Below are 55,697 nucleotides of genomic sequence, written 5' to 3'. Positions count from 1 at the left end.
GTGAGCCCGTCGAGGAAGGGCTGGGCATGCTCCGGGCTGATCTCGCGCACCTGCAGGTTCGCCCGCGTGGTCACATGGACGTAGCCGCCGCCATGCTGGTCGGCGAGGTCGGCGACACCCGCGAACTGCCAATGGTGCAGGATCCCGTTCGGGATGCGCAGCCGGCACATGTACGAGACCTGGTTGGGCGCGACCCAGAACAGGCCGTGGTAGCGCCAGCGGAAATTGTCCTCGGGCTTCGGCTGCTTGCCGGCGGCGGCCTCCTGGATCAGACGGTTGTGGCCGTCGAACGGGTTCTCGGCGCGCTTCCACTTCTCCTGCTCGCAGAGCTTGCCGCCCTCTTTGACGGTCCGGTCCTGCGCCTTGATGTGGATCGCGTCCGGGCCGGTGGGCTCGGCGGGCGGCGCGGCCGCGCCCGCCCCGCCGGCGAGGCCGCCGGTCATCCGCACGGCGGCGATCCCGGAGGCGAACCCTTCGAGGTAGCGCTTCTGCTCGGCGTCGAATGCGCCCGCGGCTTTCTGGGTGTTGGTCTCGGCCATCGCGTGCCTCCCTAAGCGGCCAGCGGCTCGGGCGCGGGGCACCCGAACATCAGGTCGTCCACGTTCTCGATCGGATCGCCCGTGCGGATCAGGCGCTTGCAGGCCGCCTGCTCGGCGATGTCGCCCACGAACACCGCGCCGATCAGCTTGCCCTCGCGCACCAGCAGCTTGCGGTAGAGGCCGGCGCCGGGATCGGAGAGCACGATCGCCTCGGCGTCCTCCGGCGTGTCCACGATGCCGGCCGAGAAGACCGGCAGGCCCGAGACCTTGAGGCTCGTCGCCAGGGACGTGCCCCGATACTCGGCCGGCTGGCCGGCGAGGTGGCGGGCCAGCGTGTCGGCATGCTCGTAGGCGGGCTCGACGAGGCCGTAGACCATCCCGCGGTGCTCGGCGCATTCGCCCAGGGCGAAAATGCGCGGATCGGAGGTCGTCATCCGGTCGTCGACCGTGATGCCGCGGCCGGTCGCGAGCCCGGCGGCCTGCGCCAGCGCCACCGAGGGGCGCACGCCCACGGACATCACCACGAGGTCGACCGGTATGACGGTCCCGTCCGCCAGGACGAGGCGCTCGACGCGGCCGTCGCCCTCGACCCGGGCGGTATCGGCGTTCAGGAGAACCTTCACGCCGCGGGCCTCCATGGCGCGCTTCACCAGCCCGGCGGCGTGGGGGTCGAGCTGGCGCTCCATCAGGCGGTCCATGACGTGGAGCAGCGTCGTGTCGACCCCGAGCCGGGCGAGGCCGACCGCGGCTTCGAGGCCCAGCAGGCCGCCGCCGATCACGATCGCCCTGGCGTGCTGCACGGCGGCCCGGCGGATCGCCGCCACGTCGGCGAGATCGCGAAACGTGATGATGCCGGGCAGATCCATGCCGGGCTTGGGCAGGCGGATCGGCAGCGATCCGACCGCAAGGACCAGCTTGTCGAAGGGCAGGACATGCGTCTCGCCCACGATGACCAGCCCGTTCTCCCGGTCGATCTGGGTGACCGGCGCGCCGGTGATCAGGCGGATGCCGTGGGCCGCGTACCAGTCGAGGCCCCGGAACGCGCAGGCCGCCTCATCGACCTCGCCGCCGAGCAGCGAGGAGAGCAGCACCCGGTTGTAGGCGGCCTGGGGCTCGGCGCCGACGCAGGTCACGTCGAAGCGGCCGGGGGCCCCCTCGGTCAGGCGCTCAAGGAAGCGCAGCGAGGCCATGCCGTTGCCGACGACGACGAGCCTCTCGCGCGGCAGGCCGGTCTGGCTACGCGCGTCGTGTATGCGTGTGTCGATAGGGGATGTCGCCATCGCTCGGTCGCGTCTGGAACCTCGATTGCAGGATCGTTGGCGGACCGCCCACGAAAAAGCCGCTGCCGGTGCCTCCCCGGGCAGGCTTCAAGCCCCAGGAGAACCGGATCAGCGGCCTCGCTGACGGCGCTGTCCGTCGCCGTTGACGGACGGATGGGATGAAGCAGCTTCCGTGCCAGTTCGGCGGCTCGACGCTAGGTCACGGAGCCGCTGACGAAAATGCAATCCGGTCGCAGGGGGACGGCGGAGCGGGTGCGCAAAGTGCGCTGCACAAAAAGCGGGCTCTGACGGTTAAATCATCAGGCGCGCGGATACCGGCGCGGGGCCGCCCGGCCGCGGCTATGCCTGCGGTCGACGGCGATGCCATCAAGGCATGTCTGTAGGCTGGCCTGCGCAGATTATGCCTGCCTGAACGATCGGTCCGCTGGTCGCGGAGATAGCGTCGGGCGCATGCGCGGCTCGGCCAACCGCGCCTCTCACGGAGTCGCCTATCAGATGAGCACCGAAAGGACGGCCAGAAGGCCGATCGTCGGCATCGCGCCGACCATCAGCGCCCAATACCACCCGCGGCTGCCACCGGCGCGACGGTTGTCGTTGCTTGCCCGAGGGGGCCTGCCGCCGCGGTAGATGTGACGACGAAGCTCATCGCGCATCGGAGGATGCGACGAATACGAGCCAGTATCGAGTTTGCGGCATCCGGGCATGGCGCAAACACAACGGGCCAGCCCGCCTGACGTTCCGGACCCGCGCGGGCCTGCGACGTTGCTTCGTGACGAAAGAGCTTCGCCGTCGCCTGGCTCAGAGGTCAGCGACCGCCGCGCGATAGAGATCGGGCCTGTAAACGGTCGGGATCGCGGCTTCGAGCGAGATCCGATCCGCGATCTGATGCGCGGCCTGCATCTGCGCGAGGAGCCACCGCGCATGTGCCGGCTGCGGCTCCTGAATCGCCGCGCCGAATGTCGGCCCTGCTCCGGCGCCCGGCTGCCCGGTCGAAGCGTCCGCGAAGGTGCGGGCGATGATCGCCGCATCGAGAGCGAGGTAGGTCCGGTAGGCGAGGCGATGGATCAGTTCCGCGCGGTTCTCGGGATCGGCGCACCAGCGCCCGGCCCGCGCCACCGCGCGGACCAACGGCAGGATCGAACCGTCGAGCCGCTCGGACATGGCCAGCACCTTCTCGGGGGCATCCGGCGCCAGGGCACTGCCGAGCACCGCGATGCGCCCGTGGCCGGCCGCCACCGCCACGTCGTTCCAGGGGGCGCCCGCGCAGAAGCCGTCCACGAGGCCCCGCGCCAGGGTCTCGACGCTGTATTGGGGCGGCACCACGACGGTGCGGAACGCCGCCGGATCGAGCCCGCCGGCCTCGGCGAACAGCCGCAATTGGTAGCTGTGGCACGAGAACGGGTGAACGGTGCCCAACGTCAGGGGCTGCCCGGAGGCGCGCCGCTCCTCCGCCACGCGGGCGAAGGCGCGGGCGACCGCGACGGCCTCCTCGCTCTCAGGGGCCATGGCGTCCCAGAGGCTGCGCGACAGCGTGATGGCGTTGCCGTTGAGGCTGAGCTGCATCGGCACGATCAGGTCCGAGGGCGGTCCCGACAGGCCGAGCCGGCTCGCCAGCGCCAGCGGCGCCAGCATGTGGGCGCCGTCGAGATGGCCCAGCGCCAGCCGGTCGCGCAACGTCGCCCAGGAGGGTTCGGCGGTGAGATCGAGTTCGAGGCCCTCGGCCCGGGCGAAGCCGAGTTCGTGCGCCACGATCAGGGGCGCGGCGTCGCAGAGCGGGACGTAGCCGAGCTGGAGCCTCATCCGAGCAGATCCGCGGTTGTGACGATCGCCCGGGCGATGTCGGCGATCTTGCGCTTCTCGTTCATGGCCTTGCGGCGCAGCTGCTTGTACGCCTCGTCCTCCGTGAGGCCCTTCATGCTCATCAGGATGCCCTTGGCGCGCTCGATCAGCTTGCGGTCGGCGAGTTCGCCCCGCGCCTCGGAGAGTTCGCGCTGCAGCCGCGCGAAGGCGTTGAAGCGCAGGATCGCGATGTCGAGGATCGACTTGATCCGCTCGGCCCGCAGCCCGTCGACCACGTAGGCCGAGATCCCGGCATCGACGGCGGCCTGCATCATGGTGGTGTCCGAGCGGTCGACGAACATCGCCACCGGCCGCTCGACCTGTCGCGAGACCCCCGACATCTGCTCCAGGATGTCCCGGCTCGGGCTCTCCAGATGAATGACCACGACGTCGGGCTTGAGGGCGGTGACGCGCTCCATCAGGTCGACGGTATCGGGGATGACCACGACGCGGCCGACGCCTGCCGCGCGCAAACCCTCCTCGAGAATCGCCGCACGGGCGCGGCTCGGATCGATCACGGCGACGGTGAGGCTTGTTTCAGTCATCGGAGCCCGGTTCGGGGCGGGTCGGTACGGCGGGATCGGCCCGAACCGGGCCCGCGAGGCGAAGCAAGGTATATGCCCTCCGCCGGCCGCGCCGGAAAAGCGGGGCCGGCGTCGTCGTCCCCCGTCGTTTGCGCTGGCCTGCAACGGCGGCGAAAAGAAAGCGTCCCGTTTCTGCCGCATTGCGGGCTCCATCCTGCGGGCCTCGGAACGGCCAGGGGATCGGTGATTCGGATGCGCAGGCCAGACAAGCCCGCTCTTACGGACGCCGGCACCGCCCGCGTCACGATGCCGTTCCTGCCGACCCTGGCGGTCATCGCCGTCCTGGGGGTGGCCTCGTTCTACTGCCCGTCATCGACGAACCCCCAGGCGCCGCGGGCGGAGCGCGCGCAGGCGGATCCGCTCACGACGCAATCCCTCGCGGAGATCCCGGCGGCGGCGACCACGACTGCGTTCGCGCAGCCGCCCGCCAGTGCCGCTTCACCGGGTCGTCTTCCGGCCGCCCTGGTTTTCGCTGAAGCCTTCCCGCTCGGTGATTCGGCCCCGAAGGCCGCCGGTTCCGCGCCTCGCATCGGTTCGGTTCGGCCGGCACCGCGGCTCGCCGCCGCGAACCGGCGCGCCTGCCCGGGGCGGCGATGCCCGGAGGCCCCGCAACGCGGCACCGACCCGTTCGCCGCCGCCCACGCGGAGGCCGCGGAGCCGGCCGGCGACGTGTCGATCCCGCTGCCGGCCCTGCCGTTCGCCGATACCGTGGCCGAGACCCTTGCCCCTGCCGCACGGGTCGTCGGCGATGCGGCCGACCTCATGCGGGACGGTGCTGCGGCGGTCCGGAGCAGCGTGTCCCTGACGGTGGCCGAGTGCCTGCGGTGACGGGCCGGCGCTGATGGGCCAGCGCTGACCCGCGCACGACCGCGCTGGGCCCCGGTCAGGGCCGCACGGCGGTGACCTCGATCTCCACCAGCCAGCCCGGATTGGCGAGCGCCGCGACCTGGACGGCCGAGCGGGTCGGCAGGTTCGGCTGGGCCGCCGTCCCGAACTTCTCGCGGTAGGCCTCCATCAGGCCGGCGAAGTCCATGCGGCCGCCCTTGGCCGGATCGCCGACCAGATACACCGTCATCTTCACCACGTCGCGCAGCGACAGGTTCACGCGCTTGAGGGCCGCCTCGATCGACGCCAGGGTCGAGGCGGTCTGGGCGCGGGTATCCCCGAAGGCGGCGATCGAGTTCTTCTCGGCGCCGGGATTCGCCACCGCCGGCCCGAAGCCGCTGAGATAGACCGTGGCGCGCCCCGCCGGCACCTCGATCGATTCCGAGATCGGGAAGTCCGAGCCCGGGATCGGGTGCCGGACGATGTCCTCGGCCAGCGCCGGCCCGGCCCCGAGGGCGAGCGCCAGGGCTGCAGCAATCAGGGTGCGTCCGATCATGGCCGTGCCGCCTTCACATCCTCGGGGGCGACCGCGTCGCCGTAGTGATTGTCGAAATGGGTGCGGACGTAGTTCACCACCTCCGCCACCTGTGCGTCGCTCATCATGCGCCCCAGCGCGGGCATCCCGCGCAGGCCGTAGAGCATCACCGTGACGGGATAGCTGGCGCTCGCGAGGCGTGCGTCGCCGGCGAGCGCGGGATAGGCGGCCGCGCCGACCGCGCCCTTGCCGCCCGCCTGATGGCAGGCGGCGCAGATCTGGACGTAGAGCGCCTCGCCCCCGGCCTCGGTGAAGCGGTTTCCCGTGCTCATCGCGGGTTCGGCCGATGCGACGGCCTTCGTGGGCGGCGGTTCCTGTGCGGCCGCTCCGGTGGCGAGAAGCAGCGCGATGGTTCGGGTGATCGAAGACCGGATCATGCCGCCAGAACCCTCTTGTGAAGCCGCGTGACCGCGTCGAGCGCCGAGAGGATCGCCCCCTCCTGCCAGGCGGGGATGTACGAGGCGTGCTCGCCGGCGAGCATGATCCGCCCGTCGATCGCGCAGAGATTGTCGTAGTGCTCGGCCCGGGCCTCGTCGGTCCAGTCGCCGGCGCAGCCGAGGGTGAAGGGCACCCGGTGCCAGGCCACCGCGATGCCGGTCTCGAACTCGGTGCGGTATTGCGGGTGGATCTGGCTGCCGTAGGCAACAGCCCGGCGCACGCGCTCATCCGGGCTCAGCGCCGTGAATTCGTAGGAGACCGGCCCGTTCCAGGTATAGGCGCCGAGCAGCACGCCCTTGCCGCCGGCGTTGTAGCCGGACGAGGGATAGGAGATCTGGCGGATCGGCAGGTCGGTGTAGGAAATGCCGCCGAAGATGTGCTCGTCCTCTTCCCAGAAGCGCCGCTTGAACTGCAGGCCGATCTTGACCGAAGAGGCATAGGGCACCGCGTCGATCGCGGCCTTCATCTTCGGGCCGACCTGGGTCGGGATCTGGCTCAGCACCGTCAGCGGCAGGGCGCAGACGCACCAATCGGCATGGACCTGCCGCACCGCGCCGCCCGGCCCCTGCTCCCGGTAGGTGGCGGTGACGCCGTGGGCATCCTGGGCGATCTCCGTGACCTTGGCGCCGTACCGGATCGTGTTCGGCGGCAGGGCGCGGGCGAAGGCCTCGCCGATCCGGCCCATGCCGCCGACCGGTTGGAACATCGTGGTCTGGAACTCGTACAGCAGGAAATTCTGCAGCCCGCGCCAGAGCCGCGAGGTCAGGATGTCGTGCAGCGCCATCGGCTCGCCGTCCGCCGGACGCGCCGAGAGCCCGCCGCCGGGGTCGCGGGCGTAGCCCCGGAATTCCGAGGATACGGGTCCGGCCCGGTAGGCAAGGTCCTTGTCGAGGCCGCCGAGCGACCGCAGCGCCTCGATCAGGATCTCCTGATCTTCCCGGGAGACCTGCGCGTCCAGCGCGCCTTTGCGGGTGGCCTTGGCCAGCAGCTCGGCGGTGGCGCCATCGAAATCGGTCTTGACCGTGCGGATCCGCTGCGGCGCTCCCCCGAAGGCCGTCGCGCTGTGCACGAACGCGTTGTGATTGAGCTGGATGAACGGCTCCAGCTGCACCCCGAGCCGCCGACAGTAATCGAGCACGCCGTGGTGGTGGTAGGGGATCCGCCAGGGGCCGGGATTGAGGTAGAGGCCCTCGTCGAAGGCGCAGCGCTGCGTGGCGCCCCCCAGTTCCGTGTAGGTGTCGCCGCCGCGCAGCGACCAGTTCCGGCCGCCGGCACGGGTGTTGTATTCGAGGATCTCGACCCGGTAGCCGGCCCGGTGCAACTCCAGCGCCGCGGTCATGCCGGCGAGCCCCGCCCCGAGGACCAGCACCGAGGCGCCCTTGGGATCGCCCTCGAGCTTGATCGGCCCGCGATAGGGCGATTCGGCGGCGAAGCCGAGGTTGGTCATGACCTGATAGGCGACCGCACTCCCGGCCGCAGCGCCGACCATGGCGATGAGCTTGCGACGGCTGAATCCTGTTGCCTCTGCCACCCTGTTCACTTCCCGAACCCGATGTGAAGGATGTCGTCGGCAAAGCAAATCGGGGGCCAGATCAGGATCGTGATGGAGAAAATGGCGTTGTCCTGCAGGAAGCAGAAGATAAATCCGCGTTTCAATTTCGGGTTGTGGCCGGGGCTTATTGTGAGTGCCGAAATCCTTGATCTATGAATGCTTCAAACGCGCTGGATCGAGCGCGAAGGATGCTGGTCGTGTTCGGCATGCCGTCGCGGCTGGCCCGGCAAATCGAATGGGACGACCGGATCGCGACATCCGCTCGATCTGCGGCGGCAACCGCGCAGCTCCGGCGGTGGCGCTGTCTCGATCGGGCTGCGGCCTGAGCGGGTTGGCCGGAAGAAAACCGCGTCGTCCCCTCCTCCCGCTCCTCCCCGGGGACAGGCGACCGGGGCGGCGCTCCTCTGGACCTTCCGCGGGCTTGTCCTAGGTGCGTCGCAGCGGACGGCTTGGGCTTCCGGCCGCTGACCGGAGCCGGGGCCGGATGGCTGCACGCATTGAGGATTACGCGCTTGTCGGGGATTGCCGCAGCGCAGCGCTGATCAGTCGGCAAGGCAGCGTCGATTGGCTGTGCTGGCCGCGCTTCGACGCGGCCGCCCTGTTCACCAGTCTGCTGGGGACGGAGGCGCACGGGTTCTGGAAGATCTGTCCAGTGGCCGAGCACGTCGAGACGCGCTGGTCCTACCGGCCGGGCAGCCTCGTGCTCGAAACGCGGCACATCACCCGACAGGGCGAGGTTCTGGTCACCGATTTCATGCCGGTCGGCGACGGATCGCACCTCGTGCGGCTGATCGATGGGATTCACGGCCGCGTCGCCATGCGGATGGAGATGGCGGTCCGGTTCGATTACGGCTCGGCGGTGCCCTGGGTGTCGCGCTCGGAACTCGGCGACCTGCGCGCCGTCTCGGGTCCGCACAAGGTCGTGCTGCGCACGGATGTTCACCTCAAGGGCTCGGACGCGCAGACCACGGTCGCCGAATTCACTGTCCAGGCCGGGGACAAGCACCGGTTCGTGCTGAGCTACGGCCCCTCCCACGAGGACGATCCGCCCCCGATCGAGCCACGCAAGGCCCTCGAGATCGCCGATCAGGGCTGGCGCGACTGGTCGAGTCGCTGCGCCGGCGGCACGGCCTGGGACCGGATGCTCCAGCGCTCCCTGCTGACCCTCAAGGCGCTGATCTACGAGCCCACGGGCGGCATCGTGGCGGCGCCGACCGCCTCCCTGCCGGAGGGGCTCGGCGGCGAGCGCAACTGGGATTACCGGTTCTGCTGGCTGCGCGATTCGACGCTGACGCTCATCGCCCTGATGGATGCGGGCTATATCGACGAGGCGCGCAACTGGCTCGGCTGGCTGCTGCGGGCCGTGGCCGGCAACCCCGAGCAGGCGCATATCCTTTACGGGATCGGCGGCGAACGGCTGCTGCCCGAGATCGAGCTCGACTGGCTGCCCGGCTACGAGAACTCCAAGCCCGTGCGGATCGGCAACGCGGCGGCGAACCAGTTCCAGCTCGACGTCTACGGCGAATTGTTCGACGCGCTCTATCAGGCCCATGCCCGCGGCCTGCCGGTGAGCGAGGACGGGCGTCGGGTCGGATTCGCCATCCTGTCCCATCTGGAAACGGCGTGGCATCGGCCCGACGAGGGGATCTGGGAGGTGCGCGGCGGACCGCGCCACTTCACCCACTCGAAGGTGATGGCCTGGGTGGCGTTCGACCGGGCCCTGCGCATGCACGAGATGCACCAATCCAGCGCGACGGAGGAGCACGCCAAGCGCTGGCGGGCGGTGCGCGATCAGATCCACGCCGAGGTCTGCGAGAAGGGGTTCGATCCCGGGCTCAACAGCTTCGTCCAGTCCTACGGCTCGAAGGCGCTCGACGCGAGCCTGCTGCTGATGGCCCATACCGGCTTCCTGCCGCAGGACGATCCGCGCGTCGTCGGCACCGTCGAGGCGATCGGCAAGGGCCTGATGCGGGACGGCTTCATCCTCCGCTACGAGACCGAGGGGCAGAGCACCGACGGCCTCAAGGGCAACGAGGGGGCGTTCCTGCCCTGCACGTTCTGGTACGCCGACAACCTGATCGGCCTCGGCCGGCGGGACGAGGCGCGGACGATCATCGAGCGCCTGATCGGCATCTGCACCGATCTCGGCCTCGTCAGCGAGGAATACGACGTGCAAGCCAAGCGCCTTGTGGGTAACTTCCCGCAGGCCTTCACCCACGTGGCGCTCGTCAACACGCTCCTCAGCTATACGCGCGGCGAGGGGCCGGCGGATCGGCAGGGTGGTAAGGGCAACGGAGCTCCCCCCGCCGTCCTGCGGCAGCGCGAGGCCGACAAACGGCACGCGCAAGGCGAACTGGAAGACGTAAAACCATGAGCGGTGCTGACACTCCCGCCAAGGCGGCCCTCGCTGAGATCGACTCGCTCAGCATCAACACGATCCGCACGCTCGCGATCGACGCGGTGCAGAAGGCCAATTCCGGCCATGCCGGGGCGCCGATGGGCCTCGCGCCCGTGGCCTACACCCTGTGGAACCGCTACCTGCGCTACGACCCGGCGCATCCGCACTGGCCGAATCGCGATCGGTTCGTGCTGTCCTGCGGCCACGCCTCGATGCTGCTCTACGCGCTGCTGCACCTCGCCAATGTGGCCGAGAGCGACGGCGGCAACGCACCAGCCGTGACGCTGGACGATATCAAGAAATTCCGCCAGCTCGACAGCCGCACCCCGGGCCATCCGGAATACCACTTCACCACCGGCGTCGAGACCACCACCGGCCCGCTCGGCCAGGGTGTCGCCAACTCGGTCGGCATGGCGATGGGCAGCCGCTACCTCGGCCGGCACCTGAACCGGCCGGACCTGCCGCTGTTCGACTACAACGTCTACGCGGTCTGCTCGGACGGCGACCTGATGGAGGGCGTGGCCTCGGAGGCGGCCTCGCTCGCCGGCCACCTGCGGCTCGGCAACCTCTGCTGGATCTACGACGACAACACCATCACCATCGAGGGCCACACGGAACTGGCCTTCGGCGAGGAAGTGGCGACCCGGTTCCTGGCCTATGGCTGGCAGGTTCTGCGCGTCGCCGACGCCAACGACGTCCACGCGCTCGCGGGCTCGATCGAGACCTTCCTGGCGACGAACGACCGGCCGACCCTGATCATCGTCAAGTCGGTGATCGGCTACGGCGCGCCGAACAAGCAGGGCACGCCGAAGGCCCATTCGGACGCCCTCGGGCCGGACGAGGTGAAGGGCGCCAAGCGCGCCTATGGCTGGCCGGAGGACGCGCAGTTCCTCGTGCCCGACGGCGTGCAGGAGAACTTTCGCGACGGCATCGGCAAGCGCGGTGCCGCCCTCTACGATGCGTGGCAGGGCCTGCTCGGCAAGGCGAAGGCGGCCGATCCCGCGCATGCCGAGGACCTGAACGCCTTCCTGGAGGGCCGCCTGCCGGAGGGCTGGGACAAGGACATCCCGGTCTTCGAGCCCGACGCCAAGGGCCTCGCCACCCGCGAATCCTCCGGCAAGGTGCTGAACGCCATTGCCCAGCACGTGCCGTTCCTGCTCGGCGGCTCGGCGGATCTCGCGCCGTCCAACAAGTCGAACCTCACCTTCGAGGGCGCAGGCTCCTTCGGCCCGTTCTCGCCGGGCGGGCGCAACCTGCATTTCGGCGTCCGCGAGCACGCCATGGGTTCGATCGTGAATGGCTTGGGCCTCTCGGGGCTGCGGGCCTACGGCGCGACCTTCCTGGTCTTCGCCGACTACATGCGCCCGCCGATCCGGCTCGCCGCCTTAATGGAACTGCCGATCTTCCACATCTTCACGCACGATTCGATCGGCGTGGGCGAGGACGGGCCGACCCACCAGCCGGTGGAGCAGCTCCTGTCGCTGCGCTGCATCCCGGGCCTCATCACCCTGCGCCCGGCCGACGCCAACGAGGTCGCCGAGGCCTACCGGGTGATCTTTTCGTTGAAGAACCAGCCGGCGGTGCTGGCGCTCTCGCGTCAGCCCCTGCCGACCCTCGACCGCGCGAAATACGGTGCGGCCGCGGGAACCGCCAAGGGCGGCTACGTGCTGGCCGATTGCGAGGGTACGCCCGACGTGATCCTGCTGGGCGCCGGATCCGAGGTCCAGCTCTGCGTCGGCGCCTACGAGGCGCTGACGGCGGACGGCGTGAAGGCCCGCGTGGTCTCGATGCCGTCCTGGGAGTTGTTCGAGCGTCAGGATCAGGCCTACCGCGACTCGGTGCTGCCGCCCTCCGTCAAGGCGCGGGTGGCGGTCGAGCAGGGCAGCGTGATCGGCTGGGACCGCTACGCAGGCTCCGAGGGCACGATCATCGGCATGCACACGTTCGGTGCCTCGGCGCCGATCAAGGATCTCCAGACCAAGTTCGGCTTTACCCCGGAGAAGGTACTGGAGGCCGCGAAGGCTCAGGTGGCCAAGCATAAGCGGTGATGACCGCTGCGCGACGGTTTCCCTCCTCCCTTTGCGGGGGAGGGTGGCCCCCGAAGGGGGTCGGGAGAGGGGAGCGACGGTACAGGATATCGCTCTGTGCTGCGTGAAAGCCGCGACCTTTCCTGAAGCCGGGTTCCCCTCTCCCGACCCCTGCTGACGCAGGGGCCACCCTCCCCCGCAGAGGGGGAGGGAGAGGGTCCGGTCAGTGCGGCACGCGAGACGAGGAAACGACATGAACGCGCTCAAGGCCCTGCACGACGAACAGGATCAAGCGGTCTGGCTCGATTTCGTGGCCCGCGGCTTCATCCAGAAGGGTGAGCTGAAGCAGCTCGTGGAGCGGGACGGCCTTCGGGGCGTGACCTCCAACCCGTCGATCTTCGAGAAGGCGATCGGCCACTCGGACGAGTACGATGCGAGCCTCAAGGCGGTGCAGGAGACCGGCGACAGCCGGGTCATCGACCTCTACGAGGGGCTGGCCATCGCCGACATCCAGGCGGCCGCCGACGTGCTGCGCCCGGTCTACGAGGCGAGCGACGGGGCCGACGGCTATGTCAGCCTTGAGGTCTCGCCCTACCTCGCCCTCGACACCGAGGAGACGTTGGCCGAGGCGCGGCGCCTGCACAAGGCGGTCTCGCGCGACAACCTGATGGTGAAGGTGCCGGCGACGCCCGAGGGCATCCCGGCGATCCGCCAGCTCACCAGCGAGGGCATCTCGATCAACGTCACCCTGCTGTTCTCGCAGGAGGCCTACGAGGCGGTGGCCCGCGCCTTCATCGACGGTCTCGATGCGCGTGCGAAGGCCGGCCACGACGTGTCGCGGATCGCGAGCGTGGCGAGCTTCTTCATCAGCCGCATCGACGTGCTGGTCGACAAGCTTCTGGACGAGAAGATCGCTGAGGCCAACGACCCTGACGAGAAGATCGCCCTGGAGCAGCTCAAGGGCAAGGTGGCGATCGCCAACGCCAAGCTCGCCTACCAGCGCTACAAGCGCATCTTCGCCGAGTCCAAGTGGACGGCGCTCGCCGAGAAGGGCGCCAAGGCGCAGCGGCTGCTCTGGGCCTCCACGGGCGTGAAGAACAAGGCCTATTCCGACGTGCTCTATGTCGAGGAGCTGATCGGCCCGAACACCGTCAACACCATGCCGCCGGCCACCATGGACGCGTTCCGCGACCACGGCGTGGTCCGGGCGACGATCGAGGAGGATGTGCCGGGCGCCGAGGCCGTAATGGCCAAGCTCGCCCGGACCGGCATCGATATCGAGAAGATCGCCGAGCAATTGGTGCGCGAGGGCGTCCAGCTGTTCATCGACGCGGCCGACAACCTCCTCGGCGCCGTCGCGGGCAAGCGCGCGGCTCTGCTGGGGCACCGGCTGGACGGCCAGAGCCTCGCCATGGACGAGACGCTGGCGAACGAGGCCAAGAAGACCGTCGAGTCCTGGCGGGCGAGCGGCGCGATCCGCCGCCTCTGGGCGGGCGATGCATCGGTCTGGTCCGGCCGCGACGAGGCGAACTGGCTCGGCTGGCTGCACATCGTCGAAGAGGAGCTTGAGAAGGCCGCCGACTATGCCGCCTTCTCCGACTGGGTGAAGAGCCAGGGCTTCACCGACGCGGTGGTGCTCGGCATGGGCGGGTCGAGCCTCGGCCCGGAGGTGCTGAGCCTGACCTACGGCCCGCGCGAGGGTTTTCCGAAGCTGCAGATCCTCGACTCGACCCATCCCGATCAGGTCCGTGCGCTGGAGCAGAGCATCGATCTGGCCAGGACGCTGTTCATCGTGGCGTCGAAGTCCGGCTCGACGCTGGAGCCGAACGTCTTCCGCGATTACTTCCTGGCCCGCGCGAAGGACGTGCTCGGCGAGAAGGCCGGCGAGCACTTCGTGGCGGTGACCGACCCGGGCTCCGACATGGAGCGCGCCGCCAAGGCGGATTATTTCAAAAAGATCTTCTACGGGGTGAAGCAGATTGGCGGCCGCTACTCGGTGCTCTCCGCCTTCGGTCTGGTGCCGGCGGCCGCCATGGGCCTCGACGTGAAGGATCTGTTGGAGCGGGCGCGCATCATGGTCCGCTCCTGCGGCCCGGTCGTGCCGCCCGCGGTGAACCCCGGCGTTCTGCTCGGCACCGCCATCGGCGCCGCGGCGCTCGCCGGCCGCGACAAGGTGACGGTCATCGCCTCGCCGGCGATCGAGAGCTTCGGCGCCTGGGCCGAGCAATTGATCGCGGAATCGACCGGCAAGCAGGGCAAGGGCCTCGTGCCGGTGGACGGGGAGCCCGTCGGCGTCCCGGCGGTCTACGGGCACGACCGGTTCTTCCTCTACCTGCGCCTCGACGGGCATGCCGAGGTGGCGCAGGACGAGGCCCTGCGTGCCCTGGAGCGCGACGGTCACCCGATCGCCCGCATCACCCTCGATTCCGTCGAGCAGCTGCCGCAGGAATTCTACCGCCTGGAGATGGCGACCGCGGTCGCCGGCGCGGTGATCGGCATCAACCCGTTCGACCAGCCCGATGTCGAGGCCAGCAAGGTCGAGACCAAGAAGCTGTTCGCGGAGGCCGAGGCCAGCGGGTCCCTACCCTCGGAGACGCCGCTCTTCTCGGATGACACCATCGCCCTCTACGCCGACCCGAAGAACGCCGAGGGGCTGAAGCAGGCCTCGGAGGGGCTGGACGCGGCGCTGAAGGCGCAGGTCGCCCGCCTGAAGGACGGCGATTACCTCGCCCTCCTCGCCTACGTGCCGCGCGACGCGCGGACGGCGGATATCCTGCAGGAGGCCCGGATCGCGGTGCGTGACGCCCGGAAGGTGGCGACCTGCCTGGAATTCGGGCCGCGCTTCCTGCACTCCACGGGCCAGGCCTACAAGGGCGGGCCGGATACCGGCGTGTTCCTGCAGATCACCGCGGATCCGTCGGAGGACCTGCCGATCCCCGGCCGGAAGCTCGGTTTCAGTACCGTGGTGGCCGCGCAGGCGCGGGGCGACTTCGCCGTGCTGGCCGAGCGTGGCCGGCGGGCGCTGCGGGTCCACATCAAGGGCGATCTCGAAGCCGGGCTGAAGCGCGTGGCGGCGGCGCTCAAGGCCGCGGTGGCGTAGGGACACGGATAGGCCGGCGCCCTTTCCCAGGCGCATGCAGCGTCAGCGGAATGCGACCCGGGATCCAGCATAAGGCGACGCGTAGCGTCCGTATCGGAACACGCCTCCGCTATTGAGCCGCTTCGCGGCGCGCCTTCTCCTGGGTCCCGGATCACCCTCCACTGTCGTTCCAGGTGTCCGGGACAAGGCCGCGATGAACTTTGAACATCGGTGACGCCACAGAAACCTGAACCGCGCTCCGCGGGGTCGATCGAAGGAAGAGCAGCGATGCAACTCGGCATGATCGGCCTCGGCCGGATGGGCGGCAACATCGTCCGGCGTCTCCTGCGGGACGGGCATAAGGCCGTGGTGTTCGACCAGAACCCCGACGCCGTCGCGGCTCTGGTCGAGGCCGGCGCGGTCGGCGCGTCGAGTCCGGAGGATCTGGTCGCCAAGCTCGAACAACCGCGCACGGCCTGGGTGATGCTGCCGGCTGGCGCCATCACCGAGCAGACGGTCCAGACCCTTGGAAACCTGATGCAATCCGGCGACTGCATCATCGATGGCGGCAATTCTTTCTACGGCGACGATGTCCGCCGCGGCCTCGCGCTGAAGGAAAAGGGCCTGCACTACGTCGATGTCGGCACCTCGGGCGGCGTCTGGGGCCTGGAGCGCGGCTACTGCATGATGATCGGCGGCGATAAGGAAACCGTCGACCGGCTCGATCCGATCTTCAAGACGCTCGCCCCCGGCATCGGCGATATCCCGAAGACCCCGAACCGCGAGGGCCGCGATCCCCGCGCCGAGCAGGGCTACATCCATGCCGGGCCGACCGGCGCGGGCCATTTCGTGAAGATGGTCCATAACGGCATCGAGTACGGGCTGATGCAGGCCTACGCGGAGGGGTTCGACATCCTCCGCCACGCCAATTCCGAGGGCCTGCCGGAGGAGCGCCGCTTCGACCTCGACCTCGGCGACATCGCCGAGGTCTGGCGGCGCGGCAGCGTCGTCTCCTCCTGGCTCCTCGACCTGACCGCCCAGGCGCTCGCCGGCGACGAACAGCTCTCCGACTTCTCCGGCCACGTCGATGATTCCGGCGAGGGCCGCTGGACCATAAACGCTGCCATCGAGGAGGGCGTGCCGGCGACCGTGCTCTCCGCCGCCCTCTACCGCCGCTTCCGCTCCCGCGAGCACGAGAGCTACGCCGACAAGCTGCTCTCGGCGATGCGCAAGGGGTTCGGTGGCCACCAGGAGCCCAAGAAGTAGAGGCGCGCCATGAGCCTTCCTGCCGGAACCCATGTCCTGACGGATCCGCAGGCCGTCGCCCGCGAGGCGGCCGAACGGCTGATCGTGGCCTGTGGCGAGAACCAGTCCGAACGGATCGCGGTCTGCCTGTCCGGCGGCTCGACCCCGAAGGTGCTGTACGGGCTCCTCGCTGGCCCGGATTACGCGACCCGGGTGCCGTGGGAGCGGGTTCATTGGTTCTTCGGCGACGACCGGGTGGTGCCCTGGGACGACGAACGCAGCAACGTCCGCATGGTCCGGGAGGCCTTCGGCCACGGCGCGCCGATCCCGCCGACGCACTTGCATTTCATCCCTTCGGACGAAGGCGCGGAGGCGGGCGCCCGCGCCTACGAGCGCACGCTGCTCGACTTCTACGGGGCCGACAGGCTCGATGCCGCCCGGCCGCTGTTCGACCTCGTGCTGCTCGGACTCGGCGAGGACGGGCACACCGCCTCGCTCTTCCCCGGCAAGCCGGCGGTGGAGGAGACGGAGCGGCTGGTCGCGCCGGTGCCCGAGGCGGGGCTCGCGCCCTTCGTGCCGCGCATCACGCTGACGTTTCCGGCGCTCGCCTCCTCCCGGCACGTGCTGTTCCTCGTGACCGGTGCGGGCAAGCGCGCGCCGCTCGCCCGCCTCGCCGCCGGTGAGGACCTGCCGGCGGGCCGCGTCACCAGCGTGGGTGACATCGCGTGGCTGCTCGACGCGGCGGCGGCGGGCTGACGCCGCGCGGATGGGTCGGGGTTTCGAAAGGGCGAGCCCTTTCGCGGGTCCAGGGCAGAGCCCTGGAATCCGTCAGGGCCTTGCCCTGACAACCCACCAAAGGGCTCGCCCTTTGGAAACCCGGATCGACGATCCGAACACGATCCCTGCTTCGGGAGGAGCGCAATCACGTTTCGTGTGACGGCTGCGCAGCGCAATGCAATTGCGCGTGACCGCATGAGAGACAAGAACAACGCAACCGCACGGCGGCCGGAGCGCGATACGATACCGGGGTGCTCGGACATCGTGGCGCAGGAGATCCGTGATGGTGCATGCGATTCCATCCGCCGACATCGAGGCGATGCTGTCGGATCTCGCCGTCTCGGCCCGCCGCACGCCGGAGGCCTATCTCGCCGCCGCCCGTGCGACGCTCGTGCGCATCCTGTCCCGGCCGGAATTGCTCGACCCGTCACGCCTCGTCGGGCGCGGCGAAGGTCTCAGCCGGAACCTGCTGTTCGGCACGGAAGCGATCAGCGTCTGGGCCATGGTCTGGGCGCCCGGCGCCATGACGCCGGTGCACGATCACCATTGCTCGTGCTGCTTCGGGCTGCTGCGCGGCTCCTTACGCGAGACATGGTATCGCCCGATCAGCGACACGCACGCGATGGCGACCCAGGATGCCGTCCGCGAGCCGGGTTTCGTCGCCTGCATGCTGCCCACGGGGCCGAAGCTGCACCGGATCGCCAATGACGGGCCGGAGGCGGCGGTCTCGATCCACGTCTACGGCTACGACCACCGGGCGCAGGAGACCTCGATCCACCGGACCTACGCGGTCGCGGCGGGCTGAGCCGCCGCGGCGCTCTCACGCCACGTAGAGCGTCGGGACGGCGGTCGTGTACTTCATCTCCTCCATGGCGATGGAGGAGGACAGGTTCGAGAAATCGAGCTTGGCGATGAGCCGCTGATACACGGCATCGTAGGCCTCGATGTCGGGCACGACGATGCGCAGCAGGTAATCGATCTCGCCGGTGAGGCGCCACGCCTCGACGATCTCGGGGAAGTCGGCGACGACCCGCCGGAACGCCTCGGACCAGTCGGCGGCGTGGCGCGGGGCCTTCACGGCCACGAACACCGTCGTCGGCACGTTGACCTTGCGGCGGTCGACCAGCGCGACCCGGCCGCGGATCACCCCGGAGGCTTCGAGCTTCTTCACCCGGCGCCAGCACGGGGCCGCGCTGACGCCGACCCGCTCGGCGAGCTCGGCCACGGGCAGCGTCGCGTCCTGCTGGAGGATGTCCAGGATCTTCCGGTCCACCGCGTCCATGCGATCGAGACCCCCGCGTTACAGGACGAAGTGCTTCGAGAGCTTGAGCCCCTGCGCCTGATAGTTCGAGCCGGCGCCGGTCCCGTAGAGCGTCTCCGGCACGTCGAGCATGCGTTCGTAGACGAGTCGGCCGACGATCTGGCCATCCTCCAGCAGGAACGGCACGTCGCGCGAGCGGACCTCCAGCACGGCCCGGGCGCCCGCGCCCCCCGCCCCGGCATAGCCGAAGCCCGGATCGAAGAAGCCCGCATAATGGACCCGGAATTCGCCGACCAGCGGATCGAACGGCACCATCTCGGCGGCGTGGTCCGGCGGGACCTGCACCGCCTCCTTCGAGGCCAGGATGTAGAACTGGCCGGGATCGAGGATCAGGCTGCCCGATCCGTCGGCCGCCAGCGGCTCCCAGAACTCGGCGGCCCGGTGGCGCCCGGGGGCGTCCACGTCCACGAGGCCGGTATGGCGCTTCGCCCGGTAGCCGATCAGCCCGTCGAAGCCGGACAGATCCACCGAGACCGCCACGCCCCCCTGCAAGGACGGATTGGCCACATCGACCAGGGCCGACCGGGCGTGGAGCAGGCCGAGTTCGGCCTCGCCGAGCCGCGGTGCCCCGCGGCGGAAGCGGATCTGCGACAGGCGCGAGCCGGTGCGGACCAGGACCGGGAAGGTGCGCGGCGAGATTTCGGCGTAGAGCGGGCCGTCATAGCCGGGCTCGACCTGATCGAACGCCTCGCCCCGGTCGGTGATCACCCGGGTGAACACGTCGATGCGTCCGGTAGAGCTTTTCGGATTGGCCGCCGCCGCGAGGTCGGTTGGCAGCGCCAGACCCTCCTGCAATTCGGCGATGTAGACGCAGCCGGTCTCCAGCACGGCTCCGGGGCGTAGGTCGATCCGGTGCAGGGCCAGGCGATCGACGCAGGCCTGGACCGTGCGTCCGGCCCCGGGCAGGAAGCTCGTGCGCACCCGGTAGGCGGTGCCGCCGAGGCGCAGGTCGATGCTCGCCGGCTGGATCTGGTCGGCCGCGAACGGGCTCTCGGTGCGGATCCCGCCCGTTCGTGCCAGCGCCGCGATGGCCTGGGCCGGCAGGATGCCGCTGCGGCTCCCGGCGCCCGAATCGGCGCTCCCCGTGGCTGCGCCCGCTGTCATCGTGCCCGTACCTCTCTCGCGCGCCGCCGGTCCGGTCCGCGTCCGGCTCCGTTTTCCTCCGCGACTGGCTAACGCAGCCTTAAGCCGGAGCGCCAGCTGCCACGAGGCGCCCCGCCTCTCCGACCGGTGCCCGAATCAGCCTGATGCAGGGCCTGAGCGCGCGCGAGGTAGTCCGCCGCAATTGACGGGGATTCTATAGGCAACTACCACCGCGCAGGAAGCGCGTTTCGTTCTGCTTCAGCGAATCGTATCGTCCGAAAGAAGGGCCAAATAGGGCGATGTACAAGGCTGAGACGCGGGGAATAAGTGTGACCGTCCAGTCTCGCTTCGTCGAGGAGGAATCTTCGCCGAACGAGAGCCGCTATTTCTTCGCTTATACGGTCGAGATCGTGAACAACGGCAGCGAGCAGGTGCAGCTCCGCTCGCGCCACTGGCGGATCATCGACGGGCACGGGGCCTGCCAGGAGGTGCGCGGCACCGGCGTGGTCGGCAAGCAGCCGGTGCTGGAGCCCGGCGAGTCCTTCTGCTACACCAGCGGCTGCCCGCTCAACACGCCCGACGGGCTGATGGCCGGCAGCTACACCATGGCGACGGTGGCCGGTGAGAGCTTCGAGGCCGAGATCCCCGCCTTCTCCCTCGATAGCCCGCACGTCCGCCGCAGCCTGCACTGAGGCCCTATAGACCTGGGGCCTCGCCCCGGAGGAATCCATGCCCGCGACCGGCGAGCGGCTGAGCCCGCTCGACATGCTGGCCCGCCTCGTGTCGTTCGACACGGAGAGCGACAAGTCCAACCTCGCCCTGATCGAGTCGGTCTGCGCCTATCTCGACGGCTGGGGCGTCCCGTACCTGCGGCTGCCGAACGCGGCCGGCGACAAGGCCGCCGTGCTCGCCACGATCGGCCCGATGGTCGAGGGCGGCGTGGTGCTGTCCGGCCATACCGACGTGGTGCCGGTGGCGGGCCAGGCCTGGAGCGCCGACCCGTTCACCCTGCGCGTCGCCGACGGCCGGGCCTACGGGCGCGGCGCGGTCGACATGAAGGGGTTCGACGCCCTCGCGCTCGCCCTGGTGCCCGACATGCTGGCGGCCGAGCTGAAGCGGCCGATCCACATCCTGCTCTCCTACGACGAGGAGACGACCTGCCTCGGCTCGATGGACGGAATTGCCCGCTTCGGCGCCGACCTGCCGCGGCCCGGAGCCGTGATCGTGGGCGAACCGACCGGCCTGGAGGTTGCGGACGCGCATAAGAGCATCGTGACCTGCCTGACCACCGTGCATGGCCGCGAGGCCCATTCGGCCCGGCCGGCCCTCGGGGCCAACGCGGTGGCGGCCGCCTGCGAGCTGGTGGCCGGCCTCAACCGGATCGCCGACCTGATGATCGAGCGCGGCGACGCGACCGGCCGGTTCGATCCGGCCGCCACCACGGTCCATGTCGGGACGATCCAGGGCGGCACCGCCCGGAACATCATCGCCAAGGAATGCCGCTTCCATTGGGAGTATCGCGGCCTGCCCGACCTCGATCCGGCCGAGATCCCGCGGCTGTTCGCCGAGGTGGTGGAGCGGGTCACCCGGGAGCGGCTCAACCGCTACGGCGATTTCGGGCGGATCGAGACCCTGGAGGAGGTCGACATCCCGGGCCTCGCCCCCGATCCGGGTTCGGCGGCGGAGCGGCTGTGCCTGCGGCTCGCGGGGCGCAATCGCACCGTAGCGGTGCCCTACGCCACCGAGGCCGGGCGATTCCAGGCTGCGGGCCTGCCCACCGTGGTCTGCGGGCCGGGCGACATCGCGCAAGCCCACCAGCCCGACGAGTTCATCACCCTGGACGCGCTGGGCCAGGGCGAACGGTTCCTGCGTGACCTGATCGAGGCCTGTGCGTCATGAGGGCGCTCACCGATATCACCATCAAGCTGCGGCCGCTGGAGCGGGAGGACCTGCGCTTCGTCCACCAGCTCAACAACAACGACAGCATCATGCGCTACTGGTTCGAGGAGGCCTACGAGTCCTTCGCCGAACTGCAGCAGCTCTACGAGCGCAACATCCACAACCAGAGCGAACGCCGCTTCATCGTGGCCGATCCGAGCGGCGAGCCGGCCGGGCTGATCGAGCTGGTCGAGATCAACCACCTGCACCGGCGCTGCGAATTCCAGATCGCGATCCACCCAGCCTTCCAGGGCCGGGGCTACGCGTGGCAGGCGACCCGGATCGCCATGGATTACGCGTTCAGCGTGCTCAACATCCACAAGCTCTACCTGCACGTCGACCGGGACAATGCCCGGGCGGTGCGCATCTACGAGCGCTGCGGCTTCCGTCCGGAGGGCGTGCTCAAGGACGAGTTTTTCGTGAACGGGCGCTACCGCGATGCGGTCCGGATGTGCCTGTTCCAGCCGGATTACCTCAAGGCCCGCGGCGGCGGTGACATCGCCGAGCCCGTGCTCAAGGTGTGAGGGGGCGGCGCGTCCGAACTGCCAGGTTCCCGGCCGCTCAGTGCAACCCCGTCCGCCATGCGCCCCTGGCTTCCAGCGGAGGCGAATCCGCACTCTCCCTCCCCCTCTGCGGGGACGGGTGGCCCCCGAAGGGGGTCGGGAGAGGGGAGCGACGGCGCAGAATGGTCACTGCCCGCCCGGCTAATCGCGCCCACTCCTGAACCCGGTTTCCCCGCGCCCGACCCCTGCTGACGCAGAGGGGGAGGGAGTGAAGCGGAGCCGTCCGCGCATGGCCTGCAACAGGGGAAAAGAGATCCCCGGTTTCAGCGTCCACCGTCTTCGTAGACCGATGCGACCGAGGAGAAGGGGCCGGATGGCCCCTCCCCCGAATCACATCGCTTAGTTGCGTCCGGCGCCCGGCTGACCACCGCCGGTCCGGCTTCCGCCCTGAGCCCCGCCCGTGCCGCCGCCAGCGGCGTTGCCCTGCATACCGCCGCGCTCGCCACCACCCATCCGGCCGCCCTCGGTGCCGGACTTCATGCCGCCCTGCGCGTTGCCGCGGTCGGAGGCGTTGCGGATGCCGTCCTGCTGGTTGCCGCGCATGTCGCTGTTGCGCATGCCGTCGTTCCGGCCGTTGCGCTCGGCGTTGCGCTCCATCCCGCGGTCGTTGCCACGGTCCGTCCTGCCGGCATTGCGGCCGTTATCGCGGCCCTCGGTGCGCGAGGCGTTGTGGATCCCGTCCCGGTCGCCGTGCCTGTCGAACCGGGCGCCGGCGCGCTGCTCCGAGCGGAAGCTCGCGTTGACCGTGCCACCGCCACTGAGGCGACGGTATTCCGCGGAGCCGTAACGCACGCGCTGGCCGTGGATCGTCACGAAGCGATCCTCCTGCACCGACACGAGGCGACGGTACTCGGGCGAGCCGTACAGGACGCGATGGCCACGGATGACGACATAGCGCTCGCGCGGGCCGTTCTCGCGGACGCTGACGAGCCGGCGATATTCCGGCGAGCCGTAGAGAACGCGCTGGCCGCGGATGACGACGTAGCGCTGACGCGGGCCGCGGTTCTCGGTGACGATCAGGCGGCGATACTCGGGGGAGCCGTACACGACGCGGCGACCGCCGATGAACACGTAGCGGCCTTCGCGGCGGAAGCCGCCCTCGACCCGGTCCGAGCGCACGTCGGTCCGGCTGCCGACATCGGTGCGGCCGCGGACATCGACACGGTCGCTCCGGCGGTCGCCGCGCTCGTTACGCTCAGCGCGGGCGCCGTCGCGATCTCCGCGGGCGTTCCGGTCGGCCCGGGCGTTGTCGCGATCGCCACGCTCGGCGCCGGCGCGATCACCTTGGTTCCGATCCTGCGCCATCCGATCCGAGCCGCCGGGCGTCCGGCCCCGATCGGCCTGCCCCTGGCCGGCGTTCCGCTCGGCAGCGGCTTGGCCGCCCTGCATGCCGCCGCGCTCGCCGCCCATCCGGCCGCCCTCGGCGCCGGACTTCATGCTGGACTCGGATCCGCCCTGCCCCGCGCGGCCGCCCATCCCGAGCCCGCGATCCGCGCCACCTTGCTGCGCGTAGACCGAGGTGCTCATCAGCAGCGCGGCCAAACCAATCGACAATCTCCGCATGACGTACCTCCGATGTTGATTCTGCCACGCAACGTCGAAGGTCCGGAAACGGTTCTGGTCAGGCTCCTGAAAAATTCGCGCAACGAATACGGATATTACTGCGTTTCGCGGGCAAAGCTTGGCCGTAAGAGTGCGGCGAAAGCCTGGGCAATCGATAGCGAGGTCGGATTCTACTGCTTCGGCTGGTCCGCGATCTCGGCTTCGACCGTCTGCGGGTCGAGTTCGTAGCGCCGGGAGCAGAACTCGCAGGTGATGACGATGCGCCCGTCATCCGCCACCATGTCGCGCCGCTCCTGCGGCGAGAACGAGCGGATCATGCCCATCACCCGCTCGCGCGAGCAGCGGCAGGTTTCCCGCACGGGCTGGCGATCGAAGACGCGCACGCCGCGCTCGTGGAACAGCCGATAGAGCAGCCGTTCGCTCGACAGGTTGGGATCGACCAGTTCGTGATCCTCGATCGTGGCGACGAGGGAGCGCGCCTCGACCCAGGCGTCGTCCTCAGGAGCCTGGCCCGAGAGATGCGCGTGCCCCTCCGGGATGTCGCCGGGCGGCAGGTCGGCGAGGCGGGCGCGGTCGATCGACTGCGGCAGGAACTGCACGAGCAGCCCACCGGCCCGCCAATGCCCGGCCCCCTCCTCCACGGCCTCGGCGACCGCGAGGCGGACCTGGGTGGGGATCTGCTCGGACTGGCGGAAATACTGGTGCGCGGCCTCCTCCAGGCTCTGGCCTTCGAGCGCCACGACGCCCTGGTAGCGGCTGGCCGTGGTCCCCTGGTCGATGGTCATGGCGAGATGCCCGGTGCCGATCAGATCGGCATCCTTGAGCGGGCCGGAGCCGAGGGCGGCGACGCGCTCGGTCTCGAAGCGCGCGGTGGCGCGCAGGCGATCGGGGGCTTCGAAATCGACCACGATCATCGCCACCGGCCCGTCGGTCTTGGTCTGGAGCTGGAACCGGCCCTCGAACTTGAGCGAGGAGCCGAGCAGCACCGTCAGCGCCGCCGCCTCGCCGAGCAGCCGCGCCACCGGATCCGGATAGCCGTGCCGGCGCAGGATCGTGTCCACGGCGGGGCCGAGCCGGACCACGCGCCCGCGCACGTCCAGCGCCTCCACGGCGAAGGGCAGCACGGCGTCGTCGCCGCCCGCATGGCCGTTGCCGGCCTGCGCGGCCTCCGAATGCGACGGGGTTCCTGAACTCATGCCCTCTCCGATCGATGCGCCGGTTCGATGTGCCATGGGCGCCGAGCGGCGTGAGGGGCGAGCCTGAACGGAGCGATCCTCACCCCGCCCGCGCCCCGTGGGAGGACGGACGCGTCGCGCCACAGCCTCGCCGGGGTGCCGCCTGTCGGCAGCCGTGATGGGGATACGGGCCGCGCACGCCGCCCGCTTCACCCCATATGGTGTGCCGAGGCCGCGCGCGCGAGCCCGGCCTCAGAGCCCGGCCGCGCGCAGGCACCAGGCCAGGATGCCCTTCTGCGCGTGCAGGCGGTTCTCGGCCTCGTCGAACACGACCGAGCGCGGGCCGTCCATCACCTCGGCGGTCACCTCCTCGCCGCGGTGGGCGGGCAGGCAATGCATGAAGATCGCGTCCGGGTTCGCGGCCGCCATCAGCTTGGCGTTGACCTGATACGGGCTCAGCAGGTTGTGCCGGTGGGCCTCGTCGTCGTCGCCCATCGAGACCCAGCAATCCGTCACCACCGCATCCGCACCGTCCACGGCCGCGAAGGCGTCCGTGGTGACGTTGAGCTTCGCGCCCTCCTGCTTGGCCCAGGCGATCAGCGCGGGCGGGGGCGCCAGCTCGGGCGGGCTCGCGACGTTGAGGGTGAAGTCGAACCGCGCGGCGGCGTGGACCCAGCTCGCCAGCACGTTGTTGGAATCCCCCGACCACGCCACGGTGCGGCCCTTGATCGGCCCACGATGCTCCTCGAAGGTCAGCACATCCGCCATGATCTGGCAGGGGTGCGAGACCTTGGTGAGCGCGTTGATCACCGGCACGGTGGCGTGCTCGGCCAGCTCCAGCATCTGCCCGTGATCGAGGATGCGGATCATGATCGCGTCGACGAAGCGGGACAGGACCTGCGCGGTGTCGCCGATGGTCTCGCCGCGGCCGAGCTGCATCTCGGAGCCCGTGAGCATCAGCGTCTCGCCGCCGAGCTCGCGCATGGCCACGTCGAACGAGACGCGGGTGCGGGTCGAGGGCCGGTCGAACACCATCGCCAGGGTCTTGCCCGTCAGCGGCCGGTCGGCGGCCCGCTCGCCCTTGCGGCGCAGCGCCTTGATGGCCGCGCTGGCATCCAGGACCCGGCGTAGCTCCGCCCCGGAGAAATCCTTGAGATCAAGGAAATGACGGGGGCCGGCACCGGTCAGGTGCGGGGCCGGGGCCTTCGCCCGGCCATTCATCTGGGCTTTCATCGCGTCACAATAACTAGAGTCTGCTCAACGATCACCTGATCATGAACCGCACTCTATCTCCTAACAGGGGCCTTTCCGTCCAACACGGCGGAATCGACCGTGTCCGGAAACGCTTCGGGCCGCCCGCCGCGGGGCGGCGGGCGGTGTTCGACGGTCTCTGGGAAGCCGCGCCTACTCGGCCGCGCCGCGCACGGCCTCGAATCCGGATGCGGCCGTGTCGAGGCGCCGGACCGCTTCGTCGATCTCGGCCTCGCCGATGGTCAGCGGCGGCAGCAGGCGGACGATGTTGTCGCCCGCCGGGATGACCAGCAGATGGGCGTCGCGCGCGGCGGCGGCGAAGTCGGTGTTCGGCACGCCGAGCTTGAGGCCGAGCATCAGCCCCTCGCCGCGGATCTCTTCGAAGACGTGCGGATGGCGATCGCGCAGGGCCGCGAGCTTCTGCTTCAGAAGCAGGCCCGAGCGGGCGACCCGATCGAGGAAGCCCTCGCCCAGCACCACATCCAGTACGGCGTTGCCCACCGCCATGGCGAGCGGGTTGCCGCCGAAGGTGGTGCCGTGCGTGCCGGCGGTCATGCCCCGGGCGGCCTCGCGCGTGGCGAGGCAGGCGCCCATCGGGAAGCCGCCGCCGATGCCCTTGGCGGCGCTCATGATGTCCGGCGTGATGCCCGACCATTCATGCGCGAACAACTTGCCGGTGCGGCCGATGCCGGTCTGGACCTCGTCCATGATCAGGAGCAGGCCGTTGGCATCGCAGATCTCGCGCAGGCGGCGGAGATCCGCGGTGGGAATCACCCGCACGCCGCCCTCGCCCTGGATCGGCTCGATCATCAGCGCCGCCGTCTCCGGCCCGATCACGGCCTCGAGCGCCGCCCAGTCGCCGGCGGGGACCTGATCGAAGCCCCCGACCTTGGGCCCGAAGCCCTCCATGTACTTCTGCTGGCCGCCGGCCGCGAGGGTCGCCAGCGTCCGCCCGTGAAAGGCGCCCGCGAAGGTGACGATCCGGAAGCGCTCGGGATGGCCGCCGGCCGCGTGATACTTGCGGGCGATCTTGATCGCCGCCTCGTTGGCCTCGGCGCCCGAATTGCAGAAGAACACCACGTCCGCGAAGGTCGCGTCGACGAAGCGCTGGCCGAGCCGCTCGCCGCCGGGGATCTCGAACAGGTTCGAGGTGTGCCAGATCCGATTCGCCTGCTCGGTCAGCGCGCCGACGAGGTGGGGATGGGCGTGGCCCAGCGCGTTGACGGCGATGCCGGCGCCGAAATCGAGGTATCGCTCCCCGCCCTCCGTCACCAGCCAAGCGCCTTCGCCGCGCTCGAAGGCGAGCGGCGCGCGGACATAGGTCGGCAGAAGGGCTGACGTCACGGGTCCCATCTCCGTTCTTCAATCGATCCCGAAGCAGGCGTTAGCCGGCTCCAAATGAAAGTGCCGCCTCAGTCAGGGGCGGCACGCGCGCGATTACTATGAAAGAGCGCGGCCCTGTCAACGATTCAATGGTCACCGCACCCGCGCGGCAGCTCTGCGCGGTGCTTCGGAACACCCGATTTCTACCCGCTGCAAGGACTGCGCCCCCTTGCGTGACGGGGGCCGGCCATGCTCCAGCATCGGGCGGTTTCGATCAGCGCGGGAGTTTTGCGATGAGCACGATCAAGGAACGCCTGAAGGCGCTCGGACTCACCCTGCCGAAGGCGGCGGCGCCGGTCGCCAACTACGTGCCCTTCGTGCGCGCGGGCAGCCTCGTCGTCATCTCCGGCCAGATCTGCTTCGGCGCCGACGGCGCCATCGCGGCCGAACACAAGGGCAAGGTCGGCGGCAGCGTCTCGGCGGAGGCCGGCAAGGAAGCGGCCCGGCTCTGCGCCCTGAACGTCCTCGCCCAGCTCGAGGCCGCGGTGGGGGATCTCGACCGCGCCGTGGTCCAGTGCATCCGCCTCGGCGGCTTCATCAACGCGGCGCCGGGCTTCTCGGCGGTGGCCGGGGTGATGAACGGCGCCTCCGACCTGATGGTCGAGCTCCTGGGCGACCGGGGCCGCCATGCGCGGTCCACGGTCGGCGTGGCGGAATTGCCCCTCGACGCGGCCGTCGAGGTCGAGGCGCTCTTCGAGGTCCGCTGACGATGGCGGCGCCGGACTGGCTGACCGCGCGGCCGATCGCCCATCGCGGGCTGCACGATCGGGCGGCGGGCCGGCCGGAGAACACGCTGGCCGCGGCCCGGGCGGCCGTGGCCGGCGGCTTCGCCATCGAATGCGACGTTCAGCTCAGTGCCGACGGCGAGGCGATGGTGTTCCACGATTCCACCCTCGGCCGCCTGACCGGGGCGAGCGAGGCGGTGGCGGAGCGATCGGCCTCCGATCTCGGGACGCTCACGGTCGGCGGGACCGCGGAGACGATCCCGACCCTGCCGGCCTTCCTGACCGCGGTGGCCGGGGCGGTGCCGGTGGTGATCGAGGTGAAGTCCCGCTACGACGGCGACTTGCGGCTGGCCACCCGCGCCGCCGAGGTGACCAAGGCCTATACGGGGCCGGTGGCGCTCAAATCCTTCGATCCGCAGGTGGTCGCGGCGCTGCGCGACCTCTGTCCGCAAATCCCGCGCGGGATCGTGGCGGAGACGACCCAGGACGATCCCGCCTACGCGGCGCTGCCGCCGAGTCTGCGGCTGGCCCTCTCCAACCTTCTGCACTTCGCCGAGACCCGGCCCGACTTCCTGTCCTGGCGCGTGGACGACCTGCCCTGCGCGCCGACCTATCTCTGCCGGCTGCTCGGGCGGATCCCGGTCATGGCCTGGACGGTCCGGACCGAGGACCAGCGCGCCCGTGCGGGCGCACATGCGGACCAGATGGTGTTCGAGGGCTTCGTGCCGTGAGGCGACCGGCCGAACGCTTCGGTTTCACGCAGGCGCGCTTGGCTGCACCGATCGGCGTGCCGGTGGCGACCTATCGGAATTGGGAGCCGCGCCGCACCGCGTTGCCGAGTGGCATCCGGGCCTTGTTCGACATCTTGGATCGCGAGCCGGAGACTGCGAAGCGGGCGCTGAACCCGCCTGCCACCGCGGCCTGAAGGCCTGTCGCGACTCGGGACCCGACGGAGCCTCAGGGCAGCTTGTGCAGACCATCGAGGAAGGCCGCGACCTCGCGGCGCGTCCACGATGCGCCGCTCGCCCAGAATTCGAGCAGCGCGACAGGGTTCAGGCGCACCCAAGCGACGACCAGCGGCGCAGCCGCTCGGGAAGCCGGCGTCCGGACAAAATCGTCCTGGACCTTCGGAGCAGCTTCGATGGAAACGATCAGGCAAGGGAGCGTCCGCCCGGCCCGGTCGGGATACCACTTCACCCGCGGCCCGTGAGAACCGAGCGCGGTCGAGACGAAGATCGTGCCGGGGACGTTGGTATCCTGCGTGTCGAGATTGCTCATCTCGCACAGCACGTCCTCGGCGAAATCGTCCGGCGGATGCTGGTCGGTGCCCGTGTGGATCGCGAGGTCTGCGGCGTGCCGGGTCATGGGAATGCAGTTCGGTCCCGGATTCCCAAGACCCGATGGTGTGACGTCTGCCCCCGTCTGACAAGGCCGCCATTCCTGCCGCGCGCATCCGCCCGCTTGCCCCCGCCCGGGCAGGGATTAGACTCGTCTCCATGAAGCAAGCACCCGGGCCGACGCCGGAAACCCCCACGCTCACCGTGCGGGCGCTGCCCGGATTGAAGGAGATCGGCTCGGCGGATTGGGATGCCTGCGCCTTCTCCCCCGAGACGCTCGCGGCCGGCGACGAGACCCACAACCCCTTCGTCTCCTATGCCTTCCTGTCGGCGCTGGAGGATTCGGGCTGCGTCTCGCGCCGGACCGGCTGGCTGCCGCTCCACGTCTCGGTCGAGCGCGACGGCGAGCGGCTCGGCGTGGTGCCCTGCTATCTGAAATCGCACAGCCAGGGCGAGTACGTCTTCGACCATGGCTGGGCCGACGCCTACGAGCGGGCCGGCGGCTCCTATTACCCGAAGCTTCAGGTGAGCATCCCGTTCACGCCGGTCACCGGCCCACGCTTCCTGATCGCGCCGGGGGCCGATCCGGACGAGGCCACGGCCGGGCTGGTCGCCGGCCTGCGGGCGCTCCGGAGCGAGACCAAGGCCTCTTCGATCCACGTCACCTTCATGCGCGAGGCCGAGTGGGACCGGGCCGGCGCCGCGGGCTTCCTCCAGCGCACCGACCAGCAGTTCCACTGGGAGAATGACGGCTACGCGACGTTCGACGACTTCCTCGCCGCCCTCGCCTCGCGGAAACGGAAGAACATCCGCAAGGAGCGCCGCGACGCGCTCTCACCCGGCATCACGGTCGAGCACCTGACCGGCGCCGACATCACCGAGGCCCACTGGGACGCGTTCTACGCCTTCTACATGGACACGGGCTCGCGGAAATGGGGCCGGCCCTACCTCAACCGCAAATTCTTCTCGCTCCTGTCCGAGCGCATGGCCGACCGCGTGCTGCTGGTGATGGCCAAGCGGTCGGGCGACTACATCGCGGGCGCGATCAATTTGATCGGCGACACGGCCCTTTACGGCCGCAACTGGGGCTGCATCGAGGACCATCCCTTCCTGCACTTCGAGGTCTGCTACTATCAGGCGATCGATTTCGCGATTCACAGGGGCCTGAAGCGGGTCGAGGCCGGCGCGCAGGGGGAGCACAAGCTCGCCCGCGGCTACCGGCCGGTTCTGATGCACTCGGCCCACGACATCGCCGACCCGGCGCTCCGCCGCGCGGTGGCCGACTACTTGCAGCGCGAGCGCGCCCACGTCGCCGAGGCGGTGGACGTCCTTGACACGCTGACGCCGTTCCGGCGCACGGAGGGCGGCGCCACTTGTGATGGCGCGGAGCCCACCCCGACCTCTACCCCCGAGAGTGCCTGAGACATGAGTCCGATCGACCACATCAAGGCCTATGCCGACGAGCTGACGGCGCTCCGCCGCGATCTCCACGCCCATCCCGAGCTCGGCTTCGAGGAGGTGCGCACGTCCGGCATCGTCGCCGAGATGCTGGAGAAGCTCGGCTGCGAGGTGCATCGCGGGATCGGCGGCACCGGCGTCGTGGGTCTGCTCAAGGGCCGCACCGACAACGGCCGCCGGATCGGCCTGCGCGCCGACATGGACGCCCTGCCGATCGAGGAGGAGACCAACCTCCCCTACCGCTCGACCTATGCGGGCAAGATGCACGCCTGCGGCCATGACGGCCACACCACGATGCTGCTCGGCGCCGCGCGCTACCTCTCGGAGACGCGCAACTTCGACGGCACGGCGGTTTTCGTGTTCCAGCCCGCCGAGGAGGGCCGCGGCGGCGCCCGGGCCATGCTGAAGGACGGTCTCTTCGAGAAATTCCCCTGCGACGAGATCTACGGCCTGCACAATCAGCCCGGCGGCGGCGCCGGCACGATCAAGCTGCGGCCGGGCCCGATCATGGCGGCGGCGGACTTCTTCGACATCCATATCCGCGGCAAGGGCATCCACGCCGCCCAGCCGCACCGGGGCACCGATCCGATCATCATCGCCACCGGGCTCGCCCAGGCACTGCAATCGATCGTCTCGCGCAACGCCGACCCGCTGAAGTCGATCGTGCTGTCGATCACCCGGATCGAGGCGGGCTCGGCCTACAACGTGATCCCGGAGACGGCGCATCTCGCCGGCACGATCCGCACCTTCGACAAGGAGATCCGGGCGCTTGCCGGCACCCGCATGCGTGAGCTGGCGGCGGGCTTCGCCACGGCTTACGGCGCCGAGGTCACGGTCGATCTGCAGGACGTGTTCTCCGTGCTGGAGAACGCCCCGGAGCAGGCCGCGGCCGCCACCGAGGTTGCGACCGAACTGCTCGGGGCCGACATGGTCGAGACGAACGTCACGCCGAAGATGGGCAGCGAGGATTTCGCCGACATGACCCTGGCGGTGCCCGGCGCCTATGTCTGGCTCGGCGCCAATCCCGGCCCCGGCCTGCACAATGCCGGCTACAACTTCGACGATTCGATCATCCCGGTCGGCAGCGCGTTCCTGGCCCGGATGGTCGAGCGCCGCACCGCCGCGTGAAACGCGGGGCCGCCGCGGCGGCCCCTTGCGAGGTTCGCGAATTGGTTCCTGCCAAACGCGACCTGCCCCCTCTCCCCGCGGGCGGGGAGAGGCCCGCACGGACCTCGTCGTCCGTGCGGGAAGCGCAGGCGTAGCCGGAGCGGCGGTGAGGGGGAGGTGCCGGAAGAGGCTCATCCGGAATCGCCCCCTCACCTCCGGCTGCCGCCTCGCTGCGCTCCCCGACGAGGGGGAGACGCGGCCCTCTCCCAGCACGCGGGGAGAGGGGATCTCCGCATCGATCGTCGGCGCGGCGGCCGTCGTGTGGATGCGCGAGCCCGAATGGAAAGGGGACCGGCACTTGATCCCGCGGCCGTGGTGCGCAGCAGCATGACGGGTGGCGTTAAGCAGCAGCCTTAACACGAAGCGCCGTCATCGCCCGCGAGAAGACCGCCGGATCGTCCAGCGCCCGGGCCAGCACGATGGCCCCCTGGACCTGGACAACGATCTCCTCCGCCAGAGCATTGCTCACCGCCGTATTCCGGCCCGATCGCTCAAGAGCACCGGCCAGGGCCGCGATCCAGCGCGCGAAGTAGCTCCGCACCGCCGCGCCGAAGCGGTCGCGCTCAGGGCCGAGTGCCACGACTCCCACGAGACAGACTCGGCGGCCGGACCGGAAATACGCCTCGACCGCGTCGAACATGGCCGATACCGCCTCCGCGGGTTGTTTCGCCTCGCGGAGCGGCGCGTAGAGGTTGGCCTCGAACCATCCGTCGATCTCGGCCAGCACCAGGGCGGCCATCTCGGCCTTCCCGCCGGGGAAGAGGTTGTACAGGCTGCCCTTGCCCAGGCCGGTCGCCCGGCTGATCAGCGCGAGGCTGGCGCCCTCGTAGCCGTGCGCGCGAAACACCTCGGCGAGCCTCTGTAGCGTCTCGGCCCGGCCGGTCACCGTGGTCAGAGGCCGAGATCGGTGAGGCCGGGGTGCTCGTCGGGCCGGCGGCCCAGCGGCCAGTGGAATTTCCGGTCGGATTCGGCGATCGCCAGATCGTTGATGCTGGCGATCCGGCGGCGCATCAGCCCGTGCGCATCGAATTCCCAGTTCTCGTTGCCATAGGAGCGGTACCACTGCCCCTCCGCATCGTGCCACTCATAGGCGAAGCGCACCGCGATCCGGTCGCCGCCGAAGGTCCAGACCTCCTTGATCAGCCGGTAATCGAGTTCCTGCGCCCATTTGCGCCGGAGGAAGGCCACGATGGCCTCGCGCCCCGTCAGGAACTCGCTGCGGTTCCGCCAGACGCTGTCCGGCGTGTAGGCGAGCGAGACGCGCTCGGGATCGCGCCCGTTCCAGGCATCCTCGGCCATGCGGGCCTTCTGGGCGGCGGTCTCGGCGGTGAAGGGAGGAAAGGGTGGGCGATCCGACACGATCCGACGCTCCGGGGTTTGTACCGATCGGTACAAATTGATCGACGTGCCGGGCGCCTGTCAAACGCTTCCTGCGGACGGTCGGGACGGTAAGCGTGCCGCCTGAAAGGCCGATGGGGGCGCACCGACGAGCCTGCGGAACATGCCCGCGAAGGCGCTGGGACTCGCGTAGCCGAGGCTCAGGGCCGCCTCGGTGACCGAGCCGCCGCCGGCCAGGATGGGCGGGGCTGCCAGGATCCGCGCCTGCTGCCGCCAGAGTGAGAAGGGCAGCCCCAAGTCCCGCTCGGCCAAGCGGGCGAGCGTCCGTTCGGAGGTGCCGGCCCGGGCGGCGAGGGCCGCCATGTCGAGCCGTCCGCCGGGGTCCGCCAGGATGGCTTCGCAGGCCCGGCGCAGCCGCGGCTCGGTTGGAAGCGCGAGCTGAAGCGGGCAGCGTCGCAGGATCGCGATCTCGTCGATCAACACGCCGAGAAGCCGGCCGTGCCGGCCGTCGGGATCGGGCGCGCCGGCGGATTCGACGGCGCGCAGGATCAGGGCGCGCAGCAGCGGGGAGACCACGAGGCTCGCGGGTTCCTCCGGCAGGCCGGGCGGCACGGCATCGCGGTCAAGGTAGAGGGTCCGCAGCGAGACCGTCCCGCGGGCGCGGAGCGCGTGGGCCACACCGGCATCCACCCAGAGCGCGCGCTGCGGTGGAACCAGCCACAGGCCTCCCGCCGCGCGGATCTCCATCACGCCGGCCGTGGCGTAGATCAGCTGCGCCTGCGCATGGCAGTGCGGACCGACGACGAAGCCATCCGGGTAGTCCCGGCGCGCGCAGACGATGTCGGGGGGCCGGTCAGGTGCGGGCTGCATCGCCGAGATGGGCCGCGAACCAGTCGCGCGCCGCCGTGCTGGTCCGTTCGAAATGCCGGACATAGGGATCGAAATGCCCGCCCGGCACCATCACGAGGTGCTTGGGCGGCAGCGCCCGCTGATATGCCTCCAGGCACAGATCGGTGGCGGTCAGCAGGTCGTCCTCGGCGACGATCATCAGGAGCGGGGTGGGGCTGATCCGGGCGATGTGGATGCCCGGCTCGTTCTCGCGCGACATCTCGGCACTGCGCAGGGTCACGGCATTGCGCCATGCGGGGGCGAACGCCTCGGTTTCTGTGAAGAAGGCGTAGCTGTCCGCCCCCGGCATGGCGCAGGGCTGCTGCGGATCGGCCGAGACCGCCGGCAGAAGGGCGGGCTCCTCGCCCCGGAACCGGGCGGCGCGGTCCGCCTCGAAGCGGCGCAGCTGAGCCGGCACGAGATCGGTCCGGGTGCGGCGCTGCGCCGAGGCCGAACCGCTGATCTGCGGGACCTGTGCGACGACGCAGCGGACCCGCCGGTCGATGGCCGCGACCTCGATCACGTGGCCGCCGCTGTAGCTGGTGCCCCAGATCCCGATCCGGGCCGGGTCGATCCACGCCACGGTCTGCGCGAAGCTGATCGCGTCCCGGTAGCCCCGCTTCTGGAGCACCGGATCGATCTCCTGCCGGGGCAACCCGTCGCTGGCGCCGAGATTGGCGTGATCGTAGACCAGCACGCCGAAGCCCGCGGCCTGGAAGATTTCGGCGTAGCGGTCGAGATACTGCTCCTTCACGGCCGAGAAGCCGTGCGCCATCACGATCGCCGGGGCCGTGCTGGCGGTTCCCTCAGGGCGGTACAGCCAGCCGCGCAGGGTGCGGCCCTCCGAGACAAAGGCGATATCGGTCCGCATCGGTCGCTCCGTGATGATCCGGAGGCATTCTGTACGCCGATCCGCCGTCGCGCGCGCCGGGTTCGGCCAAAGGCGGCGTCAGATCCGCCACGCTGTCGGCTGCGCGGCCCTGATGCACGTCGACAGGCGGCGGCATCGGTGCGAGTCTCGCGGGATCGCGAGCCACGCGGCAGTCAGATCGGGCAGGCCCATGTCGCCGGAAGTACGGGAATCGCGCGCCGCGCTCATTCTGCTGGCCGTGGCTGTCTGCGCCGTTCTGCTCTTCGGCGCGTTCACGCTGCTGACGCAGATCGGGTAGACCGTCCCGCCCGCTCGGTCTCGCGGGCGCGTCTCCGGACGTGCGCGCCTCGCCGCGAATGCTGGTCACGGGCTTTCGAACACGCGGTGAGGCCGGACTGCGCGCCTGAGCCTCGTGCCGGCTCCGGCTTCCGGCAGAGTGGTCGCGCCTCGGCCCCATGACGGCTCAGATCGCCATAGCGGTAGGCAACTGACCGATCCCGGCCGGGTCGAAGGCGACGCTCTTGACGATGGCGTGAACGGATTGGCCGATCGTGAGCCCGAGGTCATGCACCGCGGCCAAGGTCACGCGCGCCACGAGATGCGCGCCGTTGCAATCGATCTCCACGGCCATCTCGGTGCCCGACGGGGCCAGTCCGCAGATCCGGCCGGAGAGCACGTTGCGCGCGCTCAGGCCCTGCGGGCGCATGGTTGCCACCAGCACGTCGCGGGCGGGGATCCGCACGCGCAGACGCGTTCCAACCGGGCGCGCCAGCCCCGGCACCAGCAGGCGCCCCGCGGCGCCGGTGAGGTGCGTCAGGCCGCTTTCCGGATCGATTGCCTCTACGACCATGTCCAGCAACGCGCCGGCCTCGGCGTCGTGGACCGGCGCGAGATCGGCCCGGCGCAGGATCGCCTCGGCGGGACCCGCGGCGGCCACCCGCCCGGTCTCCAGCACGATCACCGTGGTGGCCAGCCGCGCGACCTCCGCGACCGCGTGGCTGACATAGACGATCGGCACGCCGGCCTCATCGCGCAGGCGCTCGATGTAAGGAAGGATCTCGGCCTTGCGGGCCTCGTCCAGTGCCGAAAGGGGCTCGTCCATCAGCAGGAGGCGCGGCCGTGCCAGGAGTGCGCGCCCGATGGCGATCCGCTGGCGCTCGCCCCCGGAGAGACCGCTGGGTCGGCGATCGAGCAGGTGGCCGATGCCGAGCATCTCGACCACCGCATCGACCTGCGCGGGATCGGAGCGCTGCCGGGCGAAGACGCGGCCATAGCCGAGGTTGGTCCGTACGCTGAGATGCGGGAACAGCCGCGCGTCCTGGAACACCACGCCGATCCGCCGCCGGTGGGGCGGGAGGAAGAGGCCGGCTTCGGTATCGACCAGCGCGACGCCATCGACCACGATCCGGCCCCGGTCCGGCCGGGCAAGCCCGGCGATCAGGTCGATCAGCGTCGTCTTGCCCGAGCCCGAGCGCCCGAACAGGGCGGTAAGCCCGGGCCCGGCCTCGAAGGCTGCCTCGAGGGTGAAGGCGCTGCGACGGAGGGTGACGTCGAGTTGGATGCTCACGCGGGGTGACTCGGATACCAGAGGGTGCGGCGCGTTCCTGCGCCGGAGGGGGCGCAGCCGCGATGATCACGGTCCACCATCTTGAGAACAGCCGCTCGCAGCGCGTGCTCTGGCTGCTGGAGGAGCTCGGGCTGGCCTACACGGTCAGGCGCTACGAACGCGATCCCCGGACGATGCGGGCGCCTCCCGACCTCGTCGCCGTCCATCCGCTCGGCAAGTCGCCCGTGATCACCGACGACGGGATCGTGGTCGCGGAGACCGGCGCGATCGTCACCTATCTGACCGGCAAGGCCGGCGGCGCCCTGGTACCGGCGCCGGGGACGGAGGCTCACGCGCGCTACATCTATTGGTTGCACTACGCCGAGGGATCGGCGATGCCGCCGCTCCTGCTCAAGCTCGTCTTCTCCCGCCTGGCGCCGGGCAGTCCGTGGCTCGTGCGTCCCCTGGTCCGCCGGATTGCCGATACCGTGCTGCGGGGCTTCGTCGATCCGGATCTGCGTCGGCATGCGGCCTTCTGGGAGACGGAACTGGCCGACAGGCCCTATCTCTGCGGCGCGGATTTCACCGCCGCCGACATCATGATGAGCTTCCCGCTGGAGGCCTTCGCCGTGCGCGGCACCGGCACGGGGCCGCGGGTCCGCGCATGGCTCGAGCGGATTCACGCGCGCCCCGCCTATCGGCGCGCGTTGGATGTCGGGGGGCCCTACGCGTATGCCGGAACCGGCCGGTCGCCGACCGCGTGAGACCCGTCGGGTCGCTGACCGGGGATGGGACGGGACCGGGATGATCATTCACCCCGCGCCGAGCCTTCGCCCGAGCCGGTTGGCCAGGAACTCGGAGGCGAGCAGCGCCGTCACCGAGATCGCGATCGAAACCAGGGTGAGGCGCAGGGCTGGTGCCTCTCCACCGGGAACTTGAGTCAGCGTGTAGATCGCCGAGGGTAGTGTCTGGGTCTCGCCCGGGATGTTCGACACGAAGGTGATGGTGGCACCGAACTCGCCCATCGCCTTCGCGAAGGCCAGCACGGCGCCCGCGATGCAGCCCGGCAGGCTCAGGGGCAGCGTGACGGTGAGGAACACCGCCAGCGGGCTCGCGCCCAGCGTCCCGGCCGCCTGCTCCAGCCGGCGATCCACCGCCTCGATCGACAGGCGCATGGCGCGCACCATCAGGGGAAAGCCCATCACCGCGCAGGCGAGCGCCGCCCCGGTCCAGCGGAAGGCCAGGACGATTCCCGCCTCGGCCAGCAGGCTCCCGAGCGGGCCCCGCCGGCCGAGGGCCAGGAGCAGCAGATAGCCGGTCACCACAGGCGGCAGGATCAGCGGCAGGTGGACCAACCCGTCGAGGAGCGCGCGTCCGGGAAACCGGCGCCGGGCCAGGATCCACGCGGTCGCGAGGCCGGGGCCGAAGCTGGCGAGCGTCGCGACCGTAGCCACCTTGAGGCTTAAGGCGACGGCGGTCCATTCCGCCGGAGTAAGGTCCAGCATCGCCGTGGTCGAGCCGCTAACGGCCGGCGGCGGGCGCGTCGATCACCGTGAAGCCCTGGCGCGCGAAGGCGTCCCGCGCCGCCGGGCCGCGCAGGTAGCCGAGCAGGTCAGCGGTATCCGCATTGCCCGACTCCTTGGTGACCGCTGCCGGATAGATGATCGGCGGGTGGCTGTCGGCCGGAAATGTCGCCAGCACGTGGACGCTCGGATCGGCCGCCGCGTCGGTGGCGTAGACGATGCCGAGCGGCGCCTCGCCACGAGCGACGAGCAGCAGGGCCGCGCGCACATTGTCGGCCTGGGCCACCTGGCCTTTCACGGCCTCCCAGGCGCCGAGCTTCTCGAGGGCGGCCTTGCCGTATTTGCCGGCCGGAACGGCATCGATCGTCGCCATGGCGAGCTTGCCGCCGCCGAGCATCTTCGTCAGCGTCGTGCCGAGATCCGGCGCCAGGGCGATCTGCGGATCGGATCCCGGGCTCTTCGGCCCCGGTGCGATCAGAACGAGCGCGTTGCGCAGCAGATCGATTCGCGAGCCCGGCTTCACCAGGCCAGCCCGTTCGACATCATCCATCCAGGCCTGATCCGCCGAGATGAACAGGTCGGCGGGCGCACCGGCCTCGATCTGCTTGGCGAGCGTGTTCGAGCCCGCATAGGAGATCCGCGCGGTCTTGCCCGTCGCCTTCGTCCAGGCCGCCGTCGCGTCGTCCAGGGCGTTCTTGAGGCTGGCTGCGGCGAACACCACCACGGCATCCCCCGCCCGCGCTGGTCGGGCCAGGGGACAGAGCGCGAGCGCGCTGCAGGCGAGTATGACCAAGCTGCGTCGGGTCAGGCGCATGGCAGAAGAAGTCCTCCGTCGCCGTCCGTTACGTCCGGCTGGGTATGACGGGGAGCATAAGGTGCCTCCGACCTCCGGCCAAGGTTCGCCGCGCCGTGGCGCGCGACCGCTTGGGCTGCGTCAAGTGCGCGTCGGGTCGCGGGGCGTCTTCGGCGCGTTTTCCGCGCGATGCAGGCGGCTGAGGAGGACGAGGAGATGCCCCGGGAGCGGCCCGTCAGGGGTCGGACCGCCGAAGAGCCGCTCACGCGGCCGTGCGGGGGCCGATGTCTCGTTGACGACCACCGGCCCTCGGGGACCGGAACGCCTGGACTTGGTCACGCGGTACGCACCCTGCTTAATCACGAATCACGTCGAAAGCCGGCCAAGAACGCCGCTCCGCGCAGTGGGTTCCAGCCACTCTGCCGGAGCCTGTGGTTAACCTCCGCGCACGATGCCGTGTTCTTGAGCGGGCGCGCCCCAGAATCGCAATGCGGCGACATCACCATGTCTGGATGTCGCGCCGCTCCCGAGACCCGGCCTCCGGGAGCTCGGTCATGCTGCCCGCCACCAGAAGTCCCCACAGCCATGCCGCGCACGACGTGGCACATGCGAGTGCGACACTGATGAAGAGGGGGGCCGTCATCGAATGGGTGTGCCTGTCAAAACTGGCGCACCGACCGACTCACGAAGGCGTGGCGCGCCCGATTTGAGGGTTTCAGCTTGGGTCATCCGAGACTGTCTAAACACGTAGATTGATCCGAAGAAGCAACTTGCGATAATTGTAAAATAAGTATTTGCGCTTGTGTCTCCCGGGCAACAAGCGATGCTGCGCCCCTGGGTGATGGCGCGTCGGCTCGCGTCGCGAGGTCAGTTTTTTCCGCCTTCGCATCCCGATGCCCCCTGTGATGTCGCGCGCGTGGGCGTTACAGCCCGGTTCCATGCTGGAAGGTCTGCCGCCCCATCGCCCGTCTCACGTTCTGCGCCTTCTGACCGACGAACGCTCGGCGCGGGCCATGACCGATCTGCTGGGCGAGATGTTCGATCCGACCGAGACCGCCGTTGCGGCCTTCGAGGACGCGGACGGACGCACGTGGCGGCTCGAGGCCTATTTCGCGGATGCGCCCGACGAGGATTACGTCCGTGCGCTGATACGGCCCGTGATCGGCGACGCGGCCGATACGGCCGAGTTCCGGACGATCGCCCAGCAGGATTGGGTCCGCGCTTCGCTGGAGGGGCTGAAGCCCGTCCGCGCCGGGCGCTTCCTGGTGCATGGCTCGCACGACCGGGACGCGGTGCGGGCCAACGATCTGCCGATCGAGATCGAGGCGGCGCTCGCCTTCGGCACGGGCCACCATGGGACGACGCTGGGCTGTCTGCGGGCGCTGGTTCAGGTGCTCAAGCGACGGCGTCCGACCCATGTCCTGGATGTCGGAACGGGCACCGGGATCCTGGCCTTCGCCACCGCCAAGGCGTTGCGCCGGCCGGTGGTGGCCGGCGACCTCGACGCGGAGGCGGTGCGCACGGCCAAAGAGAATGCCCGGGCCAACGGCCTCGGCCCCTATCTGAAACTCTATCACGGCCCCGGGGTGCGCCACGGCCGCGCGGCCCGGACGCGGCATTTCGATCTGGTCTTCGCCAACATCCTGGCGCGGCCGCTGCGGCTTCTCGCGCCCTCGCTGTCGCGGGTGGTCGCGCCCGGCGGCGTGCTGGTTCTATCGGGCCTGATCGAGCGCGACGTTCCGGGCGTACTTTCCGCCTATCGCCACCAGGGCTTCGCCCTCGTGCGCCGCGGTTTGATCGAAGGCTGGGTCGCTCTCGTGCTGATGCGTGGCGGCGCGGCCGAACGACCGTTGCGACGATCTCTGCGCTGAACTGCGTGCGCGCGGCCGGGTTGTCCATGCATGAGCCAGACGCCGCTCCACGCTGTGCCGTCAGACCCGATTGCGGAGGGCGCCCGCGCCCGGGCCCAGGGCCGTCCCAAGGACGCATGCCCGTATCCAGCGGATTCCGCGGACCGAATCGCTTGGCTGGAAGGCTACGACGGCGTGCCGGCCGCGCCCGCCCATGACCCGTCGCTCGCAGCCGGCTGATCTCCGATTGGCGCTGCAGCGCTCAGCGAGCTGCGCGTAACGTCCTTGGCGGGCTCAATCGATCGGGCGCGATTTCGGTCTGATCCGGCGCCACGGGTGCTTCTGCCTGCGCCACCGGTGCGCCCAAGGCCGCCATGAGAACGCGCAGCCCCTCGATCCACTCTTCGAGCTCCGCGAGGGATGCAAAACCATCGCGTCGCACGACAGTATCGGGTTCGACCGTCACGACGGCGTCGAAGCAGCCATCCGGTCTGTCGTTGATCCGGTAGAAAACACGGCGTGCCATCGGCCCGAGATAGGCCAAAATCGACGACGTGATAAGATTGCTCGCGATTTTTTAAGGGTAAAAGGGTCATGATCTAGCGCGATTGCGGGGTGGCCTCTGTGGCTTGTCCGGCGGATTGACCCCAGCTGTCAGCCGCTCACCGGCGCGCCCCACGAACGGACCGGTTGCCACCCCGACGGCGGCCGCTCTACCCTCCCGCCATGATCGAGCCGCCTCCGTCCCGACCGCGCCAGCGCTTTCAGACCTTCGACGATCCGGGCCATCGCAAGGGACCCGAGCGGATCGAGGCCCTGCGGGCGGCCCTGCGCGAGACGAATGTCGACGGTTTCGTCGTGCCGCGGGCCGACGAGCACCAGTCTGAATACGTGCCTGCCGACGCGGAGCGGCTCGCTTGGCTCACGGGCTTCACCGGTTCGGCCGGGACGGCGGTGATCCTGGCCGATTCGGCCGCCCTGGTGGTGGATGGCCGCTACACCCTTCAGGCTCCGGAGCAGGTCGATACCGGCATTCTCACGGTCGTGCCGCTCGCCGAATCGACGCCGGAGGCCTGGATCGGCGTCAATCTCAAGCGCGATCAGGTGCTCGGCTACGACCCTTGGCTGCATACACCGGATGGGCTCGCGCGTTTGGAAAGGGCGGCGGCGAAGGCGGGCGGCACGCTGCGCGCCGTGCCGAACCTCGTAGACGCGGTCTGGGCCGGCCGGCCGAAGCCGCCCCGCGGCCGGGTCCATCGCCATTCTGATGCAGTGGCGGGGGAGACGGTCGCGGACAAGCTCGCCCGGGTGCGGGACAGCTTGGCGGAGGCCGGCTGCGACGCCCTGGTGATCTCCGACCCTCACAACCTCGCTTGGGCGTTCAACCTGCGGGGCGCCGATGTCGGGCATACCCCGCTCGCCCTTGGATACGCCCTCCTGCCGCGCGAGGGGCTGGCGCGCCTCTTCCTGGTCTCGCCGGCAATCGATGCGGACCTGCGCGCCGCCCTCGCGCCCGTCGCCGAGACTCTGCCCCGGGCAGAGCTGGAGGATGGGCTGGCCTCGCTCGGCGGCGCCCGGGTCCGGCTCGATGCGGCGACGGGCGCCGTCGCCCTGAAGGAGCGGATCGAGGCGGCCGGCGGCACCGTCGATGTCGGCAAGGATCCGATCACCGGGATGAAGGCGGTCAAGAATGCCGCCGAGATCGCTGGCGCGCGCGCCGCCCACCGCCGCGACGGGGCGAGCGTCGTGCGCTTCCTGGCATGGCTGGACGCGGCGGCCGCGGAGGGTGGCCTCACCGAAATCGCCGCGGTCGAGGCCTTGGAGGATTTTCGCGCCGCGGGTGGCGACCTGCGCGACGTGTCCTTCCCGACGATTTCGGGGTCCGGCCCGCACGGGGCGATCGTCCATTACCGGGTGACCCGGGCCAGCGATCGGACGGTGCGACCGGGTGAGTTGTTCCTGATCGATTCCGGCGCGCAATACCCGGACGGCACAACCGACATCACCCGCACCGTCGCGGTGGGCGAGCCGAGCGCGGCGATGCGCGACCGGTTCACCCGGGTGCTCAAGGGCCACATCGCCATCGCCCGGGCCGTGTTTCCGAAGGGAACGACCGGCGCTCAGATCGACGCCTTCGCCCGGGCGCCGCTCTGGCAGGCGGGGCTCGATTTCGATCACGGCACCGGTCACGGCGTCGGCGCCTTCCTGTCGGTGCATGAGGGGCCGCAGCGGATCGCCAAGACCGGCACGGTGGCGCTGGAGCCCGGCATGATCCTGTCGAACGAGCCGGGCTATTACGCGGCCGGCGCCTACGGCATCCGGATCGAGAATCTCGTTCTGGTCGAGCACCGCGCCATTCCGGAGGGCGAGCGCCCGATGCTCGGCTTCGAGACGCTGACGCTCGCCCCCTACGATCGGCGGCTGATCTGCGCGGATCTGCTCGAACCGGGCGAGCGGGCCTGGATCGACGCCTATCATGCCCGGGTCCGGGAGCTTCTGTCGCCGGACTTGGATGCCGAGGTGCGGGACTGGCTGACGCGCGCCACGGCGCCGCTGGCGGGTTGAGGCCGCGGCGCGCGACCGGCGAAGCCCATCGTGGTAAGCGCATCGTCACGCAAAAAAAGCCCGCGCCGCGCACGAGAAAGCCGTGCCTGAAACCGCAGCCGCCCGGCGCGCGAAGGGACAGCATGATCCGCCGCCTCGTCTTCCCGCTCCTGTTCCTCACCGCGAGCCTGTCGGCGGCCCTGGCGCAGGGCCTGCGCACGCCGCCAGACCTCGTGCGCTCGAGCCTCGTGGCCGAGCCCGCCGCCGTGGCGGGGGCGCAGCCCTTCACCCTGGCCGTGCGGATGCAGGTGAAGCCCGGCTGGCACGTCTACTGGCGCAACCCGGGGGATTCGGGCCTGCCGCCCGAGGTGACCTGGACCCTGCCGGCCGGATTCAATGCCGGCGCGATCCGGTGGCCTGCGCCGGAGCGCCTCCCGATCGCGACGCTCATGAACTACGGCTACGAGGGGGAGGTCACCCTCCTCGTCCCCGTGACGCCGCCGCCGAGCCTCGATCCGGCCAGCCCGGTAGAGATCCAGGCCAAGCTGACCTACCTCGTCTGCGAGACCGAGTGCGTGCCGGGCTCCGCCGATCTCGCCCTCACCCTGCCGGTGGGTGAGCCGCGCCCCGATCCCGACAACGCGCCTCTGTTCGCCCGCGCCCGGACCGCCCTGCCGGCTCCCGCGCTGTGGCCGCTGAAGCTGTCGAGCCAGGGCGATACCCTAAAGCTCGATTTCGCGGCGACCGGCCTCAAACCCGACACCATCCGGAACGCCGCCTACTTCCCCTATGCCGAGACCGCGATCGACAACGCCGCCGCCCAGGTGATGTCCGTCGATGGGGCCGGCCTGCATCTGACCCTCGCCCGGAGCAGCCCGACCGAAGCGGCCCCCGCAACCCTTCCCGGCGTGCTGACCCTCGACGAGGTGACCGAGTCGGGCACCCGCCGCCTCGCCTTCGCGTATGGCGACGAGCCTGTGCTTCCCGCCGCGACCGCGCCGCCGCCGGCGCCCGTCGAGGCGGCAACGACACGGAATGCCGCGTCGGATCTCGACGCGCTGACGCTCGTCACCGCGGCCGCCTTCGCTGTCCTCGGCGGCCTGATCCTCAATCTGATGCCCTGCGTCTTCCCGGTGCTCTCGATCAAGGTGCTGAGTCTCGTGCGGCATGCCGGCGAGGGGCCGGCCCGCCTGCGCCTGCACGGCCTGACCTATACGGCCGGGGTTCTGACGAGCTTCCTGGGATTGGCTGCGGCACTCATCGCCCTGAAAGGCGGCGGCGCGGCGATCGGCTGGGGGTTTCAGCTGCAATCGCCCCTGGTCGTGGCGGGGCTCGCTTATCTGCTGTTCGCGATGGGCCTGAGCCTGTCCGGCGTGGTCGAGGTCGGGGGACGGCTCGCGGGCGTCGGCGACAGCCTCGCCCGGCGGGGGGGATTGGCCGGATCGTTCTTCACCGGCGTGCTGGCTACGCTGGTGGCGACGCCCTGCACGGCGCCGTTCATGGGCTCGGCGGTCGGGTTCGCTTTGACTCAGAGCGCCGGGGTGGCGCTCGCGGTCTTCGCGAGCCTCGGACTCGGCCTCGCCCTGCCCTTCCTGGCCCTGACACTCTGGCCCCGAGCCCTGCGGGTGCTGCCGCGGCCAGGCCCCTGGATGGAAACACTCAAGCAGGTGCTCGCCTTTCCGGTCTACGCCACGGTGGCTTGGCTGGTCTGGGTTCTGGCGCAGCAGGTCGATCCGCGAGGCCTGCTGGCGGTGCTGATCGGCCTCGTGCTGGTGGGCTTCGCCGCCTGGGCTTGGGAGCGCGGGCGCAGCACTGCATCCGGCGTGGCGCGGATTGCGCAGGTCTGTGCCGCGCTGGCGCTGATTGCCGTCGCGGCTCTCACGCTCACGCTCCCGCAGGATCGCGTTGCGCCCTCCGCGCAGGCCGCTGTCGGCGATGTCGAACCGTTCACGCAGGCGCGCCTCGACGCGCTGGTGAGCGGACACAAACCCGCCTTCGTCAACCTGACCGCCGCGTGGTGCATCACCTGCGCGGTGAACGAGACGACATCCCTCTCCACCAAGGCCGTGCGCGCCGCGATGGCCGAGCGCGGCGTGACGTACCTGAAGGGCGACTGGACCAACCAGAATCCCGAGATCACCCGCCTTCTGGAGAAGCACGGACGGAGCGGCGTGCCGCTCTACCTGCTCTATGCCGGTTCGGGGGAACCCCAGGTTCTGCCGCAGATCCTCACCGAGGGGACGGTGCTCCACGCGCTCGCTTCGGTGACGGCTGCCGACCGGAGCGCCGCGCTGACGCGCTGATCCGGGTTTCCGAAGGGCTCTTCAGTCCTTCGACGGAGCCTCGACCAGGGCTCTGCCCTGGACCCGCAAAAGGTCTCGACCCAGCCCTTTTAAGGTGTTTTCGGCCCTGTGGGACACGGACAGGACGCGCTCTCCTCCCCCTTGCGGGGAGGAGTTGGAGGTGGGGGTGGCTCAGGATTGAGCGCTGCGGTGCCGTCTGCGCCACCCCCACCCCTGGCCCCTCCCCGCAAGGGGGAGGGGAAATACGCCGGCTCCATCAATTGGTTACAAGGGCCATGGGTGTGATCCCTGCACCTAGCCCAAACACCTTAAAGGGCTGGGTCTCGACCTTTTGGAACCCGGACTTCGCGCCTCAAGCTTCGAGCGAGAACGTCTCGTCGAAAGCGTAGCCGGAGCCACGGACGGTGCGGATCGGATCGGGCTGGCGCGGCCCGTTCAGCGCCTTGCGCAGCCGACCGACATGCACGTCGACGGTGCGCTCGTCGATGTAGACGTCGTGGCCCCACACGCCGTCGAGGAGTTGTTCGCGCGAGAAAACCCGGCCGGGGGCGAGCATCAGGAATTCGAGCAGCCGGAACTCGGTCGGACCGAGATGCAGCTCCTCCCCGGCGCGGCGCACCCGATGGCCGGTGCGGTCGAGCTCGAGGTCGCCCGCGGCCAGACGGTCCGAGACATGGGCGGGCTTGGCCCGGCGCAGCAATGCGCGGATCCGGGCCAGCAGTTCCGGAACCGAGAACGGCTTGACGATGTAGTCGTCCGCCCCCGTGCCAAGGCCGCGGACCCGGTCGCCCTCCTCGCCCCGGGCGGTGAGCATGATCACCGGCAGCCGCTCCGTCTCGCGCCGAGCCCGAATGCGGCGGCAGAGCTCGATTCCGGACAGGCCCGGCAGCATCCAGTCGAGCAGGACCAGATCGGGCATCCGCTCGGCCAGGAGCAATTCCGCATCGTCGCCTCGGGCCGCCGAATCCACCAGGAAGCCCTCGGCCTCCAGATTGTAGCGCAGCAGCGTGGTCAGCGCCTCCTCGTCCTCGACGATCAGGACTTGCATGCTCACGTTCGATGACCCGTTCTCGCGGCAGACCCACCGATGGTGCCGGAGGCCTAGTTCTATCTCAAGATGTACGCTGGGCGCTTCGCACCGGGATCCGGGACTCGGCGCCGCCTTCCGGGACGATGCTCTAGGGAGCCTGTCCCCCATCCACCGTCGCATAATTCGATGCATCGTTCTTGGGTCGGTCGCCCGCGAGCGTCTCGCCCGTCTCGAGATAATGGATCGTCTCGGCGATGTTGGTCGTGTGGTCGCCAATGCGCTCGACGTTCTTGGCGCAGAACAGAAGATGCGTGCAGAACGAGATGTTACGCGGATCCTCCATCATGTAGGTCAGGAGTTCGCGGAACAGGGAATTGTACAGTGCGTCGATCTCGCCGTCGCGCTCCCACACGTCGTGGGCGGCCTGGATGTCGCGACTCGCGTAGGCGTCGAGCACGTCCTTGAGCTGGCCCTCAGCGAGGTCGCTCATGTGACGCACGCCCAGCACGATCTTCTGGGCCGGGGCCTGGTCGGAGATCGCGACCACGCGTTTGGCCACGTTCTTGGCGAGATCGCCGATCCGCTCCAGATCGCCCGAGACGCGGATCGCCGAAATGGTCTCGCGCAGATCGATCGCCAGGGGCTGGCGCCGGGCGATCAGCAGGACGGAGCGCTCCTCGATGTCCCGCTGGAGGGCGTCGAGGCGCTTGTCGGCGAGAATCACCGACTGGGCGAGTCCATCGTCGCGGCGCACCAGGGCGTCGGTCGCCTCCGCGGTCATCTTCTCCGCAACGCCGCCCATCTCCGAGATCGAGCGGCGGAGATTTTCGAGATCGGTGTCGTAGGAGGTAACGATATGGCCGGGCATGGGGTGGATCCTTCGATGGGGGCCGTGACGTGCGATCCCACGCGGTTGCGGCGATCCCGCCCGGCCGCCGCGCCATCCGGGTCGCGACGGCGCGTAAGCCGGTCTTTGAAACAGCTTAGCCGAAGCGGCCGGTGATATAATCCTGCGTCCGCCGCTCCGTCGGATTCATGAACATCCTTTCGGTCTGCGAGAATTCGATCAGCTCGCCGAGATACATGAAGGCGGTGAACTGCGAGATGCGGGCCGCCTGTTGCATGTTGTGCGTGACGATCGCGATGGTGAACTCGTCGCGCAGCTGCTCGATCAGCTCCTCGATGCGGCCCGTCGAGATCGGGTCCAGCGCCGAGGTCGGCTCGTCGAACAGGATCACATCCGGGCGCTGCGCCACGGTGCGGGCGATGCACAGGCGCTGCTGCTGGCCGCCCGACAGGCCCATGCCGGATTGCTTGAGCTTGTCCTTCACCTCGTCCCAGAGGGCCGCCTTGCGCAGCGACGACTCGACCCGGTCGTCCAGCTCCGACTTCGGCAGCTTCTCGTAGAGCCGGATGCCGAAGGCGACGTTGTCGTAGATCGACATCGGGAAGGGTGTCGGCTTCTGGAACACCATGCCGACCCGGGCGCGGAGATCGTTGAGATCGATCTTCGGGTCGAGGATGTTGACGCCGTCCAGCAGGATCTGACCCTCGGCGCGCTGCTCGGGATAGAGGCTGTAGATCCGGTTGAAGGTGCGCAGCAGCGTCGACTTCCCGCAGCCCGACGGTCCGATCAGGGCGGTCACCTGCCGATCATGGAAGTTGAGGTTGATGTTCTTCAGACCGTGAAACTGGCCATAGTAGAAATTCAGCTCCTTCACGGCGATCCGCACCGGCGCCTTGGTGTCGGCGCTGGCTTTGACGGCGGGGTGGATCAAGGGCTCGGCGGCGACGGTCGCTGCGGCATTGCTCATCGGGCTAATCCTTCGGGCGCGCTTCAGCGGGCCCGCTGCGGCTTGATCACCACGCGGGCGACAACCGAGAGGGCGAGGATGGTCACGGTGATCAGGAGTGCTCCGGCCCAGGCCAGCTGCTGCCAGTTGGGATAGGGCGAGAGCGCGAACTGGTAGATCATCACCGGTAGGTTCGGAATGCCGCCCATGAGGTCGGCGTTGAACCAGCTGTTGTTGTTGAGGGCGGTGAACAGGAGCGGCGCGGTCTCGCCGGCGATCCGGGCCAGCGCCAGGATGATGCCGGTGACGATACCGGCCGAGGCCGCGCGCCAGCTCACCTTCATGATCACGACGGAAGGCGGAGCGCCGAGGGCCGCACCGGCCTCGCGCAGGGTGCCCGGCACGAGGCTCAGCATATCCTCAGTGGTCCGCACGATCACCGGCGTGGCGATGATGGCGAGCGCGACACCGCCGGCCCAGCCCGAGTAGCTGCCCATCGGCCGCACCATCAGCGTGTAGACGAACAGGCCGATCAGGATCGACGGCGCCGAGAGGAGGATGTCGTTGAGGAAGCGGATCACGACGGCGAGCTTCGAGGTCCGGCCGTACTCCGCCAGGAAGGTCCCGGCCATCACGCCGACCGGCGTCGCGATCACGATGCCGATCAGGGTCAGGATCAGGCTGCCCAGGACCGCGTTGGCGATGCCGCCGCCCTCGCTGCCCGGCCCCGGGGTCGGTTGCGTCAGCAGGGTCGGGGTGAAGCCGCGCACACCCTCGACGATCAGCATCAGCAGGATCGAGCCGAGCACGATGACGCCGATCAGCGTGGCGAAGGCGCAGAAGCCGCGCAGTACGGCGTCCGCCCGGCGGCGGCCGGGGCGGACCCGGCTCCGCGCGAGCGGCAGCGCGGCGAGTGTGTTGGTCGCGTCCATGGGGCTCCTCAACCAACCCGTACGCGTGACGTCAGGATGCGCGCGGCGATCAGAACGATGAAGGTGATCACGAACAGGATGCAGCCGAGCGCCATCAGGGCGTTGAGCTGCATGCCGTCCGCCTCGTTGAACTCGTTGGCGATCCGGGACGCGATGGTCGAGCCGGGATCGAAGATCGAGGCCGAGAGGCGATTGGCGTTGCCGACCACGAAGGTCACCGCCATCGTCTCGCCCAGCGCCCGGCCGAGGCCGAGCATGATCGCGCCGATGATCGACACCGAGGCGTGCCGGATCAGGACGAAGCGCGTCACCTCCCAGGTGGTGCAGCCGACCCCGTAGGCGCTCTCGCGCAGGATCGTCGGGATCTGATCGAGCATGTCGCGGGCGATCGAGGCGACGAAGGGCACGATCATGATCGCCAGGATGATGCCGGCGGTGAGCACGCCGACACCCGACGGAATGCGGGCATACAGCACGGTGCCGACGATCGGCAGCCCTTCGACGACGTTCGAGATCGGGATCTCGATGAAGCGGGCGAAGAGCGGGGCGAAGATGAACAGTCCCCACATGCCGTAGATGATGCTCGGCACCGCGGCGAGGAGTTCGATCGTCATCGCCACCGGCTTGCGCGCCCAGCCCGGGCAGAGCTGCGTCAGATAGATGGCGATGCCGAGCGAGATCGGGACGCCGATGACGAGGGCCAGCAGCGCGGAGGTCAGCGTTCCGATCACGGCCACGAGGGCGCCGTACTGCTCGGTGCCGACGTTCCAGGCGCTGGACGTCAGGAAGCCGAAGCCGAACTCCCGGAAGGCGGGCAGGCCGCCATAGACGATGGAGCCGATGATGCCGACGAGGGCGGTCAGAACCAGGAGCGCGGCGCCGTAGGCGCAGCCGCGGAACAGGGCGTCCAGATTCCGGCTCGGCCCCTTCCGCGTGACGGCAGTATGGGTTCGGCCGAGGGCAATCGTTTCAGTCAAAGCGGACATCCGCGGTTCTCTGCGAAAGATGACGTGGGTAGCGCGGCGCGATCCCGGAAGCGAGGGAGGAGGCCGAAACCTCCCCCCCGAACTTGCCTACATGTTGAAGACCGGCTTTCCGTCCTTGCCCTTCACGTTCTTCCACTCCTCGTGGATCAGCCCCACGACGTTGTCGGGCAGCGGAACATAGTCGAGATCGGAGGCGAGCTTGTCGCCGTTCTTGTAGGCCCAGTCGAAGAACTTGAGCACATCTGCCGCCTTGGCGGCATCGGCCGGATCCTTGTGGACCAGGATGAAGGTCGCCGCCGTGATCGGCCACGCATCATCGCCCGCCTGATTGGTCAGCGAAATGCCGAAGCCCGGAGCCGACTTCCAGTCGGCGCTGGCCGCGGCCGCCTGGAACGCCTTGTCGTCCGGCTGCGGGAACTTGCCGGCCTTGTTCTGCAGCAGGGCGTAGGCGAGCTTGTTCTGCTTGGCGTAGGCCGATTCGACGTAGCCGATGGAGTTCGGCACCTGCTTCACGGTGGCGGTCACGCCCTCGTTGCCCTTGCCGCCCTGACCGACCGGCCAGGAGATCGTGGTCGCCGCGCCGTATTCCTTCTTCCACGTATCCGACACCTGGGACAGGTAGGTCGTGAAGATGTTGGTCGTGCCCGAGGCGTCGGACCGGTAGACCGGGGTGATATTGGTGTCGGGCAGCTTCAGCCCGTCATTGAGCTTCGCGATCCGCGGATCGGTCCACTTCGCGATCTTGCCCGCGTAGATATCGGCCAGCACGTCACCGGTGAGCTTGAGCTTGCCTGGCTCGACCCCGGCGATATTCACCACGGGCACCACGCCGCCCATGACGGTCGGGAACTGGACGAGGCTGTCCTTGGCGAGCTGCTCGCCCTTCAGCGGCGCGTCGGTGGCGCCGAAATCGACTGTCTTGGCCTGGATCTGCTTGATCCCGCCGCCGGATCCGATCGACTGATAGTTCAGACCCGAGCCGGATTCCTTCCTGTAGGCCTCGGCCCACTTGGAGTAGACCGGGAAGGGGAACGTGGCCCCTGCCCCGGTGATGTCGGCGGCCAGGGCCGCAGACGCCAGCTGTACCGTGGCGAGGCCGACGGCGAGCGCGTAAGCGAAGGGTCTCATGGAATCTCCGTTGCCGTCGGGCAAAAGCCGGCACCACTCCGCCGGCATGCTCATGCCCGCGGCAGAGCCTTGCGGCCGGTCTGTATGAAGACCCGATGCCGGCCGCCCGATGGGTGCGCGGTTACGACAGGTAGATGACACCGGCATGACATCGCGCCGCAGGTCATGCGGCACGGTTTGCGGGTCTCGCGCGTTCCTATCGGCAGCGGCAGGGCAAGGAAGTCAGTATCGTGGAGCGCGAAGGCGCCGATTCAGCGACGGAGACCGACCCAGCTTGGCTTGCCCTGCATGCCGAGCGGGAAGCCCTGGAGCGCGCCCTGGCCCTCGCACAGGCGCGCCAGAAATTCAGCAGCGATCCGGATGCGGCAGCGGCGGCGCGGCGCGAGGAGGCTGATCTTCTGATCAACCTCGACCGGGTGCTCACCCTGATTCGGGCAGCCGAGTATCGCCGGAGGCCGGGGGCGCGCCGCTGGTAAGGCGTGGGCACCGCCGGATCGGTCTAGCTCGCCCGGCGAAGCTCCCGCTCCTTCTGACGCAGGCGCAGGAGCAGTTCGACATGCGTATCGGTGATCGGCTGCGTGTCCACGCTGCCTTCGTAGACGGTGCGGAGCGTCAGGCCGAGCTGGCGCGTATCGATCGCGCGCTTCTGCGGCTGTTCCGCGTCCAGAAGCGCCCCGGAATCGACGACTGACGGCTTCATCTCCCCCTCCCGCCCTTCGACCGCCCAAAACCCGCTGCGGTGCCGGGACGTGGATAATGTCGTCGCGAATGGTTAACGAAACGTTACCGTCAACTTACGGTTAAGCTTACCCGCCGCTCAACCATCGGCCCCCTGGAGGAGCCGTGCCGCGGCGGCCCGGGCTTCGTCGGTCACCGTCGCGCCCGCGAGCATCCGGGCGATCTCCTCGCGACGCTCCGCCACCGGCAGGCTTGCGACGCGGGTGGCGACGCGTCCCGCGCCCTTCACGGGCGCCTTGGCGATCAGGAAATGCGTCTCGGCGCGCGCCGCCACCTGCGGTGCGTGGGTCACGGCGACCACCTGCACCGTCGCGGCGAGCCGGGCGAGGCGCAGGCCGATGGCATCGGCCACGGCGCCGCCGACGCCGGTATCGATCTCGTCGAAGATCAGCGTCGGGGCCGAACCCTTGTCGGCCAGCACCACCTTCAGGGCGAGCATGAACCGCGACAACTCGCCGCCCGAGGCGACCTTCATCATCGGCCCGGGCTTGGTCCCGGGATTGGTCTGCGCCCAGAACTCGACCCGGTCGGTACCGGCCGGATCGCGCGACTCGGGATCGGTGACGATCTCGGTGATGAACCGGGCGCGCTCCAGCTTCAGGGGGGGCAACTCGGCCTTCACGGCGGCGTCGAGCTGCTTGGCCGCGCGCCGGCGGCCGGCGCTGAGCTTCTCGGCCGCATCGGCGTAGGCGGCCTCCGCCTCGGCGAGCGTCCGTTCCAGCCCCGCCAGGGCCGCTTCGCCGGCATCGATCGCCGCCACGTCGCCGGCGTAGCGCTCGGCGAGAGCCGCGAGTTCGTCGGCCGGGACGTCGTATTTCCGCGCGGCCGCCCGCAGGGCGAACAGGCGCTCCTCGACCCGTTCCAGGTCGCGGGGATCGAATTCGGTCTCGGCCACCGCTGCGTCGAGGACGGCGCGCGCCTCGTCGAGCGCGACCATCGCGGCGTCGAGGGCGTTGACGCAGGGGGCGACCAGGGCCGGGAGCTGCGCGGCCCGGCGCTCCAGCTTGCGCAGGGCGGCGGAGAGATGGGGCACCCCGGAATGGGGGCCGCCCACCGCGTCCAGCGCCTCGTTGAGCTCCCGGGCCACCTTCTCGGATTGCTGCATGATGCTGCGGCGCTCGGCGAGCTGGGCCTCCTCGCCGGGCTGCGGCGCGAGTGCGGCGAGCTCCTCCACGGCGTGGCGCAGGAAGTCCGCCTCCTTGCGGGCCGCCTCCACGCGGGCGCGGTGCTCGGCGAGGTCGGAGCGGGCGGTGCGGACCGCCCGGGAGGCCGCGGCGACCTTGGTGAGATGACCCTGCAGGCCGCCGAATGCGTCGAGGATGGCCCGGTGTGAGGCCGGATCGGCGAGCGCCCGGTCGTCGTGCTGTCCGTGGATCTCCACCAGGGCCGCGCCGATCGCCCGCAGCACCTGAACGCCCACCGGCTGGTCGTTGACGAAGGCGCGGGTCCGGCCGTCCGCCATCTGGGTCCGGCGCAGGATCAGGTCGCCCTCCGTGTCGATCTCGGCCTCGGCGGCGATCCGGCGGGCCGGATGGTCGAGGGGCAGATCGAACACGGCGGTGACGACGCCCTGCGCCTCCCCGTGCCGGACGAGGCGGCCGTCGCCGCGCCCGCCCAGCGCCAGGGCGAAGGCGTCGAGCAGGATCGATTTGCCCGCGCCGGTCTCCCCGGTCAGGACGCTGAGTCCTGAGCGGAAATTCAGTTCGAGGCGGTCGATCAGAACGATGTCGCGGATCGCGAGCTGCGCCAGCATGCGGCGGGGGCATTCCTCAGGAGGGGACCGCAGACATAAGGCCGTCGCGGCGCCGATTCACCCCAAAAATGCGCCGCACAACGGGAAAGGCCCGGAGCGGATGCTCCGGGCCTTGATGTGTCCGTGGCGGTCTGAACCTATCGCGTCATGGTTTCGAAAGGTCGAGACTTTTCGCGGGTCCAGGACAGAGCCCTGGTCGATCTCAAGGCTCCGCCCTGAGAACCCGCCAAAGGGCTTCAGCCCTTTGGAAACCCGGACTCGCGGATGAGACGCGCCCTCACTCGGCCGAGGCGGTCTTGCCCGTGACCGTGCGGTAGATCTTCGACAGGAACGAGGTCTTCTCCTCGCGGGGCTCCAGACCGTTCTGGGCGAGCAGTGCGTGCGCGTCCTTGTACCAGGGGCTCTCCGGGAAGTTGTGGCCGAGCACCGCGGCGGCGTTCTGCGCCTCCTGGGTGATGCCGAGCGCCCAATAGGCCTCGGTCAGGCGCTCCAGCGCCTCCTCGGCGTGGCGGGTGGTCTGGTACTTGGAGACCACGTCGCGGAACCGGTTGATCGCCGCCGGGAAGTTGCGCCGCTCCAGGTAGAAGCGGCCGATCTCCATCTCCTTGCCGGCGAGCTGGTCGCGGGTGATCTGGATCTTCGCCTTCGCGTCGGCGGCGTATTCCGAGGTCGGATACTTCTGGACCAGCTCCTGCAGGGCGGCGAGCGCCTTCTCGGACCGCTCCTGATCGCGGGTCACGTCCGGGATCTGCTTGTAGTTCGACATCGCCATCAGGTACTGCGCGTAGGCCGCATCCTTGCTGGCCGGGTGCCGCTGCAGGTAGCGCTTCGAGGCGCTGATCGCGTCGTCGTATTTCTGGCCCTCGTAATTGGCGTAGGCCGTCATCAGCAGCGCCTTCCGGGACCATTCGGAATACTGGTACTGCTTGTCGAGGCTGTCGAACTTCTTGACCGCGCCCTCGTAATCGCTGTCCTCGAGCTTGGCCAAGCCGTCGCTGTAGAGCTTGTCGGCCGGGACGTCCGGGACGACCTCGGGCTTGTACTTCTCGGCGAAGAGATTCGTCGGGTCGAAGTCGCAGCCGCCGAGGCCCAGGCCGAGGACGGCCACGAGGGGGGCCGCGAAGGCCGCCGCCCGGCGGTGACGAAAGGTGACAGGCATCTGGCGCTCTTTCCCGGAAGCGGCGCCATCCCGCGCCGTCATGCCATCGCGTGCGTGGATCCGACCCGCTGGGCCGTGCCCGCCGTTCACGGACCGTTAAACCGTGCCGTTCGATTCGGGCACGAAAGCGGCAAGGCTGAGGCGGGCCGGATCGTTCGCCGACTGTGTCCCGCGGGTCACAGGTTGAGGGTCAGAGGTCGCTCGCGAAGGCGGCGATACCCAGACCGACGCCGAGCTCGGAGAGCGCGGTCTCGCGGCGCGGACCCTGCGCCTCGACGATGGCGTAATTCGCCCGGTCGGCCAGGAGGGTGGAGAGCACGCCGACATTCATCCGGTGGCCGCCGCAATAGGAGCGGTAGGCGCCCTGGATCGGCAGGCCG

Annotated in this window: 55 protein-coding genes (2 of these 55 running past the window's edge); 22 read left to right on the top strand and 33 right to left on the bottom strand. The window is 69.7% G+C overall.

The annotated features are described in order from the left end of the window. From FVE89_RS30135 to FVE89_RS30115, 5 genes are all read right to left on the bottom strand, one after another. A protein-coding gene (locus FVE89_RS30135) for a NirA family protein (RefSeq protein WP_161393832.1) crosses the window boundary here: on the bottom strand, positions 1-539 show its 5' portion. The gene continues 1,276 nt to the left of window position 1, outside the view; only the first 539 of its 1,815 coding nucleotides appear in the window; its start codon is at positions 537-539; the stop codon falls past the left edge of the window. An 11-nt stretch (positions 540-550) separates the two neighbouring features. Then, entirely contained in the window at positions 551-1,819 is a 1,269-nt protein-coding gene (locus tag FVE89_RS30130; RefSeq protein WP_161393831.1) for an FAD-dependent oxidoreductase, read from the bottom strand. 491 nt (positions 1,820-2,310) lie between these two features. After that, entirely contained in the window at positions 2,311-2,472 is a 162-nt protein-coding gene (locus FVE89_RS30125) for a hypothetical protein (protein WP_161393830.1), read from the bottom strand. A gap of 145 nt (positions 2,473-2,617) precedes the next feature. Next, on the bottom strand, positions 2,618-3,619 hold the full coding sequence (locus FVE89_RS30120; protein WP_161393829.1) for a CmpA/NrtA family ABC transporter substrate-binding protein: 1,002 nt from the start codon (positions 3,617-3,619) through the stop codon (positions 2,618-2,620). Further along, a complete protein-coding gene (locus FVE89_RS30115; protein WP_161393828.1) occupies positions 3,616-4,203 on the bottom strand; it encodes an ANTAR domain-containing protein in 588 nt (195 codons plus the stop codon). The genes FVE89_RS30120 and FVE89_RS30115 overlap by 4 nt, the downstream gene beginning before the upstream one ends. A 231-nt stretch (positions 4,204-4,434) precedes the next feature. On the opposite strand from FVE89_RS30115, the gene FVE89_RS30110 reads away from it, so the two are divergent. Further along, positions 4,435-5,070, top strand: coding sequence for a hypothetical protein (locus tag FVE89_RS30110; RefSeq protein ID WP_161393827.1), 636 nt, complete (start codon positions 4,435-4,437; stop codon positions 5,068-5,070). A gap of 55 nt (positions 5,071-5,125) precedes the next feature. Here the strand turns inward: FVE89_RS30110 and FVE89_RS30105 are convergent, their stop codons facing one another. The 3 genes from FVE89_RS30105 to FVE89_RS30095 form a co-directional block, all read right to left on the bottom strand. Beyond that, positions 5,126-5,623 (bottom strand): RidA family protein, encoded by a 498-nt coding sequence (locus FVE89_RS30105; RefSeq protein WP_161393826.1) that lies wholly within the window; start codon positions 5,621-5,623, stop codon positions 5,126-5,128. Beyond that, complete coding sequence (locus FVE89_RS30100; RefSeq protein WP_246731244.1) at positions 5,620-5,934, bottom strand: cytochrome c; 315 nt, start codon at positions 5,932-5,934, stop codon at positions 5,620-5,622. Before FVE89_RS30100 ends, FVE89_RS30105 begins: the two co-directional genes overlap by 4 nt. Before the next feature lie 101 nt (positions 5,935-6,035). Beyond that, positions 6,036-7,589: a flavin monoamine oxidase family protein gene (locus FVE89_RS30095; protein ID WP_161393851.1), complete on the bottom strand. Its 1,554-nt coding sequence runs from the start codon at positions 7,587-7,589 to the stop codon at positions 6,036-6,038. A gap of 251 nt (positions 7,590-7,840) precedes the next feature. Between FVE89_RS30095 and FVE89_RS30090 the strand changes: the two genes are divergently transcribed. The 7 genes from FVE89_RS30090 to FVE89_RS30060 all read left to right on the top strand — a co-directional run bounded on the left by FVE89_RS30090 (position 7,841) and on the right by FVE89_RS30060 (position 17,983). After that, positions 7,841-7,978 carry a hypothetical protein gene (locus FVE89_RS30090; RefSeq protein WP_161393824.1) on the top strand — a complete coding sequence of 46 codons (138 nt, stop codon included), beginning with the start codon at positions 7,841-7,843 and terminating at the stop codon, positions 7,976-7,978. 158 nt (positions 7,979-8,136) lie between these two features. Further along, complete coding sequence (locus FVE89_RS30085) at positions 8,137-10,026, top strand: glycoside hydrolase family 15 protein (protein ID WP_161393823.1); 1,890 nt, start codon at positions 8,137-8,139, stop codon at positions 10,024-10,026. Next, positions 10,023-12,098, top strand: a complete 2,076-nt coding sequence (tkt, locus tag FVE89_RS30080; RefSeq protein WP_161393822.1) for a transketolase — start codon at positions 10,023-10,025, stop codon at positions 12,096-12,098. Before FVE89_RS30085 ends, tkt begins: the two co-directional genes overlap by 4 nt. A 232-nt stretch (positions 12,099-12,330) precedes the next feature. Continuing rightward, complete coding sequence (locus tag FVE89_RS30075) at positions 12,331-15,177, top strand: bifunctional transaldolase/phosoglucose isomerase (protein WP_161393821.1); 2,847 nt, start codon at positions 12,331-12,333, stop codon at positions 15,175-15,177. 267 nt (positions 15,178-15,444) lie between these two features. Then, on the top strand, positions 15,445-16,422 hold the full coding sequence (gene gnd, locus FVE89_RS30070) for a phosphogluconate dehydrogenase (NAD(+)-dependent, decarboxylating) (protein ID WP_161393820.1): 978 nt from the start codon (positions 15,445-15,447) through the stop codon (positions 16,420-16,422). A gap of 9 nt (positions 16,423-16,431) precedes the next feature. Next, positions 16,432-17,157, top strand: a complete 726-nt coding sequence (gene pgl, locus FVE89_RS30065) for a 6-phosphogluconolactonase (protein WP_161393819.1) — start codon at positions 16,432-16,434, stop codon at positions 17,155-17,157. A gap of 304 nt (positions 17,158-17,461) precedes the next feature. Further along, positions 17,462-17,983: a cysteine dioxygenase family protein gene (locus FVE89_RS30060; protein WP_161393818.1), complete on the top strand. Its 522-nt coding sequence runs from the start codon at positions 17,462-17,464 to the stop codon at positions 17,981-17,983. 15 nt (positions 17,984-17,998) lie between these two features. Here the strand turns inward: FVE89_RS30060 and FVE89_RS30055 are convergent, their stop codons facing one another. Together FVE89_RS30055 and FVE89_RS30050 are read right to left on the bottom strand one after the other, a co-directional pair. Continuing rightward, on the bottom strand, positions 17,999-18,460 hold the full coding sequence (locus tag FVE89_RS30055) for an Lrp/AsnC family transcriptional regulator (RefSeq protein WP_161393817.1): 462 nt from the start codon (positions 18,458-18,460) through the stop codon (positions 17,999-18,001). Positions 18,461-18,478: 18 nt separating this feature from the next. Further along, complete coding sequence (locus tag FVE89_RS30050; RefSeq protein WP_161393816.1) at positions 18,479-19,603, bottom strand: 2'-deoxycytidine 5'-triphosphate deaminase; 1,125 nt, start codon at positions 19,601-19,603, stop codon at positions 18,479-18,481. 278 nt (positions 19,604-19,881) lie between these two features. Here FVE89_RS30050 and apaG point away from each other — a divergent pair, with 278 nt between their 5' ends. The 3 genes from apaG to speG are packed head-to-tail and all read left to right on the top strand — an operon-like array spanning position 19,882 to position 22,044. After that, positions 19,882-20,274, top strand: a complete 393-nt coding sequence (gene apaG / locus FVE89_RS30045; RefSeq protein WP_043355208.1) for a Co2+/Mg2+ efflux protein ApaG — start codon at positions 19,882-19,884, stop codon at positions 20,272-20,274. Between the two features lie 37 nt (positions 20,275-20,311). Then, positions 20,312-21,481, top strand: coding sequence for an acetylornithine deacetylase (argE, locus tag FVE89_RS30040; protein WP_161393815.1), 1,170 nt, complete (start codon positions 20,312-20,314; stop codon positions 21,479-21,481). A gap of 14 nt (positions 21,482-21,495) precedes the next feature. After that, on the top strand, positions 21,496-22,044 hold the full coding sequence (speG, locus tag FVE89_RS30035; protein ID WP_342390054.1) for a spermidine N1-acetyltransferase: 549 nt from the start codon (positions 21,496-21,498) through the stop codon (positions 22,042-22,044). Positions 22,045-22,422: 378 nt separating this feature from the next. Here speG and FVE89_RS30030 read toward each other — a convergent pair whose 3' ends face one another. The 4 genes from FVE89_RS30030 to FVE89_RS30015 form a co-directional block, all read right to left on the bottom strand. Next, entirely contained in the window at positions 22,423-23,646 is a 1,224-nt protein-coding gene (locus FVE89_RS30030; RefSeq protein ID WP_161393813.1) for a hypothetical protein, read from the bottom strand. A gap of 170 nt (positions 23,647-23,816) precedes the next feature. After that, positions 23,817-24,842 (bottom strand): Hsp33 family molecular chaperone, encoded by a 1,026-nt coding sequence (locus FVE89_RS30025; RefSeq protein WP_161393812.1) that lies wholly within the window; start codon positions 24,840-24,842, stop codon positions 23,817-23,819. A 231-nt stretch (positions 24,843-25,073) separates the two neighbouring features. Further along, on the bottom strand, positions 25,074-26,054 hold the full coding sequence (gene argF / locus FVE89_RS30020; RefSeq protein WP_161393811.1) for an ornithine carbamoyltransferase: 981 nt from the start codon (positions 26,052-26,054) through the stop codon (positions 25,074-25,076). A 171-nt stretch (positions 26,055-26,225) separates the two neighbouring features. Beyond that, the gene (locus FVE89_RS30015; RefSeq protein WP_161393810.1) at positions 26,226-27,416 is read right to left on the bottom strand and encodes an aspartate aminotransferase family protein; all 1,191 of its coding nucleotides are present in this window, start codon (positions 27,414-27,416) and stop codon (positions 26,226-26,228) included. A gap of 272 nt (positions 27,417-27,688) precedes the next feature. On the opposite strand from FVE89_RS30015, the gene FVE89_RS30010 reads away from it, so the two are divergent. Genes FVE89_RS30010 through FVE89_RS30000 form a run of 3 tightly spaced genes read left to right on the top strand, consistent with a single transcriptional unit; the run spans position 27,689 to position 29,105 of the window. Continuing rightward, positions 27,689-28,162, top strand: a complete 474-nt coding sequence (locus tag FVE89_RS30010; protein WP_161393809.1) for a RidA family protein — start codon at positions 27,689-27,691, stop codon at positions 28,160-28,162. 2 nt (positions 28,163-28,164) lie between these two features. After that, positions 28,165-28,911: a glycerophosphodiester phosphodiesterase family protein gene (locus FVE89_RS30005; protein ID WP_161393808.1), complete on the top strand. Its 747-nt coding sequence runs from the start codon at positions 28,165-28,167 to the stop codon at positions 28,909-28,911. A 38-nt stretch (positions 28,912-28,949) separates the two neighbouring features. Further along, positions 28,950-29,105: a hypothetical protein gene (locus FVE89_RS30000; RefSeq protein WP_210254078.1), complete on the top strand. Its 156-nt coding sequence runs from the start codon at positions 28,950-28,952 to the stop codon at positions 29,103-29,105. Between the two features lie 32 nt (positions 29,106-29,137). Here FVE89_RS30000 and FVE89_RS29995 read toward each other — a convergent pair whose 3' ends face one another. Beyond that, positions 29,138-29,545 (bottom strand): hypothetical protein, encoded by a 408-nt coding sequence (locus FVE89_RS29995; RefSeq protein WP_161393806.1) that lies wholly within the window; start codon positions 29,543-29,545, stop codon positions 29,138-29,140. A gap of 131 nt (positions 29,546-29,676) precedes the next feature. Between FVE89_RS29995 and FVE89_RS29990 the strand changes: the two genes are divergently transcribed. Both FVE89_RS29990 and FVE89_RS29985 read left to right on the top strand, forming a co-directional pair. After that, on the top strand, positions 29,677-30,939 hold the full coding sequence (locus FVE89_RS29990; RefSeq protein WP_161393805.1) for a GNAT family N-acetyltransferase: 1,263 nt from the start codon (positions 29,677-29,679) through the stop codon (positions 30,937-30,939). A gap of 3 nt (positions 30,940-30,942) precedes the next feature. Next, on the top strand, positions 30,943-32,103 hold the full coding sequence (locus FVE89_RS29985) for a M20 aminoacylase family protein (protein ID WP_161393804.1): 1,161 nt from the start codon (positions 30,943-30,945) through the stop codon (positions 32,101-32,103). Positions 32,104-32,482: 379 nt separating this feature from the next. Here FVE89_RS29985 and FVE89_RS29980 read toward each other — a convergent pair whose 3' ends face one another. The 5 genes from FVE89_RS29980 to modC form a co-directional block, all read right to left on the bottom strand. Continuing rightward, on the bottom strand, positions 32,483-33,028 hold the full coding sequence (locus FVE89_RS29980) for a TetR/AcrR family transcriptional regulator (RefSeq protein WP_161393803.1): 546 nt from the start codon (positions 33,026-33,028) through the stop codon (positions 32,483-32,485). Positions 33,029-33,033: 5 nt separating this feature from the next. After that, entirely contained in the window at positions 33,034-33,504 is a 471-nt protein-coding gene (locus FVE89_RS29975; RefSeq protein WP_342390055.1) for a nuclear transport factor 2 family protein, read from the bottom strand. 57 nt (positions 33,505-33,561) lie between these two features. Next, the gene (locus tag FVE89_RS29970; RefSeq protein ID WP_161393801.1) at positions 33,562-34,350 is read right to left on the bottom strand and encodes a helix-turn-helix transcriptional regulator; all 789 of its coding nucleotides are present in this window, start codon (positions 34,348-34,350) and stop codon (positions 33,562-33,564) included. Further along, on the bottom strand, positions 34,334-35,239 hold the full coding sequence (locus tag FVE89_RS29965) for an alpha/beta hydrolase (protein ID WP_161393800.1): 906 nt from the start codon (positions 35,237-35,239) through the stop codon (positions 34,334-34,336). Before FVE89_RS29965 ends, FVE89_RS29970 begins: the two co-directional genes overlap by 17 nt. 463 nt (positions 35,240-35,702) lie before the next feature. Then, positions 35,703-36,806, bottom strand: coding sequence for a molybdenum ABC transporter ATP-binding protein (gene modC, locus FVE89_RS29960; RefSeq protein ID WP_161393799.1), 1,104 nt, complete (start codon positions 36,804-36,806; stop codon positions 35,703-35,705). A gap of 62 nt (positions 36,807-36,868) precedes the next feature. On the opposite strand from modC, the gene FVE89_RS29955 reads away from it, so the two are divergent. Further along, positions 36,869-37,549 (top strand): glutathione S-transferase, encoded by a 681-nt coding sequence (locus FVE89_RS29955; RefSeq protein ID WP_161393798.1) that lies wholly within the window; start codon positions 36,869-36,871, stop codon positions 37,547-37,549. A gap of 48 nt (positions 37,550-37,597) precedes the next feature. Here the strand turns inward: FVE89_RS29955 and modB are convergent, their stop codons facing one another. Then, complete coding sequence (gene modB, locus FVE89_RS29950) at positions 37,598-38,290, bottom strand: molybdate ABC transporter permease subunit (protein ID WP_161393797.1); 693 nt, start codon at positions 38,288-38,290, stop codon at positions 37,598-37,600. Between the two features lie 16 nt (positions 38,291-38,306). Next, a complete protein-coding gene (modA, locus tag FVE89_RS29945) occupies positions 38,307-39,122 on the bottom strand; it encodes a molybdate ABC transporter substrate-binding protein (RefSeq protein WP_161393796.1) in 816 nt (271 codons plus the stop codon). Positions 39,123-40,039: 917 nt separating this feature from the next. On the opposite strand from modA, the gene FVE89_RS29940 reads away from it, so the two are divergent. Together FVE89_RS29940 and FVE89_RS31450 are read left to right on the top strand one after the other, a co-directional pair. Next, positions 40,040-40,972 (top strand): 50S ribosomal protein L11 methyltransferase, encoded by a 933-nt coding sequence (locus FVE89_RS29940; protein WP_161393795.1) that lies wholly within the window; start codon positions 40,040-40,042, stop codon positions 40,970-40,972. A 30-nt stretch (positions 40,973-41,002) separates the two neighbouring features. Beyond that, positions 41,003-41,191 (top strand): Rmf/CrpP family protein, encoded by a 189-nt coding sequence (locus tag FVE89_RS31450; protein WP_246731243.1) that lies wholly within the window; start codon positions 41,003-41,005, stop codon positions 41,189-41,191. A 22-nt stretch (positions 41,192-41,213) separates the two neighbouring features. On the opposite strand, the gene FVE89_RS29935 is transcribed toward FVE89_RS31450, so the two are convergent. Further along, on the bottom strand, positions 41,214-41,477 hold the full coding sequence (locus FVE89_RS29935; RefSeq protein ID WP_161393794.1) for a hypothetical protein: 264 nt from the start codon (positions 41,475-41,477) through the stop codon (positions 41,214-41,216). A 200-nt stretch (positions 41,478-41,677) separates the two neighbouring features. Between FVE89_RS29935 and FVE89_RS29930 the strand changes: the two genes are divergently transcribed. Next, positions 41,678-43,516 (top strand): aminopeptidase P family protein, encoded by a 1,839-nt coding sequence (locus tag FVE89_RS29930; protein WP_161393793.1) that lies wholly within the window; start codon positions 41,678-41,680, stop codon positions 43,514-43,516. Positions 43,517-43,638: 122 nt separating this feature from the next. Beyond that, entirely contained in the window at positions 43,639-45,798 is a 2,160-nt protein-coding gene (locus FVE89_RS29925; RefSeq protein ID WP_161393792.1) for a protein-disulfide reductase DsbD domain-containing protein, read from the top strand. A gap of 352 nt (positions 45,799-46,150) precedes the next feature. On the opposite strand, the gene phoB is transcribed toward FVE89_RS29925, so the two are convergent. The 6 genes from phoB to pstS all read right to left on the bottom strand — a co-directional run bounded on the left by phoB (position 46,151) and on the right by pstS (position 51,667). Next, positions 46,151-46,846: a phosphate regulon transcriptional regulator PhoB gene (gene phoB, locus FVE89_RS29920; RefSeq protein ID WP_161393791.1), complete on the bottom strand. Its 696-nt coding sequence runs from the start codon at positions 46,844-46,846 to the stop codon at positions 46,151-46,153. Positions 46,847-46,976: 130 nt separating this feature from the next. Next, the gene (gene phoU / locus FVE89_RS29915) at positions 46,977-47,696 is read right to left on the bottom strand and encodes a phosphate signaling complex protein PhoU (RefSeq protein ID WP_161393790.1); all 720 of its coding nucleotides are present in this window, start codon (positions 47,694-47,696) and stop codon (positions 46,977-46,979) included. Positions 47,697-47,811: 115 nt separating this feature from the next. Then, on the bottom strand, positions 47,812-48,642 hold the full coding sequence (pstB, locus tag FVE89_RS29910; protein WP_161393789.1) for a phosphate ABC transporter ATP-binding protein PstB: 831 nt from the start codon (positions 48,640-48,642) through the stop codon (positions 47,812-47,814). A gap of 23 nt (positions 48,643-48,665) precedes the next feature. Next, the gene (gene pstA / locus FVE89_RS29905) at positions 48,666-49,553 is read right to left on the bottom strand and encodes a phosphate ABC transporter permease PstA (RefSeq protein ID WP_161393788.1); all 888 of its coding nucleotides are present in this window, start codon (positions 49,551-49,553) and stop codon (positions 48,666-48,668) included. Positions 49,554-49,561: 8 nt separating this feature from the next. Then, a complete protein-coding gene (gene pstC, locus FVE89_RS29900; protein ID WP_161393787.1) occupies positions 49,562-50,539 on the bottom strand; it encodes a phosphate ABC transporter permease subunit PstC in 978 nt (325 codons plus the stop codon). Positions 50,540-50,626: 87 nt separating this feature from the next. Further along, a complete protein-coding gene (gene pstS, locus FVE89_RS29895; RefSeq protein ID WP_161393786.1) occupies positions 50,627-51,667 on the bottom strand; it encodes a phosphate ABC transporter substrate-binding protein PstS in 1,041 nt (346 codons plus the stop codon). 230 nt (positions 51,668-51,897) lie between these two features. Between pstS and FVE89_RS29890 the strand changes: the two genes are divergently transcribed. Further along, positions 51,898-52,143 carry a hypothetical protein gene (locus FVE89_RS29890; RefSeq protein WP_161393785.1) on the top strand — a complete coding sequence of 82 codons (246 nt, stop codon included), beginning with the start codon at positions 51,898-51,900 and terminating at the stop codon, positions 52,141-52,143. A 23-nt stretch (positions 52,144-52,166) separates the two neighbouring features. On the opposite strand, the gene FVE89_RS29885 is transcribed toward FVE89_RS29890, so the two are convergent. The 4 genes from FVE89_RS29885 to lpxC all read right to left on the bottom strand — a co-directional run. After that, positions 52,167-52,367, bottom strand: a complete 201-nt coding sequence (locus tag FVE89_RS29885) for a hypothetical protein (RefSeq protein WP_161393784.1) — start codon at positions 52,365-52,367, stop codon at positions 52,167-52,169. 117 nt (positions 52,368-52,484) lie between these two features. After that, complete coding sequence (gene recN / locus FVE89_RS29880; protein WP_161393783.1) at positions 52,485-54,158, bottom strand: DNA repair protein RecN; 1,674 nt, start codon at positions 54,156-54,158, stop codon at positions 52,485-52,487. A 277-nt stretch (positions 54,159-54,435) separates the two neighbouring features. After that, the gene (locus FVE89_RS29875; protein ID WP_161393782.1) at positions 54,436-55,317 is read right to left on the bottom strand and encodes an outer membrane protein assembly factor BamD; all 882 of its coding nucleotides are present in this window, start codon (positions 55,315-55,317) and stop codon (positions 54,436-54,438) included. Positions 55,318-55,507: 190 nt separating this feature from the next. Beyond that, positions 55,508-55,697, bottom strand: the 3' end of a protein-coding gene (gene lpxC / locus FVE89_RS29870; RefSeq protein ID WP_161393781.1) for a UDP-3-O-acyl-N-acetylglucosamine deacetylase. It continues 758 nt past the right edge of the window; 190 of the gene's 948 nt are visible here — the last part of the coding sequence; the start codon falls outside the window, past its right edge; it ends in the stop codon at positions 55,508-55,510.

It is taken from the genome of Methylobacterium sp. 2A (genome assembly GCF_009806555.1).
GTDB lineage: Bacteria > Pseudomonadota > Alphaproteobacteria > Rhizobiales > Beijerinckiaceae > Methylobacterium.
This window is presented reverse-complemented; position numbering and strand designations above follow the sequence as displayed.

Bases quoted from the DNA above. Each gene is read 5' to 3' on its own strand.
- FVE89_RS30120 (WP_161393829.1), bottom strand. From the start codon at position 3,619: ATGAGGCTCCAGCTCGGCTACGTCCCGCTCTGCGACGCCGCGCCCCTG.
- FVE89_RS29925 (WP_161393792.1), top strand. From the start codon at position 43,639: ATGATCCGCCGCCTCGTCTTCCCGCTCCTGTTCCTCACCGCGAGCCTG.
- FVE89_RS30125 (WP_161393830.1), bottom strand. From the start codon at position 2,472: ATGCGCGATGAGCTTCGTCGTCACATCTACCGCGGCGGCAGGCCCCCT.
- FVE89_RS29985 (WP_161393804.1), top strand. From the start codon at position 30,943: ATGAGTCCGATCGACCACATCAAGGCCTATGCCGACGAGCTGACGGCG.
- FVE89_RS30060 (WP_161393818.1), top strand. From the start codon at position 17,462: ATGGTGCATGCGATTCCATCCGCCGACATCGAGGCGATGCTGTCGGAT.
- phoU (WP_161393790.1), bottom strand. From the start codon at position 47,696: ATGCCCGGCCATATCGTTACCTCCTACGACACCGATCTCGAAAATCTC.
- FVE89_RS30115 (WP_161393828.1), bottom strand. From the start codon at position 4,203: ATGACTGAAACAAGCCTCACCGTCGCCGTGATCGATCCGAGCCGCGCC.
- modB (WP_161393797.1), bottom strand. From the start codon at position 38,290: ATGCTGGACCTTACTCCGGCGGAATGGACCGCCGTCGCCTTAAGCCTC.
- pstC (WP_161393787.1), bottom strand. From the start codon at position 50,539: ATGTCCGCTTTGACTGAAACGATTGCCCTCGGCCGAACCCATACTGCC.
- FVE89_RS30105 (WP_161393826.1), bottom strand. From the start codon at position 5,623: ATGATCGGACGCACCCTGATTGCTGCAGCCCTGGCGCTCGCCCTCGGG.
- FVE89_RS30095 (WP_161393851.1), bottom strand. From the start codon at position 7,589: ATGGTCGGCGCTGCGGCCGGGAGTGCGGTCGCCTATCAGGTCATGACC.
- gnd (WP_161393820.1), top strand. From the start codon at position 15,445: ATGCAACTCGGCATGATCGGCCTCGGCCGGATGGGCGGCAACATCGTC.
- FVE89_RS30130 (WP_161393831.1), bottom strand. From the start codon at position 1,819: ATGGCGACATCCCCTATCGACACACGCATACACGACGCGCGTAGCCAG.
- FVE89_RS30055 (WP_161393817.1), bottom strand. From the start codon at position 18,460: ATGGACGCGGTGGACCGGAAGATCCTGGACATCCTCCAGCAGGACGCG.
- FVE89_RS29965 (WP_161393800.1), bottom strand. From the start codon at position 35,239: ATGCGGACCGATATCGCCTTTGTCTCGGAGGGCCGCACCCTGCGCGGC.
- argE (WP_161393815.1), top strand. From the start codon at position 20,312: ATGCCCGCGACCGGCGAGCGGCTGAGCCCGCTCGACATGCTGGCCCGC.
- FVE89_RS30100 (WP_246731244.1), bottom strand. From the start codon at position 5,934: ATGAGCACGGGAAACCGCTTCACCGAGGCCGGGGGCGAGGCGCTCTAC.
- FVE89_RS29935 (WP_161393794.1), bottom strand. From the start codon at position 41,477: ATGGCACGCCGTGTTTTCTACCGGATCAACGACAGACCGGATGGCTGC.
- pstS (WP_161393786.1), bottom strand. From the start codon at position 51,667: ATGAGACCCTTCGCTTACGCGCTCGCCGTCGGCCTCGCCACGGTACAG.
- argF (WP_161393811.1), bottom strand. From the start codon at position 26,054: ATGAAAGCCCAGATGAATGGCCGGGCGAAGGCCCCGGCCCCGCACCTG.
- FVE89_RS30090 (WP_161393824.1), top strand. From the start codon at position 7,841: ATGCTGGTCGTGTTCGGCATGCCGTCGCGGCTGGCCCGGCAAATCGAA.
- FVE89_RS30110 (WP_161393827.1), top strand. From the start codon at position 4,435: ATGCGCAGGCCAGACAAGCCCGCTCTTACGGACGCCGGCACCGCCCGC.
- FVE89_RS30005 (WP_161393808.1), top strand. From the start codon at position 28,165: ATGGCGGCGCCGGACTGGCTGACCGCGCGGCCGATCGCCCATCGCGGG.
- FVE89_RS29990 (WP_161393805.1), top strand. From the start codon at position 29,677: ATGAAGCAAGCACCCGGGCCGACGCCGGAAACCCCCACGCTCACCGTG.
- FVE89_RS30025 (WP_161393812.1), bottom strand. From the start codon at position 24,842: ATGAGTTCAGGAACCCCGTCGCATTCGGAGGCCGCGCAGGCCGGCAAC.
- pgl (WP_161393819.1), top strand. From the start codon at position 16,432: ATGAGCCTTCCTGCCGGAACCCATGTCCTGACGGATCCGCAGGCCGTC.
- FVE89_RS30085 (WP_161393823.1), top strand. From the start codon at position 8,137: ATGGCTGCACGCATTGAGGATTACGCGCTTGTCGGGGATTGCCGCAGC.
- FVE89_RS30030 (WP_161393813.1), bottom strand. From the start codon at position 23,646: ATGCGGAGATTGTCGATTGGTTTGGCCGCGCTGCTGATGAGCACCTCG.
- recN (WP_161393783.1), bottom strand. From the start codon at position 54,158: ATGCTGGCGCAGCTCGCGATCCGCGACATCGTTCTGATCGACCGCCTC.
- tkt (WP_161393822.1), top strand. From the start codon at position 10,023: ATGAGCGGTGCTGACACTCCCGCCAAGGCGGCCCTCGCTGAGATCGAC.
- apaG (WP_043355208.1), top strand. From the start codon at position 19,882: ATGTACAAGGCTGAGACGCGGGGAATAAGTGTGACCGTCCAGTCTCGC.
- FVE89_RS29940 (WP_161393795.1), top strand. From the start codon at position 40,040: ATGCTGGAAGGTCTGCCGCCCCATCGCCCGTCTCACGTTCTGCGCCTT.
- FVE89_RS29955 (WP_161393798.1), top strand. From the start codon at position 36,869: ATGATCACGGTCCACCATCTTGAGAACAGCCGCTCGCAGCGCGTGCTC.
- FVE89_RS29930 (WP_161393793.1), top strand. From the start codon at position 41,678: ATGATCGAGCCGCCTCCGTCCCGACCGCGCCAGCGCTTTCAGACCTTC.
- modA (WP_161393796.1), bottom strand. From the start codon at position 39,122: ATGCGCCTGACCCGACGCAGCTTGGTCATACTCGCCTGCAGCGCGCTC.
- pstB (WP_161393789.1), bottom strand. From the start codon at position 48,642: ATGAGCAATGCCGCAGCGACCGTCGCCGCCGAGCCCTTGATCCACCCC.
- FVE89_RS29995 (WP_161393806.1), bottom strand. From the start codon at position 29,545: ATGACCCGGCACGCCGCAGACCTCGCGATCCACACGGGCACCGACCAG.
- FVE89_RS30075 (WP_161393821.1), top strand. From the start codon at position 12,331: ATGAACGCGCTCAAGGCCCTGCACGACGAACAGGATCAAGCGGTCTGG.
- FVE89_RS29885 (WP_161393784.1), bottom strand. From the start codon at position 52,367: ATGAAGCCGTCAGTCGTCGATTCCGGGGCGCTTCTGGACGCGGAACAG.
- FVE89_RS29875 (WP_161393782.1), bottom strand. From the start codon at position 55,317: ATGCCTGTCACCTTTCGTCACCGCCGGGCGGCGGCCTTCGCGGCCCCC.
- FVE89_RS29970 (WP_161393801.1), bottom strand. From the start codon at position 34,350: ATGCAGCCCGCACCTGACCGGCCCCCCGACATCGTCTGCGCGCGCCGG.
- FVE89_RS31450 (WP_246731243.1), top strand. From the start codon at position 41,003: ATGAGCCAGACGCCGCTCCACGCTGTGCCGTCAGACCCGATTGCGGAG.
- phoB (WP_161393791.1), bottom strand. From the start codon at position 46,846: ATGCAAGTCCTGATCGTCGAGGACGAGGAGGCGCTGACCACGCTGCTG.
- FVE89_RS30050 (WP_161393816.1), bottom strand. From the start codon at position 19,603: ATGACAGCGGGCGCAGCCACGGGGAGCGCCGATTCGGGCGCCGGGAGC.
- FVE89_RS30010 (WP_161393809.1), top strand. From the start codon at position 27,689: ATGAGCACGATCAAGGAACGCCTGAAGGCGCTCGGACTCACCCTGCCG.
- pstA (WP_161393788.1), bottom strand. From the start codon at position 49,553: ATGGACGCGACCAACACACTCGCCGCGCTGCCGCTCGCGCGGAGCCGG.